Genomic DNA, 47,986 nt, shown 5'->3' with positions numbered 1-47,986 from the left:
TCGGCGTCCGCGCGGGCCTCGGCGAGCACCGCCTCCGCCTGCTCGCGCAGTCGGCGCGCCTCGGACTCGGCCTCCGCGAGCCGGTCGCGGCTCTTCGCCGTGGCGCTGCCGAGGAGGGTCTGCACCCGCTGCCGGTGCTGGCGGGTGCGCGCGACGATCTCCTGGTGGTGCTCGCGGGCGCGCCGCTCGCGCTCCTCCTCGGTGCGGTCGAGGACCTCGCGGACGGTGCCCTGCGCCCAGGCGAGGTGCTTCTCGGCGCTGTCGACGACGCGGGCGGCCTCGGCCTCGGCGTCCGTGCGGATGCGGAGGGCGTCCTTGTGCGCGTCCTCGACGAGCAGCTCGGCCTCGACCGCGGCGCCGCGCTCGCGGGTGGTCAGCTCCGCGATGCGCCGGGCCACGTCGGTCTCGGCCTCGGAGCGGTGCCGGGCGGCGTAGGCCTCTGCCTCCTCGCGCAGCGTCGCGAGCTCGCCGTGCGTGCGCTCCCGGAGGGCGTCCAGCTCGGCGGTGTGCGCGGCGTGCTCGGCGGCCCAGCGTTCCTGGTGCGCGCGCTCCTCGTCGGCGAGCCGTGCCATTGTGCTCTCGTGCTCGGTGCCCGCGGTCGCGAGCAGCTCGTCGGCCTGCTCCCGGGCCTGCGCGACGAGGGTGGCCGCCTGCTCCTCGGCGAGGGCGATGGCCTCGTCGCTGGCCTTCGTCGCGCGGGCCCGCAGCAGCGAGGCCTGGTCGGCCGCGTCGGTGAGCATGATCTCGACCTCGGCGCGGGTCTCCGCGAGCCGCTGCTCGGCCTCGGCCCTGGAGGACTCCACGCGGGCCTGCAGCTCGGCGAGCTCATGAGCCGCCTCGGCGGACTCCGCGCGCAGGCGTGCGGCCTCGGCCCTCGCCTGGCTCACCTCGCGGCCGGCGTCCTCGCGCAGCTGGTCGGCGAGGTCCTGGGCACGGGTGAGCAGCGAGAGCGCCTCGTCGACCGGGCTCGCGGACGTCGTCACGTCCCGCCCGGCCTGCACCACGTCGCTGCTGGACCCGTCGGACACGCGGCCCATGATTCCACGGTCCGGCCCGGACGTCGGACCGGACCCGGCCGGGTTCTCGACCACCGGTATGTTGGGGCCGGTGCGTGCCCCCTCCACCGGGGCCGCCGCCCCCCATCGAAGGAGTTGCCGCGTGTCCGCACGCCTGTTCACGTCCGAGTCGGTCACCGAGGGCCACCCCGACAAGATCTGCGACCAGATCTCCGACTCCATCCTCGACGCCCTCCTCGACCAGGACCCCCACAGCCGGGTCGCCGTGGAGACGATGGTGACCACCGGCCTCGTCCACGTCGCCGGCGAGGTGACGACCGAGGCCTACGTCGAGATCCCGTCGATCGTGCGCGAGACCGTGCTCGGGATCGGGTACGACTCCTCGACCAAGGGCTTCGACGGCGCGTCGTGCGGCGTCGAGGTCTCGATCGGCCAGCAGAGCCCCGACATCGCCCAGGGCGTCGACACCGCGTTCGAGAACCGCAGCGGCGGGGTCGACCCGAAGGACAAGCAGGGGGCCGGCGACCAGGGCCTGATGTTCGGGTACGCCTGTGACGACACCCCAGAGCTCATGCCGCTGCCGATCTACCTCGCGCACCGCCTCTCCGAGCGGCTGACCGCCGTGCGCAAGAACGGGGAGCTGTCCTACCTCCGTCCGGACGGCAAGACCCAGGTGACCATCGCCTACGAGGGCGACACCGCGGTCTCCCTCGACGCCGTCGTGCTCTCGACCCAGCACGCCGAGGACGTCAGCCTCGACGGCCTGCTCGAGCCGGACGTCCGCAGCCACGTCATCGACCCCGTCCTCGCGGAGCTGGCCGACGGCGGCACGACGTTGCGCACCGACTCCTTCCGCACCTACATCAACCCGACGGGCAAGTTCGTCATCGGCGGCCCGATGGGCGACGCCGGCCTCACCGGTCGCAAGATCATCGTCGACACCTACGGCGGGATGGCCCGACACGGCGGTGGTGCGTTCTCCGGCAAGGACCCCTCGAAGGTCGACCGTTCCGCCGCCTACGCGACGCGCTGGGTCGCGAAGAACGTCGTCGCGGCGGGCCTGGCCCGGCGCTGCGAGGTGCAGGTCGCGTACGCCATCGGAGTCGCGCAGCCGGTCGGCCTGTACCTCGAGACCTTCGGCACCGAGACCGCGCCGGTGGAGCGGATCCAGGCGGCCATCCGCCAGGTGTTCGACCTGCGCCCGCTCGCCATTCTCGAGGACCTCGAGCTGCTCCGGCCCATCTACAAGCCGACGGCGGCCTACGGCCACTTCGGGCGCACCGGCGCCGAGGGCGTCGAGAACGCCTTCACGTGGGAGCGCACGAACCGGGTCGAGTCCCTGCAGCGCGCGGTCGCCGGCTGAGGGCTCCGCTAGGTTCGGGCGCGTGACCGGGACCGACGAGGAGGGGGAGCAGCTGGCCCTCCTCGCGGGCGCAACGGCCTCCCGTCCGCCTCGGCTGCGCGGCGACGACCCGCCCGCCGACGAGCTCCCGGTCGCCCTGGTCCAGGTCGACACCGGGCTCGCCCACCTCGACCGGCCCTTCGAGTACCTCGTGCCCTCCTCGATGGCGCAGGGCGCGGTCGCCGGCGCCCGGGTCAAGGTGCGCTTCGCCGGCCAGGACCTCGACGGCTGGGTCCTCGAGCGGCGCGCGGCCGCCGAGCACACCGGCCGGCTCAGCCCGCTGCGGCGGCTCGTCTCGCCCGAGCCGGTGCTCAGCCCGCAGGTGCTCGACGCCGCCCGGGCGGTGGCGGCGCGCTACGCCGGCACCCTCGGCGACGTGCTGCGCCTCGCCGTCCCGCCGCGGCACGCGCGGGCGGAGCAGGCCCTGGCCACCGAGGCCCCCGAGCTCCCCGCCCTGCCCGAGCACACCGCGCGGGCGTGGGAGCCCTACCCGGCAGGTGAGGCCTTCCTCTCGCGCCTGCGCGACGGTGGGGCGCCGAGCGCCTCGGTGCTCGCCCTCCCGGCGGTCGACCCCGACGCCGCGTGGCCCGCCCTCGTCGCGGGGGCCGTCCGGGCCACGGTCGACGGCGGCCGGGGAGCGGTCGTCGTCGTCCCCGACCACCGCGACGTCGTGCGCGTCGAGGCCGCCGTGCTGGCGGCGCTGGGACCCGGTCGACACACCCGGCTCACCGCCGACCAGGGCCCGCAGGCGCGCTACACCGCGTTCCTCAAGGCGCTGCGCGGGCACGTGCCGGTCGTCGTCGGCACCCGGGCGGCGGCCTTCGCCCCGGTCCGCGAGCTTGGCCTCGTCGTGTGGTGGGACGACGGCGACGACCTGCTCGACGAGCCCCGGGCCCCGTACCCGCACGTCCGCGAGGTGCTCCTCGCCCGCGCCGAGCGTGAGGGCGCGGCCGTGCTCGCCGCCGGGCTCGTGCGGTCGGCCGCGGTCGCCGACCTCGTCGGGTCCGGCCGGCTCACCCCGGTCGAGGCCCCACGGGCCGTCGTGCGGGCCAGGGTGCCGGCGGCCCGCGTGGCGGGGGAGGGCGACGACGAGGGCCGCGACCCCGCCGTCGCCGCGGCGCACCTGCCGAGCGTCGCGTGGCGGGCCGCGAAGGAGGCGCTGGCCACCGGTCCGGTGCTCGTCCAGGTGCCGCGCCGGGGGTACCTGCCGTCGCTGTCGTGCCAGGACTGCCGCCGTCCGGCGCGCTGCCGGGAGTGCTCCGGACCCCTGGGTCTCACCGGTCCCCAGGGTCCGCCGGCGTGCCGCTGGTGCGGGCGGGTCGAGACGGCGTTCACCTGCCCCGCGTGCTCGGGCACCCGGCTGCGCTCGTCGGTCGTCGGCGCCCGGCGCACCGCCGAGGAGCTCGGCCGGGCCTTCCCCGGCGTCCCCGTCGAGCGCTCCGGGGCCGGCACCGTGCTCGACGCGGTCGAGGGCACGCCCCGCCTCGTCGTCGCGACCCCCGGCGCGGAGCCGGTGGCCGAGGGGGGCTACGCGGCCGCGCTGCTGCTCGACGCGTGGGCCCTCCTCGACCGGCCCACCCTCGATGCCGGGGAGGAGGCGCTGCGGCGCTGGTGCGCCGCCGCGGCCCTCGTCCGCCCGGGGCGCGACGGCGGCCGGGTGGTCGTCGCCGGCGCGCCGCTGCACGTCACCGTGCCGGCGCTCGAGGCCTTCGTCCGGTGGGACCCCGCGTGGTTCGCCGAGCGCGAGCTCCTCGAGCGCCTCGAGCTCTCGCTGCCACCCACCGCCCGCGTCGCCGCGCTGACCGGCACCCGGGCGGCGCTCGCCGCCGCCCTCGACGAGCTGCCCCTCCCGCCCTCGGGGACGACCCTCGGCCCGCTCCCGTTCGGTGACCAGCGCTGGCGCGCCCTGGTCACCGTCCCGGTCGACGACGGCCCCGGGCTGGCCCGTGAGCTGGCCGCCCTCCGCGCCCGGTCCTCGGCGCGTAAGGACCCCGACCCCGTCACCGTCCGCGTCGACCCCCGCGACCCCGCGTCCTAGCTGCACCCCGCCCTCCTAGACTCGCCGGGTGCGTCTCGTCCTCGCCGGCACCCCCGACACCGCCGTCCCGTCGCTGCGGGCGCTGCTCGACTCGCGGCACGAGGTGGTCGCCGTGGTCACCCGCCCGGATGCCCGGTCGGGCCGCGGGCGCACCCTCCACCCGTCGCCGGTCAAGGAGGTCGCCCTCGAGCACGGCCTCGAGGTCCTCACGCCCGAGCGGCCGCGCGACCCCGCGTTCCTGGACCGGCTGCGCGCCATCGCCCCGGACTGCTGCCCGGTCGTCGCGTACGGCGCGCTGCTGCCCCGCGCGGCGCTCGACGTGCCGCCGCACGGCTGGGTCAACCTGCACTTCTCGCTGCTGCCGGCGTGGCGGGGCGCGGCCCCGGTCCAGCGCGCGCTGATGGCCGGCGACGAGGTGACCGGCGCGAGCACCTTCGTCATCGAGGAGGGGCTCGACACCGGACCGGTGCTCGGCACGCTGACCGAGGCCGTGCGCCCGGACGACACCTCGGGGACGCTGCTCGAGCGCCTCGCCGGGCTCGGCGCCGGCCTCCTGGTGGCGACCATGGACGGCCTCGAGGACGGGTCGCTGCGCGCCGTGCCCCAACCTCCCGACGGCGTCAGCCTCGCGCCCAAGCTGACCGTCGCCGAGTGCGAGGTCCGGTGGTCGCTCCCGGCCCACCTCGTCGACCGGCTCGTCCGCGGCGCCACCCCGAACCCCGGTGCCTGGACCACGTTCCGTGGCGAACGGCTCAAGGTCGGACCGCTCGACCCGGCGCCGGAACCGCCGCCCGACCTGCCCGCGCTCGCCCCCGGTCAGCTGCACCCGACCAAGCGGGCCGTGTTCGTCGGCACCGGGGGGGCGCCCGTCGCCCTCCGCGAGGTCGGTCCGCACGGCAAGCGGACGATGCCGGCCGCCGACTGGGCACGTGGGGTGCGCATCGGTCCCGGCGAGGTGCTCGGCGGACCCGTCGCCTGAGCCCGCCTCAGCCGGACCGCTGCTCGAGCGCGTCGAGGTCGCGCTCGGCGTAGCGCCGGTGCCACCACTCCTCGTTGAGGACGACGAGGAGCGGCTGGCGCCCGGGCATCGACTCGCCGGCGGGCGGCCACCCGGGACCGTCGGGGACGACGACCTCCCGGTCGAGGTCGTCGTCGGTCAGCCCGTCGACCGCGGCCCGCACCCACCCCATCCGGTCGTGGCGCAGCGCGAGGACGGTGTCGAGGTCCGGGCGCGCCTCACGGTCGCGGGGCACGCCCGGGGTGTCCGGCATACCGTCCCAGGGCAGGGACAGCGGGTGGTACGGCAGGGCCTCGCCGCGCAGGGCCCGTCCCACCCAGCACTCGGTGGCGAAGGCGAGGTGGCGCAGCGTCTGGGTGAACGACCACTCGCCGTCGATCGACTCGTGCAGCTGCTCCGGCCCGAAGCCGCGCGCCCGCTCGACGGTGCCGGCCCACAGCTCCTCCACGACCTCCCAGGCGTGCCGAAACCCGTCCGCGTCGGTCGGCTTCATCGCCGCGTAGTCGGGGTACCGGCGAGCGAGCTCGGCCTCGACGAGCGGCGCGACCTCGACCCCGTTGACGAAGAGGCCCTCGACGTCGCCGCTGATCTCGACCGGACCCTCGATGAACGCCCCGCGGACGACGACGTCGTCGAGGAGCACCTCGGTCAGCCGGAGCCCGGTGAGGTCGACACCGCTCGCGTGGGCGCCGCGCAGCCGGACCTGGTCGGCCACGGCGCCGGAGAGGTCGACCTCCCGCACCAGGGCGTCCCGCAGCACGATGCGGCGGGCCCGCGCCCCGGACAGGTCGATGTCGTCGTAGTCGTCCATGGCGCCACCGTAGGGCGGGTACCGGACGGACGGCGTCCGCTGGACCGGCCGCCCGCTCAGCCGGCGGTCGTGGGTGCCTGCCCGCCGAAGTACATGGCGGCGAGCTCGGGGTCGTCGACGATGGACGCCGCGTCCCGCTGGGTGACGACCCGGCCGCTCTCCATGACGATGCCGTGCGTGGCCAGCCGCATGCCGAAGCGCACGTTCTGCTCGACCACGAGGATGGTCTTGCCGCTCTCGCTGAGGACCATCACCGAGTCGTACAGGGAGCGCAGCGCCTTGGGGTCCAGGCCCAGGGAGGGCTCGTCGAGGAGCAGCAGGACGGGGTCGAGCATCAGCGACCGGGCGAACTCGACCATCCGCCGCTGCCCACCCGAGAGGTTGCCGGCCTGCTGGTGGCTGCGGTCGGCGACGATCGGGAACAGCTGCGCGACCCGGTCGTAGCGTTCGCGGACCAGCGCCTTCTGTCGCCGGATGATGTATGCGCCGAGCAGCACGTTCTCGCGCACCGTCATCGACGGGAACAGCGCCCCCGACTGCGGCACCTGGGAGACGCCCCGGCCGAGGATCTCGGCCGCGGAGCAGGAGTCGATGCGCTCGCCACCGAGATGGATCTCGCCGAGCCGGGGCCGGAGCAGGCCGCTGACCGTCTTGAGCACGGTCGACTTGCCGGCTCCGTTCGGGCCGACGATGCACGCCACGCCGCCGCGGGGGACGGTGATGTCGACGCCCTGGAGCACGTCACCGCCGCCGTAGCCGGCGACGACGCCCGACAGCCGCAGGAGGTCCTCGCTCACGGCCGCCTCACCTCCTCGCCCATCGACGGGTTCTCGGGCGCCACCGGGTCCCGGGGCTCGGGGACGAAGTCCTCGCCGAGGTAGGCGTCGAGCACGGCGGGGTCGGCCTGCACCTCGTCGGGGGTGCCCGAGGCCATGGTGCGGCCGTGGCCGAGCACGTGGACCGGGTCGCAGAGGCCGAGGACGAACGGCATGTTGTGCTCGACGATGAGGAAGGTCTTCCCGTAGGAGTTCAGCTCGCGGATCATCTCCGACATGCGGTCGATGAGGACGGGGTTGATGCCGCCGGCGGGCTCGTCGAGCAGGATGAGCCGCGGGTCGAGCATGAGCACCTGGGCGAGCTCGACCAGCTTCTGCTGGCCGTAGGACAGGTCGTTGGCCCGCTGGTCGCGGAAGGCCCGCATCCCGACGTACTCGAGCAGCTCCTCCGCCGCCCGGGCCTCGGCGCCGCTCACCGCGATCCGGCCGAGCTGGCCCCACGAGAAGGACCGCTGGGCCGCGACGACGTTCTCCAGCACCGTCATCTCACGGAAGAGCCGGGTGATCTGGAAGGTCCGGCCGAGCCCGCGGTGCGCCCGGCTCCACGACGGCAGCCCGTCGATCCGCTCGCCGCCCAGCCAGATCTCCCCGGAGTCGGCCCGGATCGTGTCGTCGATGAGGTTGAAGAGGGTCGTCTTGCCGGAGCCGTTCGGGCCGATGAGCCCGGTGATCGAGCCCTCGGGGACGGTGAGGTGCACCCCGTCGACCGCCCGCAGCCCGCCGAAGGACTTGCGCAGGTCCTTGACCTCGAGGAGGGGCGGAGGGGAGGCCCCACCGGTCGGGCGGTCGACGAGCGAGAGGTGCCCGGTCAGTGACGAGATCCCGCCACCCGTGCCGATCCGGGCCCCCACCAACCCGGCTCGCCCGCGGGTGCGCAGCCGGGTCAAGAGGGACTCCACCGCCGGGAGCACCCCCTGCGGCAGGAAGAGGACGATGACGACGAGCAGGCCGCCGAAGAGCAGCAGCCGGGCGTTGCCGCCGCCGAGGTTGTTGTTGGTGTACTCGTTGAGCGGTTCCACGATGAAGGCGCCGAGCACCGGCCCCCAGAGGGTGGCCTTGCCGCCGACCAGCAGGGCGAGCATGGTCTCGACGCTCAGGAGGATGTTGAACATCCCGCGCGGGTCGATGAAGGTCAGGTAGTAGCCGTAGACCCCGCCGGCCATCCCGACGAGCACGGTGCTCGCGACGAAGGCGATCATCTTCTCCACGGGGAGGTTGACGCCGATGGTCGCCGCCTTGGTCTCGTCCTCGCGGATGGCCACGAGCCCGGTCCCCAGCTTGGTCCGGCGGATCCACCAGCTGAGCAGGAGCTGGAGCGCGAGGAGCCCGACGAGTGAGTAGTAGAACGGCCAGTTCGCGATGTCGGCGCTCCACGTGGGCAACGGCAGGCTCAGGCCCTCGGTGCCGCCGCTCACCGAGCGCCAGTTGATGGCGACGACCTGGACGAGGAAGAGGAAGGCGACCGTGATGATGACGAAGGCCGGCCCCCGCGTGCGGAGCGAGACCAGACCCAGGGCGAGGGCCACCGCGGCCGCGACGAGGCCGGCCACGGGAACCCACACCCAGACGCTGGTGTCGGGGTGGTGGGTCGCGAGCACGCCGACGGTGTAGCCGCCCAGCCCGACGAAGGCGCCCTGGCCGAGGGAGACGTAGCCGGTCAGCCCGGTGATGATGCTCAGGCCGGTGGCGGCGACCGCGAAGACCAGCGAGAGGATGACCATGTTCTGGTAGTACTGGTCGTCGCTCAGCAACGGGAAGGCGACCAGGAGGAGCCCGGCGACCACGGCGATGCCGCGGCCGACCCAGAGGATCCCGGCGGCGTCACGGACGCGGGCCACCCCGCCCTCCGCCGCGCTCACGCCGCCACCGCGTCGTCACGCAGGCGCGTGCCGAGCAGCCCCTGGGGGCGGACCAGCAGCACGGCGAAGACGATGACGTAGGGCACCGCGGTGGCCCACGCGGGTGACACGTACACCGCGGTGACCGTCTCGGCCACCCCGAAGACGAGCGCCGCGAGCACGGCGCCCTCCAGGCTCCCGAGCCCGCCGAGCACGACGATGGCGAGCAGCCGGGAGATCCAGAGGTAGTGCGACCCCGGCACGAAGGGGTAGAGGACCCCGATGATCGAGCCCCCGGCGCCGGCGGCGGCGAGCCCCAGCCCGAAGACCAGGGCCGCCACCGACGTCACCTTGATGCCGACCAGCTCGGCCGAGGCCGGGTTCGTCGCGGCCGCGCGGATCGCCCGACCCAGCCAGGTCCTCGTGAGGAGCACCCAGAACCCGACGAGCACCACCGCCGCCACGACGCCGCCGTACACCTGGGCCTCCGGGAGGAACACCGACCCGAGGTGGAAGGAGGAGTTGACGTACGACGGGCGGATCGCCGTGGAGTCGTTGCCCCACACCGACCCCATGACGCCCTCCGTGACCAGGGCCAGGCCGAAGGTCAGCAGGACGGTCGAGGACATCGGGGCGTCCCGGATGGGCCGCACGAAGAGCCGGTAGACCGCCCAGCCCAGGGCGAACACGACCGGGGTGGTCACGAGGACCCCGAGCAGGGGGTCCAGCCCGAGGGCGTCCCAGAGGGTGTAGGTGAGGAAGGAGCCGAGGATCAGGAAGGCGCCGTGGGCGATGTTGATCACCCGCATCACCCCGAAGATCAGCGTGAGGCCGCTCGCGACGAGGGCGTAGATCCCGCCGACGAGGAGGCTGAGGGCGAGGGTCTGGACGAGCTCGCTCACGAGCCGGGGTGCCAGCCGACCGCGGGCTCTGCCGTCGCGGCGCCGGCCGGCAGCACGACCTCGGCCTTGCCCTTCTGCCACTGACCGATGAGGAACTCACCCGTCGGCGCACCGGTCTCGTCCCACGAGAGAGGGCCGAGAATGGTGTCGACCTTGTTCGCGCGCAGCCAGTCGGCGAGCTTGGACTGGTCCTCGATGCTGCCGACGGCCTCGACGGCCGCCGCCATCACCTCGGCCGCGGCGAACGCGTCGGCCGCGTCCTCCGGCGGGACGTCGGAGCCGAACATCTCCTTGTACTTGGCCACGAAGTCGGCGTTGCCCGGCGTGTCCGCCTCGGGGGAGTAGCTGACGGCGTACATCACGCCCTCGGTGTTCGGCTCACCGACGGCCTTGACGTACTGGTCGGCGAACGAGGGGGCGCTCGTCTCGTAGAACATGCCCGGTGTCCATCCGGACTTGAGCATCGCGCGGGTCAGCCCGACGCCGTCCTCGAACGTCGCGCCGTGGACGACGACGTTGGGGCTCTTGGCCTTCATCGCCGCGACGATCGAGTCGAAGTTCTTGGTGTCGATCGCGTACGTGGTCTGGTACACGGTCGAGATGCCGGCGGCCTCGAGGACCTTGCGGATGCCCTCGACGTTCGGGGCCGCGAAGGGGTCGTCCAGGGTGGGGTAGGCGGCCGTCTTGGGCCGCTGTGCCTCGGGCAGCTCGGTGACCCACTTGGCGAACGTGAGGCCCTGCTTGTCCGCGGTCGCCTGCTGGGCGAAGAAGAGGTACTTGTAGCCGCGGTTGAACATCTTCGGGGACCCACCCGCGGGCTCGACGTAGAGCATCCGGTTCTTCTCGGCGACCGCCGAGGCCGGGAGGTTGAGCAGCGAGGAGAAGGTGCCGAGCACGAGGTCGACCTTGTCCTGCGCGATGAGCGCGTTGTAGTCGGAGACGATCGTGTTCTGGTTCGAGGCGTCGTCCTTGATGACGAGCTTGACCTGCCGCCCGAGCAGCCCGCCCTTCGCGTTGACGATCGCCTGCCACACCTCGTAGCCCTGCTTCGCCGCGGACCCGGGCTCCGAGAAGTCGCCGGTGAGGGGGAGCGAGGCCCCGATGCTCAGGGCCGGTCCGCCCGAACCACCGCTCGAGCCGCCGTCCGAGCTCCCGCCCCCGCCGGAACCGCCGCACGCCGCGAGTCCGATCGACACTGCTCCGACAAGGGCCACAGCCTTCCAACGGCTCCGCGCGCTCACGTGGGACATCGTTCCTCCTCGAACTAGGCCGCAATCGATTGCGGCACGGTCAGTCTCGTGACGCGGGGCAGCCGTGTCAAGCATCACGGCAAGATCGTGATTTTGCGGTGCGGGGAGGGGGCATCATGCCTCCTTCCTCTTGCAAACGGTTGTGGTGTTCTGCCAGCCTGCGACGAGGAGGCGCCATGAACCCCACGGACCTGCCCACTCGCGCCGAGGTCGTCGTCGTCGGTGCCGGGCACAACTCCCTCGTCGCCGCGGCCTACCTGGCCCGGGCCGGGCTCGAGGTGCTCGTGCTCGAGGCCGGACCCACCGTCGGCGGCAACACGCGGACCGAGGAGCTGACCCTGCCGGGGTTCGCCCACGACTCGTGCAGCAGCGCGCACGTCCTCATCCAGAACAACCCACTCGTTCGTGACGACGAGCTGGGCCTCGTCGCGGAGCAGGGGCTGCGCTACCTGCGCACCGACCCCGCGGTCGTCATGCCGCTGCCCGACGGCGACGTCCTCACCATGCGCCCGGACCTCGACGCGACGTGCGACGAGCTGGCCCGGTTCTCCGAGGGCGACGCCCGGGCGTTCCGCACCATGGTCGACACCTGGCGCGGCGGGCTGGCCGCGGCGCACGGTCGCTGGAGCTCGGACCTGCCCCAGCCGCGCGACGCCGTGACCGGGGCCTACCTCCAGCTGCGCGAGCGGTCGGCGTGGGACGTCGTGCACGAGACCTACGAGCACCCGGTCGTGCGCTCGTTCGTCCTGTGGCTGGCCATGGCGACCATCCAGGACCCCCGGCGGCCCGGGACCGGTTTCCTGCCGTCGTCCCTGGCCGTGGGACGGCTCGAGTTCGGCTGGACGACACCGGTGGGCGGCAGCCAGGCGCTCCCGGACGCGCTCGTACGGGTGGTCACCGCCCACGGCGGCCGGGTGGTCTGCGACGCCGCGGTGGCCTCCGTGCGCTGCGACGCCGACGGGGTGCGCGCGGTCGTCACCGCCGACGGGCGGGTCGTCGAGGTCGGGCGGGCGGTGGTGGACGGCGGCCACCTCGCCACCCTCGCCGGCCGGCTCGAGGGCGTGGAGCCGCCGGCCGACCTCGTGAGGGCCCGCGACGCCTGGCGTCCCGGGCTGTCGGTCCTCGCCGTCCATGCCGCCCTGCGCTCCGACCTCGCCTTCGGCAGTGCCGGGACGCCTTCGGCGGCAGCCGGTTTCGGCACCACCACAGGCATGGCCCGGCACATGCGCGCGCACGCGGCAGGCGAGCTCGAGGCCGACGACCCGTGGCTGCTCGTGGTGAACCAGACCGTCGTCGACCCCGGCCGGGCGCCCGGGGGAGCGACCTTCAAGATCCTCACCGTCGCCCCGTCGGTGCTCGCCGACGGCCGGGAGTGGGCCACGGTCAAGGACGCCTACGGGAGGCGGCTCGTCGAGCTCGTCGCCGCTCGCTGCGCCGGACTCGACCCCGACGACGTCCTCGCGCTGCGCACCGAGTCGCCGCTCGACGTCGCCGCCCACAACCCCCAGAACCTCGGGGGCTCCTGCCACGGCGGCGAGTTCGAGCTCGACGGACGGGTCGTCGCAGGCTGGCCCCGCTACGACACGGGCCTGCCCGGCCTGTACCTCACCGGCGCCACGACCCATCCGGGCGGCTCGGTGTCGGGGCGACCGGGGCGCAACGCCGCCCGCGCCGTGCTCAGGGGCCTGGGACTGGACCCGGCGACGGTGATGGGCCCGGGCTGACGTCGTCAGACGAGCAGCCGCACCGGGTGCTCGAGCAGCTCGACGAGCACGGCGAGCCAGCGCGCCGCGAGGGCGCCGTCGACGGGCCGGTGGTCGACCGTGAGGGTGAGCCGCAGGACCCGGCCGACGGCGAGGGCGCCGTCGACGACGACCGGCTCCTCACGGACCGCACCGACGGCGAGGATGGCGGCGTGGGGCGGGTTGATGACCGCCGAGAACTGCTCGACGCCGAACATCCCGAGGTTCGTGACCGTGATCGAGCCGCCCTCGAGCTCCTCGGGCCGCAGCCGTCGGCCGCGGGCCCGCTCGGCGAGGTCGCGCACGCGGGCCGCGAGACCGGCCACGCCGAGGGCCCCGGCGTCGCGGAGCACCGGCACGAGCAGCCCGTGCTCGGTGTCGACGGCGATCCCGATGTCGGCCCGGGCGTAGCGGCGGACCGCGGTGTCGGTCCAGGTGACGTTCATGTCCGGGACCCGGGCGTGGGCCAGCGCCACGGCGCGGACCACGAGGTCGGTGAGCGACACCCGGGTCGCGGCGTCGTCGGCCAGCTCGGCGCGCAGGGCGAGGAGGCGGTCGGCGCGCACGCTCGCCCGCAGGGAGAAGTGCGGTGCCTCGCGCACGCTCTCGGTGAGCCGGCGTGCGGTGACGAGCCGGACCCGGGTGTGCGGCACCTCCTCGTACTCCGCGGACGCAGCGACCGACGGCGAGGTGGCGGGGTCCGGCTCGGGGGACGCGGCCCTGGCAGCGACCGCGGCGTCGACGTCGCGCCGGAGCACCCGGCCCCGTGGGCCGCTGCCGGGGATGTCCTCGAGGGCCAGGCCGGCCTCGGCGGCGAGCCGGCGTGCGAGCGGGCTGGAGAAGATCCGCCGGCTGCGCTCCGGTGCCGGAGGCGGTGATTGCGGCACCTCGGGCTCGGGCTCCTCGACGAGCGGGGTGGCGGACCCCGGGTCGGTCGGCCGGTCGGGCCCGTCGGCCACCGCGGGAGCCGGACCGCCGTCGACCCCGAGCGAGGCGAGCAGGGCGGGCAGGTCGTCGACCTCCTCACCGGGGTCGCCGAGCACGGCGATCGGGTCGCCCACGGGGACCTCGGTGCCGGGCGCGACGAGGGTGGTCAGGAGCCGGCCCGCGGCGTCGGCCTCGACCTCGACGGCGGCCTTGTCGGTCTCGACCGTCGCGATCGGCTCGGCGGCCGAGAAGTCGTCGGACTCGGCGACGAGCCACTGACCGAGGACCGCGGAGTCGGTGCCCGCCGCGACGCCGGGCATGCGGAGCACACGTGCCACGTCAGTACCTCGCGATCTCGTCGAGGACGGCCACGACCTCGTCGGCCTGCGCGATGGCTGCGCGTTCGAGGACCTTGCTGATCGAGGGTGACGACTCGGTGCCGGTGACCCGCCAGACCGGCGCGTCGAGGAGGTCGAAGAACCGGCGGTGCACCTCGTCGGCGAGCCACCCGCCGTAGGAGGTGCCGACGGCGCCCTGCTCGGCGATGAGCAGCTGGTTGGTCTTGGTGAGGCTGGCCTCGATGGTCTCCCAGTCGATGCTCGCCCGGTCCAGCCAGCGCAGGTCGATCACCTCGGCGTCCACCCCGCCGTGTTCCTCGACGGCCTCGAGGACGAACGGCGTCATCCCGAGGTAGGTGAGGACCGTGAGCTCGGAACCGGTGCGCCGCACGGCCGCCCGCCCCACGGGCAGGCAGTTGTCCCAGTCGTCGACGGGCACGGGGCCGGTCGAGGTGTAGAGGTCGACGTGCTCGAGGACGACCACGGGGTCGCGCAGCCGCAGGGCGGTGTTCATCAGGCCGACGTAGTCGGCTGGAGTGGTCGGCGCGACGATCCGCCAGCCGGCTGAGGTGGCGAACACCCCGGCCGGGTCCATCGAGTGCTGCGACCCGTAGCCCGTGCCCATGGCGACCTTGCTGCGCAGCACGAGGGGGACGTCACCGGTGCCGCCGTACATGTGGCGGGCCTTGGCCACCTGGTTGAACAGCTGGTCGGCGGCCACCCACATGAAGTCGGCGTACATGAACTCGACGACCGGGGTGAAGCGTCCGTCGAGGGCGATGCCGCCGGCCAGCCCGGTGAACGCGTTCTCGCTGATCGGGGTGCCCAGGACCCGGCCCGGAAAGCGGTCGGCGAGTCCCTTCGTGGCCCCGTTGGTGCCGCCCTTGAGCCGGTGCACGTCCTCGCCCATGACGACGATGCCCGGGTCGGTCTCCATCCGGCGCGCCATCACCCCGGCGACGGCGTCGATGAAGGTGCCGTCCTCGACGGCCAGTCCCGACTCGTCGGTGAGCAGTGGCGCGTCGTCGAGCTCGGAGAGGTCGCCGCGGACGCCGACGTCCACCCACGCCGGGTCGGGCCACTCCTGCGGCTTGATCCGGCGCTGTCCCGGACGGCCCTCGGGGTCGGGCTCGACGAGCTCGGCGCCGATCTCCTCCATCGCCGCGCGGGCCTGCTCGAGGGCCTGCTCGGTCTCCGCGGTGGTCATCAGCCCCCGTCGCACGAGGTGGCCGGCGGTCGTCGTCAGCGGGTCGCGAGCCCGCCAGGACTGCTCCTCCGCCTTGTCGCGGTAGCCGAAGGCGCTTCCCGCGAACCCGCCGTTCTGGTGGAAGAACCGGTAGGTGTCGGCCTCGACCACGGCCGGACCCCGGCCGGCGCGGGCGTGGGCCACCGCCTCGCTGGTGGCCCGGTGGACCGCGATCGGGTCCATGCCGTCGACCTTCCACGACGCGATGCCGAAGCCGGGACCGCGAGCGGACAGGCGGGGCTCGCCGGTGGCCTCCTCGACGCTCGTGGACACCGCGTAGCGGTTGTTCTCGATGAAGAAGACGACGGGCAGGTCCCACGCGGCGGCGAGGTTCATCGTCTCCAGGGTCGAGCCGATGTTCACCGCGCCGTCGCCGAAGTAGGTGACCGACACCGCGTCGGTGCCGGCCCGCCGGTGGGCCCACGCGAAGCCGGCGGCCTGCGGCACGCCCCCGCCGACGATGGCGTTGGTGCCCATCGCGCCGGCCTCCTTCCACTGCAGGTGCATCGACCCGCCGCGGCCGTGCGACCAGCCCCGGTCGAGGCCGGCGATCTCGGCGAGCGTGCGCAGCAGGACGTCGCGGGCGGCGGCGTCGAGGGGCGCGAGCGGGTCGAGGCCGCCCGGCGCGACGTGGTGGAGGGCCTTCGCGAGGAACTGGTGGTGGCCGCGGTGCGAGCCGTTCACCGAGTCCGCACTCGTCAGGGCGAGCACGGAGCCGACGGCCCCGCCCTCCTGCCCGATGCTCGAGTGCGCCGGCCCGTGGACCAGCCCGGCTCCGGCGAGGTCGAGCACGTACTGCTCGAACGCGCGGATCCACACCAGCTGGGCGTAGACGGTACGGAGCAGTGCGGGGTCGGCCGCGTCCCAGTCCTCGTCGTCGACCACGACCTCGACCCAGGGGGCGGCGGCCTGCAGCGGGCGGTGCTCGGGCATGGTGAACTCCTGTCGTCCGTCAGGCACTGTGTCACCGATTGGATCCGAAATCTACCCCCGAGGCGCTGGACAGGCGGATCTACGGCGTGATTTGCTGATCGTGGATCCACGAGAGGAGCCTGAGCGATGGCGCTACCCGGCCTGCGACGCCTCGACCACGTGGGCTTCACGGTGCCCGACCTCGAGCAGGCGCACCGCTTCCTCGTCGAGGTCCTCGGCTGCGAGTACCTGTACTCCCTCGGGCCGTTCCGCCACGACGACACCGACTGGATGACCACGCACCTCGCCGTCCATCCGCGGGCGGTCATGGTCGAGAACCGCTGGTACCGGCTCGGGGACCAGGCGGTCCTCGAGGTGTTCCACTACGAGTCGCCGGACGGCGCCGGGGCCGGGATGCCGCGCAACAGCGACGTCGGCGGACACCACCTCGCCCTGTACGTCGACGACCTCGACGCCGCGGTCGCCCACCTCGTCGAGCACGGCGTGCGTGTCCTCGACGGCCCGACGGCCAGCCGCGGGCCGGCCGAGGGCAACCGGTGGATCTACTTCCTCAGCCCGTGGGGCATGCAGCTGGAGCTGGTCTCGTACCCGCGCGGCAAGGCGTGGGACCGCGAGCGGGGCACGACGTGAGCACCGACGACGACCTCGCGACCTTCGCGGGCACCGGCGGGGCCGCCTCGGTGCGGGTCGCGGCGTACCTGCGCGAGCAGATCCTGCGCGGCCACCTGGCGCCGGGGGAACGGATCCGGCAGGAGGAGGTCGCCGAGCGGCTCGGCGCGAGCCGGCTCCCGGTGCGCGAGGCGCTGCGGATGCTCGAGGCCGAGGGCCTCACCGAGCACGAGCCGCACAAGGGGGCGCGGGTGCCCCGGCTCTCGCGGCACGAGGTCGAGGTCGTCTACAAGATGCGCGAGCGGCTCGAGCCGCTCGCCCTCCTCGAGAGCCTCCCCCTCCTCGACGACGACGCGCACGCCCGCCTCGCCGACGTCCAGCGACGGATCGAGGACAACGACGACCTCGACCGCTTCCTCGAGCTCGACCGCGAGTTCCACCTCGGCACCTACTCGGGCTGCCACATCGACCCGCTCAACGCGATGGTCACCCGGCTGTGGAACTCGACCCAGCACTACCGCCGGGCGTTCGTCACCCTCGGGGGCCGCGACCGCATGTGGGTCGTCAACTCCGAGCACCGGCTCATCCTCGACGCGGTGGTCCGCCGCGACGGCGCCGACGCCGAGCGCTTCCTGCGGGGGCACATCCGGCGCACCCGCATCGAGCTCGGCCACCACCCGGCGGTCTTCGGGGAGGAGGGATGAGCGAACCGACCGCCCTGACCGTCAACGGTGCCCCGGTGAGCATCGACCGTCCCGGGGACACCCCGCTGCTCACCGTCCTGCGCGACGCGCTGGGGCTGGTCGGCAGCCGCTTCGGGTGCGGGCAGGGGCTGTGCGGAGCGTGCCTCGTCCTCGTCGACGGCCACCCCGTCCCGTCCTGCGACGTGCCGCTCTCGCAGGTGGCCGGTGCCTCGGTGACGACCGTCGAGGGTCTCTCGGCCGACGGCCCGACCGCGGTGCAGCGCGCGCTCGTCGCCCACCAGGCGGCCCAGTGCGGGTTCTGCATCTCGGGGGTCGTCGTCGCCGCCACGGCGCTCCTCGAGTCGTCCCCGGACGCCGACGCCGACACCGTCGCCCGGGCGCTCGAGCGACACCTCTGCCGCTGCGGCACGCACCAGCGCATCGTCGACGCCGTCCTCGCGGCCCGGCCCGGGACGCAGTCGTGAGCGCGACCTCACCGACGGGTGCCCCGGAGGTGCCCGCGCCCGTCCGCGACAACCCGCAGCTCGGCACCTGGGTGGCGGTCGAGGGCGACCTCGTGACGGTGCGGGTGGGCAAGGTCGAGCTCGGGCAGGGGGTGCTCACCGCGCTGCACCAGGTGGCCGCGGACGCGCTCGGCCTGCCGCTGGCGCGGGTCCGGGTGCTGCCGGCGCGCACCGACGCCGGACCCGACCAGGGGATCACCTCGGGCAGCCTCTCGGTCACCCAGTCGGCACCCGCGCTGCGCCACGTCGGCGCGGCGGTGCGCCAGCTCGCAGAGGCCCCGGGGCCGGCGGACGGCGACCTCGACGCCTACGTCGACCGGATCGCCGGGGTCGACCCGCGCACCGACCTGCGTGGGCTGCCGGTGGTGGCCGCGCCGGGCCCGAGGGTCGCCGTGGGCACCGACGCGCCCCGGGTCGACCTCCCGGACAAGGTCCTCGGCCGGCCCCGCTTCCTCACCGACCTGCGCCCCGAGGGCCTGCTCCACGGGCGGGTGCTGCGCCCGCCGTCCCCCGCTGCCCGGCTCGTCGGGCTGCCCGACGGCTGGTCGGCACCGGGCGCCGAGCTGGTGCGCGACGGCTCCTTCCTCGGTCTCGCCGGCGCGCGCGAGGACGACGTGGACCGGGCCCTCACCGCCCTGGCCGCCGCGACCGGGTGGGAGGAGGCCGACACCCTGCCCGACGAGGACGACCTGGCGACCTGGCTGACCACGGCCCCGGCCGAGACGACGACGGTGGTCGACGACGACCCGCCCGAGCCCACGCACTCCGCGACGTACACCAAGCCCTACCTCGTGCACGCCTCGATCGCGCCGAGCTGCGGGATGGCGCAGTGGGCCGAGGACGGCACGGTGCACGTGTGGAGCCACAGCCAGGGCATCCACCGGCTGCGCGACGCGATCGCCGAGGCGCTCGGCCTCGCCCCCGGCGCGGTGAGCGTCGAGCACGTCGAGAACGCCGGGTGCTACGGCCACAACGGCGCCGACGACGCCGCGTTCGACGCCGTGCTGCTGGCCCGGGCGTTCCCCGGCCGGCCGGTGCTCGTGCGCTGGTCCCGCGCCGACGAGCTGACGTGGGCGCCCTTCTCGCCCGCGATGCGCGTCACGGTCTCGGGCCGGCTCGCCGGCGACCACGTGACCGGCTGGAGCCACGAGGTGTGGAGCCAAGGGCACACGGCCCGGCCCGGCTACGCGGGACAGCCCGGGCTGCTCGCCACCGCGCACCTCGAGGGCGGACGTGCCCTGCCTCCGGCCGTCGACCCACCCCCGGCCGGTGGCCACGGCAGCCTGCGCAACGCGGTGCCGGGCTACGCCCTCGGACCTCTGCGGGTCACCGGGCACCGGGTCACCGAGGCGCCGCTGCGGACCTCGGCCATGCGCTCGCTCGGGGCCTTCCTCAACGTGTTCGCCATCGAGTCCTTCCTCGACGAGCTCGCGGTGGACGCCGGCGTCGACCCCGTCGCGTTCCGCCTCGCGCACCTCGAGGACCCCCGCGCCGCCGAGGTCGTGCGGCAGGCCGCGGAGCGCTCCGGCTGGGGTGGGCCGCTCCCGGACGCGGTGGGACGCGGCATCGGGTACGCCCGCTACAAGGGCACCGGGGCCTGGTGCGCGGTCGTCGCCGAGGTCGAGGCCGAGACGGCCGTGCGGGTCCGCCGGCTCACCGTCGTCGCCGACCTCGGGACCGTGGTCAACCCCGACGGTGCGCGCAACCAGCTCGCCGGCGGCGCCGTCCAGGCGACGAGCTGGGCGACGCTCGAGCGGGTGCGCTTCGACCGCCGCCGGGTCACGAGCGCCGACTGGGAGGGCTACCCGGTGCTCCGGTTCCCGGACGTGCCCCGCGTCGAGACCCACCTCGTCGACAGCGGGGCGCCGCCGCTGGGGGCCGGGGAGTGCGCCCAGGGCCCGACGGCCGCCGCCATCGCCAACGCCGTCCACGCCGCCCTCGGCGTGCGCGTGCGCGACCTGCCCATCACCGCGGACGCCGTCGTCCGCAGCATCGAGTCGGAGGAGACCCCGTGACCCAGCCCCGCATCAGCTACGTGTCCCTCGACGCGATGGACGACGAGATGCGCCACGAGATGGAACGCAGCGCCCGGGAGGGCACCCCACGGCCCGAGAGCTCCGCCGTGCGCGCGCACGTGCCCGCCGTGTTCAAGACCTTCACCGCGTACTGGGACGCCACCTTCCGGCAGGGGGTGTGCGACCACGCGATCAAGGAGCTGTGCCGGCTGTACATCACCCGGACGACCAACTGCCAGTTCTGCGGCAACCAGCGCTCGACGACCGCCGCCCTGCCGGAGTACCACGACGACGAGCTGCTCAACTTCGAGAGCAGCGACCGCTACGACGATCGGCAGAAGGCGGCCCTCGCCTACGCGCAGGCCATCGCCTGGGACGAGCAGGACCGCGACGGGCTCTGGGAGCGGCTCGGGCGGCACTTCTCGGAGGAGGAGCTCGTCGAGCTCGGGTGCTTCGTCGCGCTGACCTTCGGCCAGCAGTCCTGGATCCGCCTGCTCGAGATCGGGCACCGGCAGTACGCCGTCGAGGGCGTCGAGTCCACGGCGGGCATCGCACCGGGAGCGCTCGGATGACCACCGCCGTCGGCTGGGTCTCGCCCGGCGACCCCGTCCTCGTCGAGCCGGTCGCGGGCTCCGACCGTCCGGCGCGCTACCACCTCGCCGAGACCCTCGACGGCCTCTACACCCCGTACGCGCTGCGCCTGCCCGACGGCCCCGGACCACATCCCTTCGTCCTCGTCGCGTACGGCAACGGCGGCGGCGGGATGGCGTGGCTGCGCGACCGGGTGCACCGTTTCCGGCACGTCACCGACGTCCTCCTCGACGCCGGCTACGCCTGCGCGTGGACCCGGTACCGTACCGAGGTCGAGCTCGGGTACCAGCGCGGCGGCCCGCTGCGCTCCGAGGTCCGGCAGGGGATGGGCCTGCTCAACCGGGCGCCGCTGGAGTACGAGGACGAGGTCGCGGTGCTGCGCGACGTCGCCGCCCACCCGGCGGTCGACCCCGGCAACCTCTTCCACCTCGGGGTGAGCCACGCCGGAGAGATGCTCCTCAAGCTGTGCTCGCAGTACCCCGGCCTGCTGCGTGCGGGCGTCGCCGTCGAGCCGGCCGCCCACGAGGTGCTCACCCTCCGCCTCGAGGACGCACCCACGGTCGAGACCGTCGACGGCCTGCGCGACATCGAGCACCTCGAGCTGCGCGGCACGGCGCAGGTGCGCGAACGGATCGCCGACCCGGAGGAGGTCGCGCGCCGGCTGGCCGCCGTCGACCTCCCGGTCCTGGTGGTCGGCCGCGAGCAGGACGAGCTGCAGGGCATCTTCCGGCTCACCTACGAGCTGCTTGCCGAGCACCACGACGACGTGCAGTGGCGCTCGTGGTCGCACGACGTCCACGGGTTCGTCTACCCCGAGACGGACGACGAGGGCGTCACCCACGTCGACGACGTGCAGCGCGAGGCGCTCGCGGCGATCGTCGCGTTCCTCGACGCCCACCGCGGCTGACGGCCGGGCGCCGCCGGCCGCCGGCGGCGCCCGGCCGTCACCAGGTGACGGCCACGTACTTGCTCTCGAGGTAGTCGAGCATCCCTTCATGACCACCCTCGCGGCCGATGCCGCTCTGCTTCGTGCCGCCGAAGGGCGCCGCCGGGTCGGAGACGAGGCCGCGGTTGAGCCCGACCATCCCCGAGTCGAGCCGCTCCGCGAGCCGCAGTCCGCGCGCGAGGTCCCCGGTGTAGACGTACGAGACGAGCCCGTACTCGGTGTCGTTGGCGAGCTCGACCGCCTCGTCCTCGTCGGTGAAGGTCACGACGGGGGCCACCGGGCCGAAGATCTCCTCGCGCAGGATCGCCGCCTCCCGCGGCACGTCGGTGAGGACGGTCGGCTCGTAGTAGAACCCGGGGCGGTCCGGGCGCGTGCCGCCGACGACGACCCGGCCCCCGGCGTCGACCGCTCCGCGCACGAGCTCGTCGACCTTCGCGGCGGCGTCCTCGTTGACGAGCGGCCCGACCTGGGTCTCGTCGGCGGTGCCGGGCCCGAGGCGGAGCGCGCCCATCCGCTCGGCCAGCCGGCGCGAGAACTCCTCCGCGACCCCGGCCTGGACGAAGAAGCGGTTGGCCGCCGTGCAGGCCTCGCCCCCGTTGCGCATCTTCGCGAGCATCGCGCCGTCGAGCGCGGCGTCGAGGTCGGCGTCGTCGAAGACGAGGAAGGGCGCGTTGCCGCCGAGCTCCATCGAGCAGTTGACGACCTGGTCGGCGGCCTCCTTGAGGAGCACGCGCCCGACCTCGGTGGACCCGGTGAAGGACAGCTTGCGCACCCGCGGGTCGTGGAGCATCGCCGAGACCACCGCACCCGAGCGGCGCGACGGCAGGACGTTGACCACCCCGGCCGGGACCCCGGCGTCGTCGAGGATGCGCGCCATGAGCAGGGCCGTCAGGGGCGTGTCGGACGCCGGCTTGAGGACGACGGTGCAGCCCGCCGCGAGGGCGGGCCCGATCTTGCGGGTGGCCATCGCGGCGGGGAAGTTCCACGGCGTGACGAGCACGGCGACGCCGACCGGCTGGCGCAGCACGAGGATGCGGTTGGCACCGGACGGTGCGGTGGTCAGCTCGCCCGAGGCCCGCACGGCCTCCTCGGCGTACCAGCGGAAGAACTCGGCCGCGTAGGCGACCTCCCCGCGCGCGTCGGGCAGCGCCTTGCCGTTCTCGAGCGCGATGAGGTGGGCGAGCTCGTCGGCGCGCGCGGTCATGCCCTCGAAGGCGCGGCGCAGCACCTCGGCACGTTCCCGGGGCGGCGTGGCGGCCCAGCCGGGGCCGGCCGCGTGGGCCGCGTCCACCGCGGCCGCGGCGTCCTCGACCGTGCCGTCCGCCACCGTCGCCACGACCTCGCCGGTCGCGGGGTCGAGGACGTCGAAGCGTCCTCCGTCGCTCGCCGCGACGCTGCGGCCGTCGACGAACAGGTCCAGGGGCAGGCCGGCGACCTGCTCGAGGGTGAAGTCACCCATGACGGGTCCTCTCTCAGTACGGGTTCGCGACGAACAGCTCCTGCGCGGGGAAGAGCGTGATCACCTCGGGGCCGTGCTCGGTGATGACGATCTCCTCCTCGATCCGGGCCGCGGAGTAGCCGTCGGAGGCAGGGCAGTACGTCTCGAGGGCGAAGACCATCCCCACCTCCAGCTCCATCGGCTCCTTCATCGAGTTGAGCCGGGAGATGATCGGCCGCTCGTGCAGGCCCAGGCCGAGACCGTGCGCGAACTGCAGCCCGAAGGCCTCCATCTCGCTGCCGAAGCCGAAGTCCTCGGCGCGGGGGAGGAGGGCGGCGACCTCGTCGGTGCCGACCCCCGCCCGGATGCCGGCGATGCCGCGGTCCATCCACTCGCGGGCCTGCCGGTACGCGTCGCGCTGCGCGGGGGTGGAGCTGCCGACCGAGAAGGTGCGGTAGTAGCAGGTCCGGTAGCCGTTGTAGGAGTGGATGATGTCGAAGAAGGCCTGGTCGCCGGGGCGCACGAGACGGTCGGTGAAGTTGTGCGGGTGCGGGTTGCAGCGCTCGCCCGAGATGGCGTTGACCGCCTCGACCTGGTCCGAACCCATCTCGTAGAGACGCTTGTTCGCGTACGCGACGACCTCGTTCTCACGGATCCCGGGCTTGAGCCGGTCGACGATGCCCTGGTAGACGCCGTCGACCATGGCCGCGGCCTGGGTGAGCAGCGTGATCTCGTCCGGCGACTTGATGACCCGGGCGTCGAGCATCAGCTGCTGGGCGTCGACGACCCGCAGGCCCTGGCGCTCCATCTCGAAGAGGAAGGGCGGCTCGACGATGTCGACGCCGACCGGCTGGTCGGCCACGCCCGCCTCGACGAGCAGCGACTTGATCTCGGCCACCGCGTCGCGCATCAGCCCCACGCTGGGGGCCACGGCGCCACGGAAGCCGAGGAACCCGGCGCGGTAGTTCTCCTCCGGCACCCACGGCGAGTACGCCTTGTGGTGCTTGACCGCCGAGCCGAAGTCCCAGAGCACCGGGTCGCGGTCTCCCGCGAGGAGGGCGTAGCGGATCATCTTGTCGCCGAGGGCGCCACCGATCCACGTGTGCGTCGTGTAGCGGATGTTGTAGAAGTCGAAGAGGAGGAACGCGCCGCACTCGCTGCCCGCGAGGGCGGCGCGGGCCCGCCCGAGCCGGTAGTCGCGCAGCCGCGCGAAGTCGACCCGCTCCTCGTAGTCGACACCCATGTGGCCGGGCGCCCCGAGTGGGCGGGTCACGACCGGCCCCCTCCGGAGAGGCCGTCGTCGACCTCGGTGTCCTCCGGCTCGAGGGTGACGCCCGAGCTGTGCGCCTGCGCGTCGAGGAGGATCGCGAAGTCCTCGGTCACCCGGCCGCTGCTCACCGTCGCCTGGACGGCGGCCGCCGCGGCCGCCGCGACGGGCATCGGCACGTCGAGGTCGTGCGCCGCGGCGAACCCGAGGTCGAAGTCCTTGCGCAGCAGCAGCGGCGTGAACGTCGGGGTGTAGTCGAGGTGGACGAAGGCCGGGGTCTTGTAGCGGGTGAACGTCGAGCCCATGACCGACCGGTTGAGGAAGTCGAGGAAGGCGGCGCGCGACATCCCGCCCTTCTCGGCCAGCACGGTGATCTCGGCGAGGCACTGGGTCACCACGCCGAGCATGACGTTGTGGCAGATCTTCGCGAGCCGGGCGAGGTCGCCGTCACCGACGTACGTGGCGCCCTGCCCGAGGTGGTCGAGGAGGTGGGCCACCCGCCGGTAGGTGGCCTCCGGACCGGACACGACGAGGGTCAGCTGCCCGGCCGCCACGACCTTGGCGTTGCCGCTCACCGGGGAGGCGAGGAAGTCCACCCCGCACGCGGCGCAGGCCTCGCGCATCGCTGCCGAGGTCTCGGCGTCGACGGTGGAGCAGTCGACGACGGCGCCGGGCAGGTGCTCCGGGTCGGCGAGCAGGCCGCCCGCGCCGGTCAGCACCTCGGTGAGGTCGGCGGGGCCGGAGACCATCGTGAAGACGACGTCACGGTCGCGCAGGTCGGCGATGGCGTCGGCGACCCTGACCCCGGCCGGTTCCAACGCCTCGGCCTTGGCCCGCGTGCGGTTCCACACGGTGACGTCCTCGCCGGCCGCGGCGAGCCGCCCGGCCATCGCGGCGCCCATCCGGCCGGCGCCGATCCAGCCGACGGAGAGCCGGGCGGCGTCGCCCGCGGGGGTGTGCTGGTCGGGGGCGCTCATCGGGCTCCTGCCTTCGCTGGAATGGGGTCGCCGACGTCGCCGCCGAGATGGGTGGCCAGCCAGTCCGCGGTGCGTGGCCGGTGCCAGGGGGAGTAGTCGGCGCAGCCGTGGTTGGCGTCCTCGAGCATCAGCAGCTCGCTGCCCGGCACGGCCGCGTGCACCTTCTCGGCCTGGGTGAACGGGATGAGCCGGTCACGCCGGCCGAAGACGATGAGCAGGGGAGCGGTGACGTCGCCGGCCACCGGCGCGAGGTCGAGCGTGTTCGCGACCGCGCGGGCCTCGTCGTCGCTCGTCGTCCCCGACCGGACCCGGAAGGTGTCCCGGGTGAGCGGTGGCAGGCCGTCCCAGCACTCGCCGAAGCAGAACGGTCCGGCGAGGGCGACCGCGGCCGTCACCCGGTCACCGAGCGCCGCCGTGACCGCGACGGAGTAGTACCCGCCGAGGCTGACCCCCCAGACGCCGAGCCGCGTCTCGTCGAGGTCGGGCTCGGCCGTGACGGCGGCGTGCAAGGCCTCGGCCACCGGCGCCCAGTCGCCCCGGATGTGCAGGTCGTACTCGGCCTCCCCCTGGCCCGGGCCGTCGACGGCGAACGTCGCGAGGCCCCGGTCGAGGAAGGTCTGCTCGGTGGAGCGCAGCTCCTCCTTGGTGGAGTCCAGGCCCGGCACCATGACGACGACGGGGTGCGGTCCGTCGCCCGGGGGCGTCCGCACGACGGCGACGAGCCGGCCCTCCTCGAAGGGGATCTCGACCCGGCGCCCCGGCGGGTCGAGGTGGGGCAACGCCTCCGTGTAGGCGGCGACCGCCCGGGCGTGCGCGTCGCGCATCTGCTCGAGGTCGTCGACGAAGACGAACTTGGCGAAGTGGTAGTACGCCGCGGCCTGGGCGAGGTGCTCGCCGCCGGAGCGCAGGCGCCGCTCGGCGAGGGCGGTGCGGCCGAGCTGCTCGTGCTCGGCGCCGACCGCGACCCAGGCCGCGCACCAGTCCGACCAGTGCTCGACGGAGGCGGTCACGCGGGCGAAGTCGGCCGGGGTCACCCCGTTCGCGGTGAAGCGCGGTGCCCAGTGCGCGATGGCGGAGGCCACCTTCTCGTCCATGCCTCCTCCTCCCTCCCCGGCGGGTCTGCCGAGAGACGTGACTGCAAACGAGTGCAGCCTGCTGGAGTAGCCTACCTCGTGTCAAGCGCACCCGCCTGTGGTGCGGTCCCAGTGCAATCGAATGCACTCACCGCGGTCCCGTGCCGCGGCTCTCCCGGGAGGTCGCCCTGACCCACGTCGACGTCGGTACGTTCAGCCCGCCCGTGGTCCTCGAGGTCGCCCGGGGCCTCGGTCGGCTGGAGGCCGCCGGGCTCACCGTCACCGAGCACCCCGCCACGTCCTCGCCCGGGCAGTTCCGCGAGCTGGCCGACGGCTCGCTGCAGGTGGCCCTCACGAGCCCCGACAACGTCCTGGCCTACCGCTTCAACCCGCGCAACCCCCTCGGGACGCTCCTCGACGCACGGATCGTCGGGGCGCTCGACCGCGCCCTCGGGCTCGGCCTCTACGCGCGGGCCGGCCTCACGGCGGCGGACCTGCGGGGGGCGCGGGTCGGTGTCGACGTCCCGCAGTCGGGGTTCGCCCTCGCGCTCTACGCCCTCGCCGAGCAGCTCGGCGTCCCCGCCTCCGACTACGAGCTCGTCGCCCTCGGGTCCACGCCCCGGCGCCTCGAGGCCCTGCTCGCGGGCGACTGCGACGCCACGATGCTGAACGCCGGCAACGAGCTCGTCGCCGAGGCCGCCGGGTGCACCCTCCTCGCGGCGGCGGGAGAGCGGCTCGCGCCCTACCTCGGCACCGTCGTCGCGGTCGTCGGCGACGAGCACCTCGAGACCGCCCGCCGTCTCGCCGACGTCCTCACCGGGGTGGCCGACGAGGTCCTCGCCGGCGGCCTCGACGACGTGGTGACCGATGCCGCCCGCAGCCGCCTCGGGCTCGACGGCGACCAGGCCAGACGGCACCTGGCGCGCCTGCGCAGCCCGACCGAGGGGCTCGTGGCGGGGGGCCGGGTCGAGCGCGCCGCCCTCGCCACGCTCGTCGGCCTGCGGCGCACGTACCTGCCCGTAGTGGTCGACGGTCGTGACGCCGTGGACGCGGCACTCGAGGAGGGCTCGGGGCTTGTCGACGCCCGCTGACGCCGGGCCCCGCCCCATCCGCCTGCTCCAGGCCGCGGCGTTCGTCGCCACCTTCGACCGCTTCGCGATGCCGCCGATGCTCGTCGCGATCGCGCTCGACCTCGGGGTGCCCCTCGGGGACGTCGTCCGCGCCGCCGGGGCCTACTTCCTCGTCTACGGCCTCTCGCAGCCGGTCTGGGGCACGGTGTCGGACCGGCTGGGACGGGTCGCGACGATGCGGCTCACCCTCGTGGTGGCCGGGCTCTGCTCGGTGGCGTCGGCGTTCTCCACGACCACGGCCGTCCTCCTGCTCACCCGGGGACTGGCCGGCGGGTTCTTCGGTGCGGCCTACCCCGCCGCGCTCATCTACCTCGGCGACACGGTGCGTCCGGAGGTCCGCCAGCGTGACATCGCGCGGCTCATGGTGGGCGTCGCCCTCGGCACCTCGCTCGCCTACGTCGGTGCCGGCCTCGTCGCCGACCACGCCACCTGGCGGCTCACCTTCGTCGTCACCGGAGCGGCCGCCCTCGTCGTCGCCGCCCGGCTCGGCGCGCTCGCCGAACCGCCGGGCCGGACCACGCCTGGCGTCCTGCCCCCGCTGCGGACCGTCGCGCGGTCGGGCGTGGCGCGGTTCGTCCTGCTCTGCGCCCTCGTCGAGGGCGCGGTGCTCCTCGGGACGGTCACCCTCCTGCCCGCCGCCGCGGAGGGCGCGGGCGCCTCGACCTCGGTCGCCGGACTCGCGACGGGGGTGTACGGGCTCTCCGTCCTCGTCTGCTCCCAGCTCGTCGGCCGGCTCTCGCAGCGCTGGGACGCCGCCCGGCTGCTCCGGGTGGGCGCGGTGGCGGCGGTGCTCGCCGGCTCCGTCCTCGCAGTCTCGCAGGGCGTGGCGGCGGCCGTGGCCGGGGCCGTGCTCCTCGGGGCCGCGTGGTCCGCCATGCACTCGACCCTCCAGACCTGGGCGACCGAGGTGCTCCCGCAGGCCCGCGCGACGGTCGTGTCACTCTTCGCCGGCTCGCTGTTCGTGGGGTCCTCGCTGGCCGCCGTCCTCGCCTCCGGGCTCGCCGACCGGGGACGCTACGACGTCCTGTTCGCGGCCGCCGCCGTCCTGGCCGTCCCCCTCGGCGCGGCCGCGGCCGCGGTCCGGGGGCGCTGGCGGCCCCGGGCGGCGGGGCCCACGGGGCCCTAGACTCCGTGGTCGTGCCGACACCGACGCTCCGTGACGTCGCCGAGGCCGCGGGCGTCCACGCGGCCACGGCCTCGAGGGCGCTCAACCCGTCCACGCGCGGGCTGGTCAACGCCGAGACCGCGCGGCGGGTCATCAAGGTGGCCGAGCAGCTCGGGTACCACCCGAACCCCATCGCCCGCGGGCTGAAGACGGCCAAGTCCGGCAGCGTGGGGCTCGTCATCCCGGACCTCACCAACCCGCTCTTCCCCCCGATCGTGCGCGGCATCGAGGACGTCCTCGAACCGGCCGGGTACAGCGGCCTCATCGTCAACACCGACAACGACCCGGCCCGCGAGGAGGCGCAGATCGAGCGGCTGCGCGCGCGGCAGGTCGAGGGGCTCATCGTCGCCACGGCCCGGGTGCACCACGCCCTGCTCCACCGACTGCACGACGAGGGCGTCGTCATGGTGATGGTCAACCGGCGTCCCGACGGCGCCGACGTGCCGTCGATCACCCCCGACGACGCCGCGGGGGTCGAGCTCGCCGTGCGGCACCTCGCCGATCTCGGGCACACGCGCATCGCGCACGTCGCCGGGCCACCGAACACCTCCACGGGCGTCGGCCGCGCCCGCGCGTTCCGCTCGGCGGTCCGGGACCTCGGGCTCGACACCGACCCGCGGCTGGAGACCACGGCGGAGCACTGGAGCGAGGAGGCCGGCGCCGCCGGGCTGCGCCGGCTCCTCGACGACGGAGTCGACTTCACCGCCGTCGTCGCCGGCAACGACCTCATCGCCCTCGGCTGCTACGACGTCTTCCGGGAGCGGGGCCTGCGCTGCCCCGAGGACGTCAGTGTCGTCGGGTTCAACGACATGCCCTTCCTCGACAAGCTGCGGCCCCCGCTGACGACCATCTCGATCCCGCACCAGCAGATCGGTGCGGAGGCGGCGCGCCTGCTCCTCGACGCCATCGCCGACCCCTCCCGCCCGGCCCGGTCGGTGCTGCTGCCGGTCTCGCTCGTCGTGCGGGGCTCCACGGCGCCCCCGCCCTGACCCTGCGGCCACGCCGGTAGCCTCTCCGGGTGCCCGACCGTCCCGCCCGCCCGCCGCAGCGCGGACCGCGCCAGCGCTCCCGGACCGCACCGGCGCAGCGCACCCGCCGGGCCGAGCCGGCCCGGTTCGCCGCGTACACCCTGCTGCGTGCGGTCGCGGACGGTGCGTACGCCAACCTCGAGATGCCGCGCATCCTGCGCCGTCGCCGGCTCGAGGGGCGGGACGCGGCCTTCGCCACCGAGCTGGCGTTCGGCACCGTCCGGCACCAGGGCCTCTACGACGCCGTCATCGCGGTCGCCGCCGACCGTCCGGTCGAGCGCGTCGACCCGGAGGTCCTCGACGTGCTGCGGCTCGGCGTGCACCAGCTGCTCGGGATGCGCGTCCCGGCGCACGCGGCGGCCGACCAGACCGTCGGCCTCGCCCGGTCCGTCGTCGGACAGGGCGCCGCCGGGCTGGTCAACGCGGTGCTGCGGCGGGTGGGGGAGCGGACCCTCGAGGAGTGGACCGACGCGGTGGCCCCGGAGGGTGGCGGGACGGCGGCCTTCGCCGTCCGGTCCTCGCACCCGGAGTGGGTCGTCACCGCCCTGCGCGCGGCCCTGCTCGGGCACGGTCGCGCCACGCCGGACACCGTCGACGACGAGCTCGCGGCGCTGCTCGCCGCCGACAACGAGCCGCCGCGGGTGCACCTTGTCGCCCGCCCGGGCCTCGCGAGCGTCGAGGAGCTGCTCGCGGATGCGGACGCCGAGCGGAGCGCCACCTCGCCGATCGGCGTCGTGCTGCGCGGTGGCGACCCGGGCGCGGTCGCGGCGGTCCGGGAGGGCCGGGCCGCGGTCCAGGACGAGGGGTCGCAGCACCTCGCCCTCGCGCTCGCGGCCGTCGAGGTGCCCGACATCCTGCCGGCCCGCTGGCTCGACCTGTGCGCCGGACCCGGCGGCAAGGCCGGCGTCCTCGGCGGGCTCGCCGTGGAGCGGGAGTGCGACCTCGTCGCCGTCGAGGTGAGCCCGCACCGGGCCGACCTCGTCCGCTCCGGGCTGGCCACGCTCACCGCCCGGGCCGAGTCGTCCGGGCGGCGCATCGAGGTGCGGACCACCGACGGTCGCGAGGTGGGGCAGGACGAGCCGGGTTCGTACGCACGGGTTCTCGTCGACGCGCCGTGCACCGGGCTCGGTGCCCTCCGGCGCCGCCCGGAGGCCCGGTGGCGGCGGACACCCGCCGACCTCGCGACGCTCGGACCCCTCCAGCGCGCTCTGCTGCAGTCCGCGCTCGACGCCGTGGCCCCGGGCGGCGTCGTCGCGTACGCGACGTGCAGCCCGCACGTGGCCGAGACCCGCTTCGTCGTCTCCGACGTGCTCAAGAAGCGCGCCGACGTCGAGGTGCTCGACGCGCGCCCGTACCTGCGCGACGCGGCCGGTGACCAGCTCGCCGAGCTCGGGGACGGGCCGCACGTCCAGCTCTGGCCGCACGTCCACGGCACGGACGCGATGTTCCTCGCCCTGCTGCGGAAGCGACCGGATGCCTGACCGTCACCTCACCTGGCGCGCGCCGGTCCCGGCCGACGCCGACGCGCTCGGGCGGATGCACTTCCGGGCGTGGGTCGACACCTACGGTCCGCTCCTGCCGGCCGGCTGGTTCGACGAGCGCGGACCCGAGGACCGCATCGCCCTGTGGACGCGCGTCCTCGCCGAGCCGCTGCCGCCCGGCGTCCGGCGGGTGGCGGTCTTCGCGGGGGAGGTGCCGGTCGCGTGGTGTGCGGCCGGTCCCGCCCGGCCGCACGAGGGGGTCGCGCCGGTCCGTCCCGAGGAGCTCTGGGGGCTCTACGTGGCCCGCGACCACCTGGGCACCGGGCTCGGCCAGGAGCTCGCCACGTGGGCGGTCGCCGACCGCCCGGCCGAGCTCTGGACCGCCGAGGGCAACGAGCGCGCCATCGCCTTCTACCGGCGCAACGGGTTCGTGCTCGACGGCACCCGGGCCTCGAGCCCCGGCTTCCCGATCGCCGAGCTGCGGATGGTGCGCTGAGGCTCGCTAGGGTGGCGCCCGTGCAGATCTCCCCCTCGATCCTCTCGGCCGACTTCGCGAACCTCCAGGCCGAGCTCGAGGCGATCGCCACCGCGGACTGGGCGCACGTCGACGTCATGGACAACCACTTCGTCCCGAACCTCACCCTCGGGCTGCCGGTCGTCGAGGCGCTGCAGAAGGTCTCACCGGTGCCCTTGGACTGCCACCTGATGATCGAGGACCCCGACCGCTGGGCCGCGGGGTACGCCGAGGTCGGCGCGGGGTCCGTGACCTTCCACGTCGAGGCCGCCGCCGACCCCGTCGCGACGGCCCGGTCCATCCGGTCCGCGGGGGCCCGGGCCGCGTTCGCGGTCAAGCCGAACACCCCGTTCGAGCCGTACGAGGAGCTCCTCGACGAGGTCGACATGGTGCTCGTCATGACGGTCGAGCCCGGGTTCGGTGGCCAGTCGTTCATGGCCGACCAGATGCCGAAGGTGCGCCGGGTCCGCGAGGCGGTCCGACGCCGGGGCGGCGAGATCTGGGTGCAGGTCGACGGCGGTGTCTCCGCCGAGACCATCGAGCAGTGCGCCGAGGCCGGGGCCGACGTCTTCGTCGCCGGCTCCGCCGTCTACGGCCGGGACTCCGCCGCCGACGCCGTGGCCGAGCTGCGCGCCCTCGCCGACCGCCACCACCACTGACGATGGCCTCGCTCCTCGAGCGGCTCGACAGGGAGGGCGGCTACGCGGTCGACCTCGACCTCACCGAGGGACTCGCGCCCGGCGAGGTGCTCGAGGGCGTCGAGCTCGAGGCCTGCCGGCTCGACGGCTGTGTCCTCGAGAAGGCGGTCCTGCGCGACTGCACCTTCACCGACTGCGTCCTCACCGGGTGCAACCTGTCGATGGCCGACCTCGCGAGCTCCCGGTTCACCGACTGCCGCTTCGTCGACTGCAAGGCGCTCGGCGTCGTGTGGGGCCGCGCTGCGGCGGCGCCGCTCTCGGCGCGGCCGTGGGACTTCGAGCGCTGCCGCCTCGACCTCGGCTCGTTCCGCGAGGTCGAGGCGGTCGGGGCCCGGTTCGCCGACTGCTCCCTCCGCGACGTCGACCTCGCGGGCGCCGACCTGCGCCGGGCCCTGCTCACGGGGTGCGACCTCGGGGGCGCCACCTTCGCCGGCACCGACCTGCGCGAGGCCGACCTCGTCGGCGCCACCGGCTACGTCGTCGACCCGGCCGAGAACCGGGTGCGCGGGATGCGCGTGGACGCCGTCGCGGCCGGCGGCATCCTCCGGGCGATGGGGCTCGTCGTCGAGGGCTGAGCGACTCACCCGACGAGGTCCGGGTGCGGTGGGCCGTCGACCTCGTGGAGGGTCACGGCGAACCCGAGGTCGTCGCGGTCGCCGCCGAGGGGCTCGGCCGAGACGACGACGCCGGTGCGCACGTCGAGCCCGACGAGCCACGACCCCGGGTAGTCGACGTCGGGGTGCTCCCGCGCCCAGGTCGGTCCGCCGGCCGCGGCCTCGAGCCGTTCGGAGACCTCACCCCAGAGCAACGGGCAACAGCCGCACCGCGGTGCGTAGCCCTCGGTGGCCGACATCCGGGCCCACCAGGTGAGGCGGCCGTGCCGCGTCGTCGCCGCGAGCTCACGGACTTCGGTCCCGTGCGACAGCTCGACGGGGTCGAGCATCGCGACCCAGTCGTACGACCGCCACATCGGGTCGTCCGCGTCGAAGCGCAGGGACGTCGGCCGCTCGGCGACGAACCCGTCGGCGTCCAGCGGCACGGGCACGTCGCCCGGGCGCAGGACCGGCACGTCCTCGGTGCGGTCCCGGTCGAGCCGGACCACGTCGAGCGTGCGCCGGCGCTCGTCGAGGACGTGCACCGTCCCGGACGCCGCCCGCACGCGCATCCACCCGGGCCGCACCACCCAGGCCTCGACCTCCTCGCCGTCGCGCCTCCGGTGGGTGAGGTGCAGCGTGCGCCAGCGCCACGGGCCGGATCGGGCCAGGGCGCGCAGCTGCGACTCGGTGGGGGCGGGCACGCAGCCATGGGACCACCGCGGGGGTCGGGCGGGCCACAGGGTTTCGTGGCCGAACGCACAGCGGACGAGGGTGCCGGCCCGGGGGAGGGCGGTGCATACTGGGCCGCACGTGCTCCGGGGTCGGTGAAACTCCGAGCCGGCGGTGACAGTCCGCGACCCGACCGCAGCCAGCGGCCGGTTGACCAGGTGGAACTCCTGGACCGACGGTGAAAGTCCGGATGGTAGGCAGCACGTACGGCCGGGTGTGCCGGGTCCTCACGCGACCCCGTGCGCCCCGCGGTGCAGTAGTCCCCGGAGTTCGTCCGAGAAGCAGAACGAACCCGAAGGACGAACACCTCTCATGAACACCCTCAGCGCGGCGACCACGTCGTCGCAGAACCTCTTCCAGCAGCTGATCGACCTCAGCATCCCCATCGGGCAGTACCAGCTCCACGTGCTCGAGGTGGTCGGCGTCCTCATCGGCGTGGCGTCCGCCTGGTACGGCATGCGCCGCAAGGTCTGGGCCTGGCCGGTCGGCATCCTCGCCAACATCATGCTGTTCTTCGTCTACATCGGCGCCACCTTCGGCGCCGACCAGCGCATCCCGCTCTTCGGCCAGGCCGGCCGGCAGGTCTTCTTCATCATCGTGAGCGTCTACGGGTGGGCGGCGTGGGCCGCCACCCGGCGGCGCGGAGGTGGCGACGCCCCGGCAGTCCACCCGCGGTGGACGACGCCGCGGGAGCGGGTCGCCGTCGTGGCCGGCTGGCTCGTCGGGACGGCCGTCGTGTGGTGGGCCTTCGTGGCGCTGTGGAACCTCGCGCCGAACCCGTACTGGACGCCGCAGTGGTGGTACTACGCGGCGGACGCGTGGATCTTCGTCGGGTCGATCGTCGCGACCTACGCGATGGCCCGCGGCTGGAACGAGTTCTGGCTGGCCTGGATCGGCGTCGACCTCGTCGGCGTCCCGCTCGGGTTCGCCACCGGCTACGTGCCGACGTCGGTCATGTACATCTTCTACGGCGCCTTCGTCCTCTACGGCTTCAGCCAGTGGGTCAAGGTGACCCGCGAGGCGGCTGCCGTGCAGCCGGTCGCCGGGGAGCCCGCGCCCGTCCCCTGACCGCCCGGACCCCGTCGACCGACGAGAACACGCCGCGCGCGCGAGACCGCACGCGGCGTGTTCTCGTCGTTCGACCGGGGGCAGCGGGGGCGGCGGACGGCCGTCGGCCGCCCGGCCCGCGCCCCGTACCCTTGTGCCTCGTGAAGACGTTCGACGCGTTGTACGCCGAGCTCGCCGAGAGGGCCCGCACCCGTCCCGAGGGCTCCGGCACCGTCGCCGCCCTCGACGCCGGTGTCCACGCGATCGGGAAGAAGATCGTCGAGGAGGCCGCCGAGGTGTGGATGGCCGCCGAGCACGAGGGCCGCGAGCGCACCGCCGAGGAGGTCAGCCAGCTGCTCTACCACCTCCAGGTGCTCATGCTCGCGACCGACCTCACCCCCGACGACGTCTACCGCCACCTCTGAGCGCCCGAGACCCGAGGACACCCACCGCCATGCTCCGCATCGCCGTCCCCAACAAGGGGTCGCTGTCCGAGCCCGCCGCCGCGATGCTCCGCGAGGCCGGCTACCGCACCCGCCGCGACACCAAGGAGCTCGTGGTCACCGACGCCGACAACGGCGTCGAGCTCTTCTACCTGCGCCCCCGGGACATCGCCGTCTACGTCGGCTCCGGCACCGTCGACTGCGGCGTCACCGGCCGCGACCTGCTCCTCGACTCCGGCTCGGCCGCGGTCGAGGTGATGACGCTCGGCTTCGGCGGCTCGACCTTCCGCTACGCCGCCCGGCCGGGCACGGCAACGGGCGTCGAGGGCCTCGCTGGCCGGCGGGTCGCGACGAGCTACCCCGGCCTCGTCGAGAAGCACCTCGCCGACCACGGGGTCCAGGCCGAGGTCGTGCGCCTGGACGGCGCGGTCGAGACGGCCGTCACCCTCGGGGTCGCCGACGTCATCGCCGACGTGGTCGAGACCGGGGCCACCCTGCGCAGCCAGGGCCTCGAGGTCCTCGGCGACCCGATCCTGCGCAGCGAGGCCGTGCTCGTCCGGCGCGAGGGCAGCGAGGAGAAGGCGGGCATCGAGGTGCTCCGCCGCCGGCTGCTCGGCGTCGTCACCGCCCGCCACTACGTGATGCTCGACTACGACGTCCCGGCCGACCTCGTCGACCGGGCCTGCGCGATCACGCCGGGCCTGGAGTCGCCGACCGTCTCGCCGCTGCAGAACCGCGACTGGTGCGCCGTGCGGGCGATGGTGCCGCGGGTCGGCACGAACGGCGTCATGGACGAGCTGTACGAGCTCGGGGCGCGGGCCATCCTCGTCACCGACATCACCGCGTGCCGGTTGTGACCCGGGAGGCGGCCGCGCCGCTCGACGCGACGTTCCGGCCCCGTCGTGGCCGGGTCGTGCCGCTCGTCGTGGCCGGCGTGTTCGTCCTCATCTGCGTCGCGGTCTCCGTCGGGATGGGGGTCGCCGGCGAGTGGACCGTCGGCGACCAGGTGGCGCTCGTCGTCTTCGGGCTGCTCGTCGGCGGCTTCCTCGCCCGGTACGCGGCGATCCGGGCGACGCCGGGCCCGGACGGGCTGACCGTCCGCAACCTCATGCTGACCCGCACGGTCGGCTGGGACGAGATCGAGGCGGTCCGCTTCGCCGAGGGCGACCCGTGGGTCAGCCTCGAGCTCGTCGACACCGACGTCGTCGCCGTCATGGCCGTCCAGCGCGTCGACGGCGACCGCGGCCGGGCCGAGGCGCGCCGGTTGCTCGAGCTCGTGCGGGCGCACCGTCGCTCTTGACGGCAATCATCGGCCGCTGCTTATCATTAGCCATGACTGATGCAGCGCGCGTCCTCGACGCCCTCGGCGACCCGACCCGACGCCACGTCCTCGAGCTCCTCCGTGACGGCGAGCGCAGCGTGCGCGAGCTGACCGACGCCTCGAGCGTCTCGCAGCCGGCGGTGTCGCAGCACCTGCGGGTCCTGCGTGACGCCGGCCTCGTCGACGTCCGGGCGGCCGGTACCCGCCGGCTCTACCGGGTGCGCCCGGACGGGCTCGGTGACGTGCGGGCCTGGGTCGACACCTTGTGGGACGACGCCCTCGGGGCGTTCGCCGCGCACGTCGAGGAGCAGCAGCGATGACGGCCCCGGTGCTCCGCAGCGTCGTCGTCGGCTGCGGGGTCGAGCAGGCCTTCACGACGTTCACCGGCCGGATCGGCGCCTGGTGGCCGCTGCCGACGCACAGCGTCGGGGGCGAGCGCTGCGCCGGGGTCGCGTTCGAGGGCGGCCGGCTCGTGGAGCGCGGCGTCGACGGGGCGGAGCAGGTCTGGGGCGAGGTGCTCGCGTGGGAGCCGCCGCACCGGCTGGTCGTCACGTGGCACCCCGGCCGCCCCGCCGACGACGCCTCCGAGGTCGAGGTCCGCTTCTCCGCCGACGGTGCGTCGACCCGGGTCGACCTCGAGCACCGTGGCTGGGAGCGCTTCGGCGAGGACGCCGCGCGCCGGCGCCGCGGCTACGTCGGGCCCGGTGCGTGGGGGTCGGTCCTCGACCACTTCGCCGACGTCGCCGAGCCGGCCTCCGACACCGCCGACCTCGACGCCCTCCGTGCCGCCTACGACGCGTTCTTCGCCGAGGCCGCGGCCGGCGACTTCGGCCCGGCCCCGGCGCCGGGGGAGTGGGACGCCGCGCAGGTGCTGGCGCACGTCGCGCTCAACGACCTCGCGCTGACCGCCGTCACGCACGCGATCGTGCACCGGCGCGAGGGGCTCGAGCTGCGCAACGTGGTCTGCCAGGACCCGGCCGTGCTCGCCGCCGAGGTGGCGCGCTCGGCGGACGACGCCGCGCGGGTCGCCCGCGGGCGGGCCCTCGCCGGGGTCCTTGTCGACGCGCTGGCCCGGCTCGACCCCGAGCAGCGCGCCACCCCGGTGCACTGCGTCCTCCACCACGACGGCGAGGTCGTCCTCGACGACGTGCTCCCGTGGGAGCGGGTCGCCGTCGCCACCGAGGCGGCCCGGCACCTCCCGGCGCACACCGGCCAGCTCGCGGACCTCAGGCGGTGACCCGCTCCGGTGCCTCGCCGACGCGGGGGGCCGTCGGACGGAGCCGGGCGAGGGCCGCGAGCTGCGGCAGCGAGACGAGGGCGAGCAGGGCCCACAGCAGGGAGTACCCGCCCGACGCGTCGCGGACGGCGCCCATCGTCGCCGGGCCCGCCGAGGCCAGCGAGTAGCTGACGAGGAAGGCCATCGCCGTGAGCCGGGCGCTGTCGCGCGGCGTCACGGCGTAGCGGACGAGCAGCCCCAGCCCCAGGGCGAAGCACGCGCCCTGGCCGGCGCCGAGCAGCAGGGCCCACCCCCAGGCGCCGGCCTCCGGCGCGAGCCAGACACCGGCCTCGCCGACCCCGCCGAGCAGGGTCGCGAGGAGCAGCAGCCGACGCGGGTCGTGGACCCGGTCCAGGAGCGTGGGCGCGAGCAGGCCGGAGACCAGCTGGGCACCGGTGAAGACGGACATGAGCAGCCCCGAGTCGCCGGCGCTCCACCCGTGCGACTCGAACGTCGGGGCGAGCCAGGCCAGGGACGAGTAGAACTGCCACGACTGGCAGGTGAGGTAGGCGGCGAGCACCCACGCGGTCGTGCTGCGCCACGGCAGGGCGTGGGTGACGTCCTCCCCGAGCGGCGCGGGCGCCACGGCCGCCCGCCGGGCCGCCCGTCGGGCCATCGGCACCCACACGAGGCCCGCGACGGCGGCGAGCGGGGCCCACGCGAGGAGCGAGCCGGACCAGCCGCCGAGCACCCGGGCGAGGGGCACCGACACCGCGGACGCGATGGCCGCGAACCCCATCATCGACATCATCGTCAGCCCGGTCCCGAGCCCGGAGCGGTGCGCCGGGAAGACCGACTTGACGATGCCGGGCAGCAGCGTGCCGGCGAGGGCGATGCCGGCCCCGGCGAGGAACGTCCCGGCGTAGAGCGACCAGACCTGGTCGCCGGCCACGCCGCGGACGACGAGGCCGACGAGGACCAGGCCGACGCCGTGCCCGACGGCCACGCCCGGCCCCAGTCGCCGCGCGACGAGGTTGGCCACGGGGGCGAGGAGGCCCATGCAGAGCACGGGCAGCGTCGTGAGGACGCCCATCGCCGCGCTCGAGAGCCCGAGGTCGGCGCGGATCGACTCGGCCAGGGGTGGCAGGCTCGCCATCAGGGTGCGCAGGTTCGCGGCGACGAGGACCAGTGCGGCGACGACGGTCCACGGTGGGGTCGGCCGGGTGGTCGCGGGGCGGTCGGCGGTGGTCACGGGGCGCTCACCGACGCATCCTCGCACCGGGTCACGGCAGGTGGGACTCCGGGACCAGCGCGAGCGCCTCGTCGTCGTCGAGCCCGGCGACGACGAGGAGGTCGACGACGATCGAGCGCACCTGTCCGCGCACCATCTCCGCCGACAGGTCGGCGCCCGGCTCGGCCCGGGCGGAGAGCCCGGCGACCCGCTCGAGCACGCCGCGACCCGCCTCCGGCCGGGTGTGCTCGTCGAGGACGCGGGCGAGGTCGGCGGTGGCCCGGCCCAGCTCGCCGACGAGGTCGACGTACCGCTCGGGCACGGGCTCGCCGCGGCGCACGGCGACCGCGGCCCGCCGCGCGAGGACCCGCAGGTTGCGCACGCAGCGGTCGAGCGGCACGACGAGCGCGGACGCGGCGACCGCCTGGGGACGGTGCCGGCGCAGCAGCGGGCTCTGCCGGACGACGGCCACCCCCTCGGCCGCGGCCGTGCGCAGGTCGGCGAGCCGCGCCTCGAGGGCCCGGGCCTCCTCGAGGGCATCGGTCGCGGCGGCGGCGTCGCCGGTGCGCAGGGCGAGGGTGACGTGCTCGAGGGTGCCGGCGACCGCGCGCACGGTGCGCGCCGCCTCGGCGCGGGGACGGGCGACCGGGCTCGTCGGCACGAGCGTGCCGATGACGAGGGCGACCGCGCCCCCGACGACGGCGTCGAGCCAGCGGGAGACCCCCTCGCCGGTCGTCGCGACGAAGGCGACGATGAAGACCGACTGGACACCGGCCTGGATGACGACGAGCTGGCCCGAGGAGACGACGATGGCGATGGCCATCGCGGCGACGACGACGAGCGCCATCTGCACCGCACCGCTGCCGAGGAGGAGGACGATCGCGTCGCCGACGAGCACCCCGATGGCCACCCCGACCGTCACCTCGACGATCCGCCGCAGCCGTTGGCCGTAGGTGAGCCCGAGGCAGAGGATGGCCGTGACCGGGGCGAAGAACGGCTGGGCGTGCCCGAGCGCGTGCCGGGCGAGCCACCACGCGAGGACCACGCCGGTGCCGATCTGGGCGAGGAACACGAGCCGGTCGTGGAGGCGGTGCAGGCCCCGGGCGAGGGCCGTCCGCAGGCCGGTCACCGGCCCTCCGTCGAGAGGACGAGGTCGGCGTGCTCGCGGGTGCGGTCGGCCGCGAAGACGGCGTCCTCCTGGGCGGCCCAGCGCTCCCAGTGCGCCGCGTAGGTCTCGCCGTCACGCTCCAGCCCGCGGCGCCTGCGCTCGGCCCGGGGGGCCTCGACCCACACCCGCACGGCCGCGAACCGGCGGGCCGCACCCACGCTCGCGCCGCAGCCCTCGACGACCAGCACCGGCCCGGGGTCGACGTGGCGCACCTCGCCCCAGCCGTGCGCCGCCCAGTCCCAGACCCGGTAGCGCGCGCGCTCGCCGCGGGCCAGCGGCTCGAGCACCTGCCCGACGAGGAGCGGCACCGCGTCGGCGAGGCCGTCCCAGCCCGGGTAGAGCTCGTCCATGTGGACGACGGGGCAGCCGAGGACCTCGACGACGCCGAGGGCCAGCGTGGTCTTGCCGGCGCCGCTCGGGCCGTCGACCGCGACGACCGCCGTGGCGCCGCACCGCGGGGTGGCCGCCCGCAGGGCCGCGAGGACCGCGTCGACGTGCCCGGGGTCGGACGGGGCCGCCACCTGGAACCACACAGCGGCGACTCTAGGCCCAGCCCGCCCCGCGCGGGACGTCCGCAGGGGTGTGCCGAGTGCCGCGCGGGGTCAGGGACCGGTGTCGCCCAACCCGGCGCGTCGTGCCTTGACGATCGCGGCCGAGCGGTCCGAGACCTGCAGCTTGGTGAGGATGTTGGACACGTGGTTGCGGACGGTCTTCAGGCTGATGACCAGCTCGTGGGCGATCGCCGCGTTCCCCTTGCCGGTGGCCACCAGCTCCAGCACCTCGCGCTCGCGGGCGGTGAGCGCCGGGAAGGCGGTGGCCGTCGACCCGGAGCCCGCCGCGAAGTGGGAGATCACCCGCGCGGCGATCTCCGGGCCGAAGATGGCCTCGCCGGCGGCCGCGGCGCCGATCGCCCGGACGATCTCGTCCTGGTCGGCGCCCTTGAGCAGGTAGCCGCGGGCTCCGGCCCGCATGGCGGCGAACACGGAGTCGTCGTCCTCGAACATGGTGAGCACGATCACCGCCGACGGCGACCCGCTCGCGACGATCCGGCGGGTCGCCTCGATCCCGTCGAGATCCGGCATCCGCAGGTCCATCACGACGACATCCGGGCCGAGCTCAGCAGCCAGCGCCACCGCCTGCACACCGGACTCGGCCTCGCCGACGAGCCGGACGCCGGGCACGTCCGCGAGCATCATCCGCAGGCCACCTCGGTATGCCGGGTGGTCGTCCACGATCAGCACCTCGATCACGAGACCGTCCCCCGCGCCGGCGCCTCGGCGATCGGCAGGAGCGCACGCACCTGGAGCCCGCCTCCCCGTCGGTCGGAGATGGTGCACGACCCGCCGAGCTCCTCGGCCCGCTCGGTCATCGAGGTCCAGCCGACCCCCGTGCGCGTCGGGCGTGCTCCGCCGACCCCGTCGTCGGTCACGGTGAGCTCGAGCTGGTCGTCGATACCCAGCGCGATGGTGCAGGCGCGTGCCCCCGAGTGCCTCGCGACGTTGGCGATCGCCTCGGAGGCGATGCGGAACGCCGCCACCTCGACGGCTGCCGGCAGCGGTGGGACCTCGACCGGACCGACGACGCTGAACCGCAGCGCGTCGCTCGACAAGGTGGCCGCCCGCTGCCGGATCGCCCCGACCAACCCGACCTCGTCGATCGCCGGCGGTCGCAGGTCGTCGACGAGGCGGCGGACCTCCGCGATGGCCGAGCGCGTCTCCCGCCTGATCTCGGCCAGGATGGCGTTGCGCTCCTCCTCGTCGCGACGGGACTCAGCGGCACCGAGCTTGAGCACGACGGCCGCCAGTGCGGGCCCCAGACCGTCGTGCAGGTCCCGGCGCAGCCGCTTCCGCTCCTCCTCGCGGGCAGCGATGATCCGGGACCGGGACCCTTGGAGCTCGATCGCCAGCTGGGCCGCCCGAACCGTCACGGCGACCTGGCGGGCGAGGTCGTCGAGCAGGGCCAGATCGGCCGGGGACAGGGTCCGGCCGGAGGGCACCTGGACGACGAGGTCGCCGATGCTCTCGCCTCGGTGAACGAGCGGGACCCGGGTCGGGGTCCCGGGCGCCGACGCGCCCCCTCCCTCGTCGATCCAGACCCGCTCGACCCTGACCGCGTCCGCGACGGCCGCCGTGACGGCCTCGACGAGCTGCAGCGGGTCCACCGACTCGACGCGGGCGCCGAACCGTCGCAGCGCCTCGGCCGGGTCGGACCGGTAGCCGTAGACCCAGTGTTCGGCCCGTCGGCGGACCCGGGCGTACAGCGGCGCGGACACCACGGCCACGACCACCACGGCGACGGCGCCGCCGATCGTGCCGTTGCCGAGCATCTGGTCGGCGCCGACGAGCAGCCCGCCGTAGAGGACGGCCAGCACGATCGTCAGCGTCGCGTAGACCACGGTTCGCGCCAGCACCACCTGGACGTCGAACAGGCGGTGCCGCAGGACGGAGATCCCGATGGTGACCGGGATCCCGACGGCCGCGAGGCCGAGCGAGACGTCGGCCAGGAGCTCGTTGTCGTGGAGGCCGAAGTGCGCGACCCAGCCACCGACCAACCCCACCGGGAGGCTGAACGACCCCCAGACCAACCACAGCAGCCGGATCCGGTCCTCGCCCTGCGCCCGCGCCAGCCGCCACCGCACCGCGACCACGGAACCCAGCAGGAAGGCCAGCGTCAGGACCAGACCCAGCACGCCGAGCACGCCGGACACGCTCTGCGGCAGCCAGGGCAGCGGGGGATCGACCCCGTGGTGCGCGTCGCGGAAACCCTGGGCGTCCCCGGCCGAACCGACCAGGAGGGCGACGACTCCGGGCACGACGACGTGCAGCCACCGACCCCAGCGCCGGGAGCCCGGGCGCCCATCCGGGAGCAGGTACGCGATCAGCGCGACCCACACGACCAGGAAGACCCAGGCACCGGCGGCCAGCTGGGCGACGACCAGGTCGGCGCGGCCACCCGGTCCGGGCGCGGCGAAGACCAACCAGAAGCTGATCCCGTCGGCGACCAGGAGCCAGCCGATCCACCGCTGGGCGCGAGCGACGAGAGCCCCGACGGCGACCGGGAGCAGGCCCGCCGAGGCGGCGACGACGGCGTTCACGGGACTCAGTGTCGGCTCCCGGCGCGTGGCTGTCATCACGCCCGGGAACAGTTCCCGGGCGACTCGGGACACGGGGACCATGCCGCTGGGTCATCGGGACGGCCACGGTGGGCCCGCCGGCGACGGTCGCCGCAGATGTCCACGGAAGGAGCGGGACATGCCGCTCAGTACCTTCGAGAAGGCCTTGCCCTGGTCCGGCGCGGTTGCCGGCATCCTGTTCGTCGCCCAAGAGGTGACGGCTCCGTTCGGGGAGTCCGTCACCGACCCCCACCTCACCGCCACGATCGCCGACGCCGTCGGCCGGGGCTACGCCGCCGGCTTCGCGTCCCTGCTCGGCGCACTCATGCTGCTCTTCTTCTCCGCGGCGGCGCGGTCGGCCCAGCGCATCGGGGAGGGCTCGGAGTCGTCGTACTCCTCCGTGGCCCACGCAGGGCTGGTCGGGGCCGGGGTCGGGCTCGCTGTGCAGGGCTGCCTGCAGGTGGCGCTGACCAGCGCCGCTCAGGACCGCCAGGACGCCGCCGCACGGACGCTGATGTACCTGAGCTTCCACTCGTGGCTGGTGGTCCTCGTCGGGCTGGTCGCAGCGTTCTGGGGCATCGGTCTCGGTGGCCTGCGCAACGCCACCCTGCCGACGTGGTTCTCGGTCGCGACGATCGTGCTGGGCGTGATCGGGGTTCTCGGGCCAGCCGGCGCACTGGTGCAGCTCGTGCTGCCGCTCTGGCTCATCGCCGCCTCGGTCCTCGTCGCGAGGCGCCGGCGTGGGGCGGGCCTCTCCCTCTGACGTCCTCGGGTGCCGGGGTTCCTGTCGCCGCGCAGGGCAACCGACCCGCGAGTCTCGCACCGGGTCTCGCCGATGACGGCCGCCTCGGGACGCTCCCTCCGCGGCGCCGCCACTACGCTGGCCGCGTGTCCGTCGCCGTCCGCGTGATCCCCTGCCTCGACGTCGACGCCGGGCGCGTCGTCAAGGGGGTCAACTTCCGGGGCCTGCGCGACGCGGGCGACCCGGTCGAGCTCGCCCGCCGCTACGGCGAGCAGGGGGCCGACGAGCTGACCTTCCTCGACGTCACCGCGAGCAGCGGCGACCGCGAGACGATGTACGACGTCGTCGCCCGGACGGCGGAGGAGGTGTTCATCCCACTGACCGTGGGAGGCGGGGTGCGCACCGTCGACGACGTCGACCGGCTGCTGCGCGCCGGCGCCGACAAGGTGGGCGTCAACACCGCCGCCATCGCCCGCCCCGAGCTCATCGCCGAGACCGCCGACCGGTTCGGCGCCCAGGTCCTCGTCCTCTCCGCCGACGTCCGGCGCCGGCGCGACGACGCGGGACGGCCGACCGGCGGCTTCGAGGTGACGACGCACGGTGGCCGCACCGGCACCGGGCTCGACGCCGTCGAGTGGTGCGCCCGGGCCGAGCGGCTCGGCGCGGGCGAGATCCTGCTCAACTCGATGGACGCCGACGGCACGAGGGACGGCTTCGACCTCGAGCTGATCCGCCTCGTGCGCGCCGAGGTGCGGGTCCCGGTCATCGCCAGCGGCGGGGCCGGGGCGGTCGAGCACTTCGCGCCGGCCGTCGCGGCCGGGGCGGACGCGGTGCTCGCGGCGAGCGTGTTCCACTTCGGGGAGCTGACCATCGGCGAGGTGAAGGACGCCCTGCGCGCCGAGCACCTGCCGGTCCGCTGAGCCCACCGTCGAAGGTCGTCGCCGGTCCCGGCGGCACCACCGCGGCGGTCCTACACTCGCGCTCGTGACCGCCTCCCGCGCCCGGCTGCTGCACCTCGCGGTGGCGCTGGTCGCCACGACCGCCCTCGTCCTCCAGCTCGTGCTCGTCGTCTCCGGCAGCGCCGTGCTCGACGAGACCCGGGTGCCCCCGCTGGGCCTCCGGCTCGGACGGCTCGTCTCGTACTTCACCATCCAGAGCAACGTGCTCGTCACGGTCACGGCCTGGCAGCTGTGGCGCGACCCCCTGCGCGACGGCCGGTGGTGGCGTCCGGTACGCCTCGCGGCGCTCGTCGGCATCACGGTCACCGGCCTGGTCCACTTCGTCCTGCTCCGCCCCCTGCTGCACCTCGAGGGCGCCGACTGGCTCGCCGACAAGATGCTGCACATGGCGGTGCCGCTGCTGGCCGTCGTCGTGTGGCTGCTCGCCGGTCCGCGGCCGCGGGTGTCGTGGCGCACGGTCGGGGAGGCACTGGTCTGGCCGGTCGTCTGGACGGTCTGGACGCTCGTGGTCGGGGCGCTGAGCGGCTGGTACCCGTACCCGTTCCTCGACCACCGCGAGAACGGGGTCGGCGCGGTCGTCGTCGCCTGCGTCGGCATCACGGTCCTGTTCCTCCTGCTCTTCGCGGGGGCGACGGCCCTGGACCGCCGCCTGCGCCCGGTCCCCGACGCGGCAGAATGACGGGGTGCCGACCGACCCCGCCCTCGACCCCGCCGTCGCCGCCCGCCTGACCCGCGACGCGCAGGGTCTCGTCGCCGCGGTCGTCCAGCAGCACGACACCGGCGAGGTCCTCATGCTGGGCTGGATGGACGACGAGGCGCTGCGCCGCACGCTGACCGAGGGCCGGGTGACCTTCTGGTCGCGCAGCCGGCAGGAGTACTGGCGCAAGGGCGACACCTCGGGCCACGTCCAGCACGTGCGCTCGGTCGCGCTCGACTGCGACGGTGACGCGCTGCTCGTCCGGGTCGACCAGGTGGGCGCCGCCTGCCACACCGGTGCCCGCACCTGCTTCGACGACCACGACCTCGGGGCCGCGGTCGGGGGAGCGGCGTGAGCGCACCGGCGGCCGAGGTCCCCGACCTCGCCTACGGCCGGACCTGGCCGGGCCTCGACGTCTTCGGCCTCCTTGCCCGCGACCGCCGGGTCATCCCCGTCGTCCGCCGGCTCATGGGCGACGCCGAGACGCCGGTCGGGGTCTACCGCAAGCTGGCCGGCGACCGACCGGGCACCTTCCTCCTCGAGTCGGCCGAGCACGGCGGCGTGTGGTCGCGCTGGTCGATCGTCGGGGCGGCGAGCCGGGCCACGCTCACCGAGCGCGACGGCCGCGCGCACTGGGTCGGCGACCCACCGGTCGGCGTCCCCACCGACGGCCTCGCGACCGACGCGCTCCGGGCGACGATGGAGGCGCTCGCCACACCGCCGATCGCCGGCCTGCCTCCGCTGACGGGCGGCATGGTGGGCGCCATCTCCTACGACGCGGTCCGCCGCTGGGAGCGGGTCCCCGCCGAGCTCCCGGACGAGCTGCACCTGCCCGAGCTGTCGATGATGCTCGCCACCGACCTCGCCGTCCTCGACCACGCCGACGGCTCCATCCTCCTCGTGGCCAACGCGGTCAACTACGACGACACCGACGAGCGGGTCGAGCAGGCGTGGGCCGACGCGGTGGCCCGCCTCGACGCGATGACCGAGGCGCTGGCCGCCCCCGCGCCGAGCACCGTGGCGGTCGTCGACACGGACGCGGCCGAGGAGGCGATGGCGCACGTCCGCTCGAACACGACCCGCGAGCGCTACGAGGAGGTCGTCGAGCTGGCCAAGGAGGACATCCGGGCCGGGGAGGTCTTCCAGGTGGTCCTCTCGCAGCGGTTCTCGCTCGACTGCCCGGCCGACCCGCTCGAGGTCTACCGCGCGCTGCGGGCGTCCAACCCGAGCCCGTACATGTACCTCTTCCGGCTGCCGGCGCCCGACGGCTCGCACTACGCCGTCGTCGGCAGCAGCCCGGAGGCCCTCGTCCGGGTCACGGGGGAGCGGGCCATCACGCACCCGATCGCCGGGTCGCGACCGCGCGGCAAGACGCCGGAGGACGACGTCCGCCTCGCCGAGGAGCTGCTCGCCGACCCCAAGGAGCGGGCCGAGCACGTGATGCTCGTCGACCTCGGCCGCAACGACCTCCAGCGGGTCTGCCGCCCCGGCACCGTCGACGTCGTCGAGTTCATGGACGTGCGTCGCTACAGCCACGTGATGCACCTCGAGTCGACGGTCGTCGGCGACACCCGCCCCGGGGTCAGCGCCTACGACGTGCTCGTCTCGACCTTCCCGGCCGGCACCCTCTCCGGCGCGCCGAAGCCGCGCGCCCTGGCCCTCATCGAGCGGTACGAACCGTCGCGCCGCGGCGTCTACGGCGGGGTCGTCGGCTACCTCGACTTCCACGGCGACCTCGACATGGCCATCGCCATCCGCACCGCGGTGGTCCGCGACGGCGTCGCCCACGTGCAGGCCGGCGCCGGCATCGTCGCCGACTCCGTCCCGGCCCGCGAGCACGAGGAGTGCGTGCACAAGGCGACCGCGGCCCTGCGGGCCGTCGCCACCGCCGGCGCGATGCGGACCGTCTCGTGAGGCGGCTCGGCGGGCGCGGGCCGGTCGTCCTCCTCGCGCTGCTCGGCGCCGGGACGGTCCTCGTCGCGGGCTTCCGGCCCTGGGTCACCGGGACCGTCGCCGACGCCGTCCTCGGCGGCAGCCGGGTCACCGCCGGCGGGGCCGAGGTGGCGCCGGGCCTCTCGGCCCTCGCCCTCGCCGTCGCCGCGGCGTCGGTGGCGGTCGTGGCGGCCGGCCGGGTGGCCCGGGTCGTCGCGCTCGCCCTCTGGGCCGCGTGCCTCGCCGTCGCCGTCGGGCTCACCGTGCGGGTCCTCGGCGACCCCTCCGGAGTCCTCGGACCCGTCGCTGCCTCCCGGGTCGGGCGCACCGGCACGGTCGAGGCGGTCGCCTCGGCGA

Annotated in this window: 46 protein-coding genes, 1 pseudogene and 1 riboswitch; of the genes and pseudogenes, 29 read left to right on the top strand and 18 right to left on the bottom strand. The window is 74.8% G+C overall.

All coding sequences use genetic code 11. From position 1 onward, the window contains the following. Positions 1 to 1,028: pseudogene (locus PKA89_RS05990) on the bottom strand (hypothetical protein); the annotation flags it as partial. 130 nt (positions 1,029 to 1,158) lie between these two features. Between PKA89_RS05990 and metK the strand changes: the two are divergent. Genes metK through fmt form a run of 3 tightly spaced genes read left to right on the top strand, consistent with a single transcriptional unit; the run spans position 1,159 to position 5,435 of the window. Next, positions 1,159 to 2,379, top strand: coding sequence for a methionine adenosyltransferase (gene metK, locus PKA89_RS05985; RefSeq protein WP_324417553.1), 1,221 nt, complete (start codon positions 1,159 to 1,161; stop codon positions 2,377 to 2,379). Between the two features lie 22 nt (positions 2,380 to 2,401). Further along, positions 2,402 to 4,456 (top strand): primosome assembly protein PriA, encoded by a 2,055-nt coding sequence (locus tag PKA89_RS05980; RefSeq protein ID WP_324417551.1) that lies wholly within the window; start codon positions 2,402 to 2,404, stop codon positions 4,454 to 4,456. 28 nt (positions 4,457 to 4,484) lie between these two features. After that, positions 4,485 to 5,435 (top strand): methionyl-tRNA formyltransferase, encoded by a 951-nt coding sequence (gene fmt / locus PKA89_RS05975; protein WP_324417549.1) that lies wholly within the window; start codon positions 4,485 to 4,487, stop codon positions 5,433 to 5,435. Positions 5,436 to 5,442: 7 nt separating this feature from the next. Here the strand turns inward: fmt and PKA89_RS05970 are convergent, their stop codons facing one another. The 5 genes from PKA89_RS05970 to PKA89_RS05950 are packed head-to-tail and all read right to left on the bottom strand — an operon-like array spanning position 5,443 to position 11,057. Beyond that, entirely contained in the window at positions 5,443 to 6,285 is an 843-nt protein-coding gene (locus PKA89_RS05970; protein ID WP_324417547.1) for a DinB family protein, read from the bottom strand. 56 nt (positions 6,286 to 6,341) lie between these two features. Beyond that, positions 6,342 to 7,082 (bottom strand): ATP-binding cassette domain-containing protein, encoded by a 741-nt coding sequence (locus PKA89_RS05965; protein WP_324417545.1) that lies wholly within the window; start codon positions 7,080 to 7,082, stop codon positions 6,342 to 6,344. Further along, a complete protein-coding gene (locus PKA89_RS05960; protein ID WP_324417543.1) occupies positions 7,079 to 8,980 on the bottom strand; it encodes a branched-chain amino acid ABC transporter ATP-binding protein/permease in 1,902 nt (633 codons plus the stop codon). The genes PKA89_RS05965 and PKA89_RS05960 overlap by 4 nt, the downstream gene beginning before the upstream one ends. After that, entirely contained in the window at positions 8,977 to 9,861 is an 885-nt protein-coding gene (locus PKA89_RS05955; RefSeq protein WP_324417541.1) for a branched-chain amino acid ABC transporter permease, read from the bottom strand. Before PKA89_RS05955 ends, PKA89_RS05960 begins: the two co-directional genes overlap by 4 nt. Continuing rightward, positions 9,858 to 11,057 carry an amino acid ABC transporter substrate-binding protein gene (locus tag PKA89_RS05950; RefSeq protein WP_324417539.1) on the bottom strand — a complete coding sequence of 400 codons (1,200 nt, stop codon included), beginning with the start codon at positions 11,055 to 11,057 and terminating at the stop codon, positions 9,858 to 9,860. Before PKA89_RS05950 ends, PKA89_RS05955 begins: the two co-directional genes overlap by 4 nt. A 230-nt stretch (positions 11,058 to 11,287) precedes the next feature. On the opposite strand from PKA89_RS05950, the gene PKA89_RS05945 reads away from it, so the two are divergent. Next, positions 11,288 to 12,835 carry an NAD(P)/FAD-dependent oxidoreductase gene (locus PKA89_RS05945; protein WP_324417537.1) on the top strand — a complete coding sequence of 516 codons (1,548 nt, stop codon included), beginning with the start codon at positions 11,288 to 11,290 and terminating at the stop codon, positions 12,833 to 12,835. A gap of 5 nt (positions 12,836 to 12,840) precedes the next feature. On the opposite strand, the gene PKA89_RS05940 is transcribed toward PKA89_RS05945, so the two are convergent. Together PKA89_RS05940 and PKA89_RS05935 are read right to left on the bottom strand one after the other, a co-directional pair. Further along, complete coding sequence (locus PKA89_RS05940) at positions 12,841 to 14,118, bottom strand: dihydrolipoamide acetyltransferase family protein (RefSeq protein ID WP_324417535.1); 1,278 nt, start codon at positions 14,116 to 14,118, stop codon at positions 12,841 to 12,843. 1 nt (position 14,119) lies between these two features. Further along, positions 14,120 to 16,297 (bottom strand): thiamine pyrophosphate-dependent enzyme, encoded by a 2,178-nt coding sequence (locus PKA89_RS05935; protein ID WP_324417533.1) that lies wholly within the window; start codon positions 16,295 to 16,297, stop codon positions 14,120 to 14,122. Between the two features lie 126 nt (positions 16,298 to 16,423). Here PKA89_RS05935 and PKA89_RS05930 point away from each other — a divergent pair, with 126 nt between their 5' ends. Genes PKA89_RS05930 through PKA89_RS05905 form a run of 6 tightly spaced genes read left to right on the top strand, consistent with a single transcriptional unit; the run spans position 16,424 to position 21,626 of the window. Then, positions 16,424 to 16,927, top strand: coding sequence for a VOC family protein (locus tag PKA89_RS05930; RefSeq protein WP_324417531.1), 504 nt, complete (start codon positions 16,424 to 16,426; stop codon positions 16,925 to 16,927). Further along, positions 16,924 to 17,610, top strand: coding sequence for a GntR family transcriptional regulator (locus tag PKA89_RS05925; protein ID WP_324417529.1), 687 nt, complete (start codon positions 16,924 to 16,926; stop codon positions 17,608 to 17,610). Before PKA89_RS05930 ends, PKA89_RS05925 begins: the two co-directional genes overlap by 4 nt. Next, complete coding sequence (locus PKA89_RS05920; RefSeq protein ID WP_324417527.1) at positions 17,607 to 18,074, top strand: (2Fe-2S)-binding protein; 468 nt, start codon at positions 17,607 to 17,609, stop codon at positions 18,072 to 18,074. Before PKA89_RS05925 ends, PKA89_RS05920 begins: the two co-directional genes overlap by 4 nt. Then, positions 18,071 to 20,128: a molybdopterin cofactor-binding domain-containing protein gene (locus PKA89_RS05915; protein ID WP_324417525.1), complete on the top strand. Its 2,058-nt coding sequence runs from the start codon at positions 18,071 to 18,073 to the stop codon at positions 20,126 to 20,128. Before PKA89_RS05920 ends, PKA89_RS05915 begins: the two co-directional genes overlap by 4 nt. After that, the gene (locus PKA89_RS05910; RefSeq protein WP_324417523.1) at positions 20,125 to 20,700 is read left to right on the top strand and encodes a hypothetical protein; all 576 of its coding nucleotides are present in this window, start codon (positions 20,125 to 20,127) and stop codon (positions 20,698 to 20,700) included. Before PKA89_RS05915 ends, PKA89_RS05910 begins: the two co-directional genes overlap by 4 nt. After that, a complete protein-coding gene (locus PKA89_RS05905; protein WP_324417521.1) occupies positions 20,697 to 21,626 on the top strand; it encodes a hypothetical protein in 930 nt (309 codons plus the stop codon). The genes PKA89_RS05910 and PKA89_RS05905 overlap by 4 nt, the downstream gene beginning before the upstream one ends. A gap of 37 nt (positions 21,627 to 21,663) precedes the next feature. On the opposite strand, the gene PKA89_RS05900 is transcribed toward PKA89_RS05905, so the two are convergent. Genes PKA89_RS05900 through PKA89_RS05885 form a run of 4 tightly spaced genes read right to left on the bottom strand, consistent with a single transcriptional unit; the run spans position 21,664 to position 26,441 of the window. Continuing rightward, on the bottom strand, positions 21,664 to 23,124 hold the full coding sequence (locus PKA89_RS05900; RefSeq protein ID WP_324417519.1) for an NAD-dependent succinate-semialdehyde dehydrogenase: 1,461 nt from the start codon (positions 23,122 to 23,124) through the stop codon (positions 21,664 to 21,666). Positions 23,125 to 23,137: 13 nt separating this feature from the next. Next, positions 23,138 to 24,376 (bottom strand): Xaa-Pro peptidase family protein, encoded by a 1,239-nt coding sequence (locus tag PKA89_RS05895; RefSeq protein ID WP_324417518.1) that lies wholly within the window; start codon positions 24,374 to 24,376, stop codon positions 23,138 to 23,140. Continuing rightward, a complete protein-coding gene (locus PKA89_RS05890) occupies positions 24,373 to 25,347 on the bottom strand; it encodes an NAD(P)-dependent oxidoreductase (RefSeq protein ID WP_324417516.1) in 975 nt (324 codons plus the stop codon). The genes PKA89_RS05895 and PKA89_RS05890 overlap by 4 nt, the downstream gene beginning before the upstream one ends. Beyond that, positions 25,344 to 26,441: an alpha/beta hydrolase gene (locus PKA89_RS05885; RefSeq protein ID WP_324417513.1), complete on the bottom strand. Its 1,098-nt coding sequence runs from the start codon at positions 26,439 to 26,441 to the stop codon at positions 25,344 to 25,346. The genes PKA89_RS05890 and PKA89_RS05885 overlap by 4 nt, the downstream gene beginning before the upstream one ends. Before the next feature lie 140 nt (positions 26,442 to 26,581). On the opposite strand from PKA89_RS05885, the gene PKA89_RS05880 reads away from it, so the two are divergent. Genes PKA89_RS05880 through PKA89_RS05850 form a run of 7 tightly spaced genes read left to right on the top strand, consistent with a single transcriptional unit; the run spans position 26,582 to position 33,011 of the window. Then, entirely contained in the window at positions 26,582 to 27,511 is a 930-nt protein-coding gene (locus tag PKA89_RS05880; protein ID WP_324417512.1) for a PhnD/SsuA/transferrin family substrate-binding protein, read from the top strand. After that, positions 27,495 to 28,676, top strand: coding sequence for an MFS transporter (locus PKA89_RS05875; protein ID WP_324417510.1), 1,182 nt, complete (start codon positions 27,495 to 27,497; stop codon positions 28,674 to 28,676). The genes PKA89_RS05880 and PKA89_RS05875 overlap by 17 nt, the downstream gene beginning before the upstream one ends. 11 nt (positions 28,677 to 28,687) lie before the next feature. Next, entirely contained in the window at positions 28,688 to 29,704 is a 1,017-nt protein-coding gene (locus PKA89_RS05870; protein ID WP_324417508.1) for a LacI family DNA-binding transcriptional regulator, read from the top strand. Positions 29,705 to 29,733: 29 nt separating this feature from the next. Further along, the gene (locus tag PKA89_RS05865) at positions 29,734 to 31,224 is read left to right on the top strand and encodes a transcription antitermination factor NusB (RefSeq protein WP_324417506.1); all 1,491 of its coding nucleotides are present in this window, start codon (positions 29,734 to 29,736) and stop codon (positions 31,222 to 31,224) included. Further along, the gene (locus PKA89_RS05860; protein ID WP_324417504.1) at positions 31,217 to 31,720 is read left to right on the top strand and encodes a GNAT family N-acetyltransferase; all 504 of its coding nucleotides are present in this window, start codon (positions 31,217 to 31,219) and stop codon (positions 31,718 to 31,720) included. Before PKA89_RS05865 ends, PKA89_RS05860 begins: the two co-directional genes overlap by 8 nt. A gap of 20 nt (positions 31,721 to 31,740) precedes the next feature. After that, positions 31,741 to 32,397, top strand: a complete 657-nt coding sequence (gene rpe / locus PKA89_RS05855) for a ribulose-phosphate 3-epimerase (RefSeq protein ID WP_324417502.1) — start codon at positions 31,741 to 31,743, stop codon at positions 32,395 to 32,397. 2 nt (positions 32,398 to 32,399) lie between these two features. Continuing rightward, on the top strand, positions 32,400 to 33,011 hold the full coding sequence (locus tag PKA89_RS05850; RefSeq protein WP_324417500.1) for a pentapeptide repeat-containing protein: 612 nt from the start codon (positions 32,400 to 32,402) through the stop codon (positions 33,009 to 33,011). A 5-nt stretch (positions 33,012 to 33,016) separates the two neighbouring features. On the opposite strand, the gene PKA89_RS05845 is transcribed toward PKA89_RS05850, so the two are convergent. Beyond that, positions 33,017 to 33,733, bottom strand: a complete 717-nt coding sequence (locus PKA89_RS05845) for a hypothetical protein (protein WP_324417498.1) — start codon at positions 33,731 to 33,733, stop codon at positions 33,017 to 33,019. Between the two features lie 105 nt (positions 33,734 to 33,838). After that, a riboswitch (FMN riboswitch) is annotated at positions 33,839 to 33,969 on the top strand. Between the two features lie 104 nt (positions 33,970 to 34,073). On the opposite strand from PKA89_RS05845, the gene pnuC reads away from it, so the two are divergent. The 6 genes from pnuC (at position 34,074) to PKA89_RS05815 (ending at position 37,809) form a co-directional block, all read left to right on the top strand. Continuing rightward, positions 34,074 to 34,829, top strand: a complete 756-nt coding sequence (gene pnuC / locus PKA89_RS05840) for a nicotinamide riboside transporter PnuC (protein WP_324417496.1) — start codon at positions 34,074 to 34,076, stop codon at positions 34,827 to 34,829. A 140-nt stretch (positions 34,830 to 34,969) separates the two neighbouring features. After that, positions 34,970 to 35,233: a phosphoribosyl-ATP diphosphatase gene (locus PKA89_RS05835; protein WP_324417494.1), complete on the top strand. Its 264-nt coding sequence runs from the start codon at positions 34,970 to 34,972 to the stop codon at positions 35,231 to 35,233. Between the two features lie 29 nt (positions 35,234 to 35,262). Further along, the gene (gene hisG, locus PKA89_RS05830; RefSeq protein ID WP_324417492.1) at positions 35,263 to 36,108 is read left to right on the top strand and encodes an ATP phosphoribosyltransferase; all 846 of its coding nucleotides are present in this window, start codon (positions 35,263 to 35,265) and stop codon (positions 36,106 to 36,108) included. Then, on the top strand, positions 36,096 to 36,551 hold the full coding sequence (locus tag PKA89_RS05825) for a PH domain-containing protein (protein ID WP_324417490.1): 456 nt from the start codon (positions 36,096 to 36,098) through the stop codon (positions 36,549 to 36,551). The genes hisG and PKA89_RS05825 overlap by 13 nt, the downstream gene beginning before the upstream one ends. A gap of 32 nt (positions 36,552 to 36,583) precedes the next feature. Beyond that, positions 36,584 to 36,892: a metalloregulator ArsR/SmtB family transcription factor gene (locus PKA89_RS05820; protein ID WP_324417489.1), complete on the top strand. Its 309-nt coding sequence runs from the start codon at positions 36,584 to 36,586 to the stop codon at positions 36,890 to 36,892. Continuing rightward, positions 36,889 to 37,809 carry an SRPBCC family protein gene (locus PKA89_RS05815; RefSeq protein WP_324417487.1) on the top strand — a complete coding sequence of 307 codons (921 nt, stop codon included), beginning with the start codon at positions 36,889 to 36,891 and terminating at the stop codon, positions 37,807 to 37,809. The genes PKA89_RS05820 and PKA89_RS05815 overlap by 4 nt, the downstream gene beginning before the upstream one ends. Here PKA89_RS05815 and PKA89_RS05810 read toward each other — a convergent pair. From PKA89_RS05810 to PKA89_RS05790, 5 genes are all read right to left on the bottom strand, one after another. Then, positions 37,799 to 39,040, bottom strand: coding sequence for an MFS transporter (locus tag PKA89_RS05810; protein WP_324417485.1), 1,242 nt, complete (start codon positions 39,038 to 39,040; stop codon positions 37,799 to 37,801). The genes PKA89_RS05815 and PKA89_RS05810 overlap by 11 nt on opposite strands. A 31-nt stretch (positions 39,041 to 39,071) precedes the next feature. Further along, positions 39,072 to 40,148: an FUSC family protein gene (locus PKA89_RS05805; protein ID WP_324417483.1), complete on the bottom strand. Its 1,077-nt coding sequence runs from the start codon at positions 40,146 to 40,148 to the stop codon at positions 39,072 to 39,074. Next, positions 40,145 to 40,720 carry an AAA family ATPase gene (locus PKA89_RS05800; RefSeq protein ID WP_324417481.1) on the bottom strand — a complete coding sequence of 192 codons (576 nt, stop codon included), beginning with the start codon at positions 40,718 to 40,720 and terminating at the stop codon, positions 40,145 to 40,147. Before PKA89_RS05800 ends, PKA89_RS05805 begins: the two co-directional genes overlap by 4 nt. Before the next feature lie 69 nt (positions 40,721 to 40,789). Continuing rightward, positions 40,790 to 41,419, bottom strand: coding sequence for a response regulator transcription factor (locus PKA89_RS05795; RefSeq protein ID WP_324417479.1), 630 nt, complete (start codon positions 41,417 to 41,419; stop codon positions 40,790 to 40,792). A 14-nt stretch (positions 41,420 to 41,433) separates the two neighbouring features. Then, the gene (locus PKA89_RS05790) at positions 41,434 to 43,281 is read right to left on the bottom strand and encodes a sensor histidine kinase (RefSeq protein WP_324417477.1); all 1,848 of its coding nucleotides are present in this window, start codon (positions 43,279 to 43,281) and stop codon (positions 41,434 to 41,436) included. Positions 43,282 to 43,438: 157 nt separating this feature from the next. Here PKA89_RS05790 and PKA89_RS05785 point away from each other — a divergent pair, with 157 nt between their 5' ends. The 6 genes from PKA89_RS05785 to PKA89_RS05760 all read left to right on the top strand — a co-directional run. Further along, positions 43,439 to 44,062, top strand: coding sequence for a hypothetical protein (locus PKA89_RS05785; RefSeq protein ID WP_324417475.1), 624 nt, complete (start codon positions 43,439 to 43,441; stop codon positions 44,060 to 44,062). Between the two features lie 125 nt (positions 44,063 to 44,187). Continuing rightward, the gene (gene hisF, locus PKA89_RS05780; RefSeq protein ID WP_324417473.1) at positions 44,188 to 44,961 is read left to right on the top strand and encodes an imidazole glycerol phosphate synthase subunit HisF; all 774 of its coding nucleotides are present in this window, start codon (positions 44,188 to 44,190) and stop codon (positions 44,959 to 44,961) included. Between the two features lie 64 nt (positions 44,962 to 45,025). Next, positions 45,026 to 45,679 carry a Pr6Pr family membrane protein gene (locus tag PKA89_RS05775; protein WP_324417471.1) on the top strand — a complete coding sequence of 218 codons (654 nt, stop codon included), beginning with the start codon at positions 45,026 to 45,028 and terminating at the stop codon, positions 45,677 to 45,679. A 4-nt stretch (positions 45,680 to 45,683) separates the two neighbouring features. Next, positions 45,684 to 46,052, top strand: a complete 369-nt coding sequence (gene hisI, locus PKA89_RS05770) for a phosphoribosyl-AMP cyclohydrolase (RefSeq protein ID WP_324417470.1) — start codon at positions 45,684 to 45,686, stop codon at positions 46,050 to 46,052. Next, positions 46,049 to 47,611: an anthranilate synthase component I gene (locus PKA89_RS05765; protein WP_324417468.1), complete on the top strand. Its 1,563-nt coding sequence runs from the start codon at positions 46,049 to 46,051 to the stop codon at positions 47,609 to 47,611. The genes hisI and PKA89_RS05765 overlap by 4 nt, the downstream gene beginning before the upstream one ends. Further along, a partial coding sequence (locus PKA89_RS05760) for a Trp biosynthesis-associated membrane protein (RefSeq protein ID WP_324417466.1) occupies positions 47,608 to 47,986 on the top strand: 379 nt, incomplete at its 3' end. The genes PKA89_RS05765 and PKA89_RS05760, both read left to right, overlap by 4 nt.

Source organism: Phycicoccus sp. (assembly GCF_035325325.1).
Classification (GTDB): domain Bacteria; phylum Actinomycetota; class Actinomycetes; order Actinomycetales; family Dermatophilaceae; genus Phycicoccus.
Note: the sequence above shows the minus strand (reverse complement) of the source record. Positions and strands in the feature narration are given on the sequence as shown.

Excerpts from the sequence above, each read along its gene's own strand:
- PKA89_RS05970 (WP_324417547.1), bottom strand. The coding sequence starts at position 6,285 with ATGGACGACTACGACGACATCGACCTGTCCGGGGCGCGGGCCCGCCGC.
- PKA89_RS05945 (WP_324417537.1), top strand. The coding sequence starts at position 11,288 with ATGAACCCCACGGACCTGCCCACTCGCGCCGAGGTCGTCGTCGTCGGT.
- PKA89_RS05935 (WP_324417533.1), bottom strand. The coding sequence starts at position 16,297 with ATGCCCGAGCACCGCCCGCTGCAGGCCGCCGCCCCCTGGGTCGAGGTC.
- PKA89_RS05930 (WP_324417531.1), top strand. The coding sequence starts at position 16,424 with ATGGCGCTACCCGGCCTGCGACGCCTCGACCACGTGGGCTTCACGGTG.
- PKA89_RS05920 (WP_324417527.1), top strand. The coding sequence starts at position 17,607 with ATGAGCGAACCGACCGCCCTGACCGTCAACGGTGCCCCGGTGAGCATC.
- PKA89_RS05905 (WP_324417521.1), top strand. The coding sequence starts at position 20,697 with ATGACCACCGCCGTCGGCTGGGTCTCGCCCGGCGACCCCGTCCTCGTC.
- PKA89_RS05900 (WP_324417519.1), bottom strand. The coding sequence starts at position 23,124 with ATGGGTGACTTCACCCTCGAGCAGGTCGCCGGCCTGCCCCTGGACCTG.
- PKA89_RS05890 (WP_324417516.1), bottom strand. The coding sequence starts at position 25,347 with ATGAGCGCCCCCGACCAGCACACCCCCGCGGGCGACGCCGCCCGGCTC.
- PKA89_RS05885 (WP_324417513.1), bottom strand. The coding sequence starts at position 26,441 with ATGGACGAGAAGGTGGCCTCCGCCATCGCGCACTGGGCACCGCGCTTC.
- PKA89_RS05860 (WP_324417504.1), top strand. The coding sequence starts at position 31,217 with ATGCCTGACCGTCACCTCACCTGGCGCGCGCCGGTCCCGGCCGACGCC.
- PKA89_RS05850 (WP_324417500.1), top strand. The coding sequence starts at position 32,400 with ATGGCCTCGCTCCTCGAGCGGCTCGACAGGGAGGGCGGCTACGCGGTC.
- pnuC (WP_324417496.1), top strand. The coding sequence starts at position 34,074 with ATGAACACCCTCAGCGCGGCGACCACGTCGTCGCAGAACCTCTTCCAG.
- hisG (WP_324417492.1), top strand. The coding sequence starts at position 35,263 with ATGCTCCGCATCGCCGTCCCCAACAAGGGGTCGCTGTCCGAGCCCGCC.
- PKA89_RS05820 (WP_324417489.1), top strand. The coding sequence starts at position 36,584 with ATGACTGATGCAGCGCGCGTCCTCGACGCCCTCGGCGACCCGACCCGA.
- PKA89_RS05815 (WP_324417487.1), top strand. The coding sequence starts at position 36,889 with ATGACGGCCCCGGTGCTCCGCAGCGTCGTCGTCGGCTGCGGGGTCGAG.
- PKA89_RS05785 (WP_324417475.1), top strand. The coding sequence starts at position 43,439 with ATGCCGCTCAGTACCTTCGAGAAGGCCTTGCCCTGGTCCGGCGCGGTT.